Origin of the sequence: Desertivirga xinjiangensis (genome assembly GCF_024436435.1) — a bacterium.
Lineage (GTDB): Bacteria > Bacteroidota > Bacteroidia > Sphingobacteriales > Sphingobacteriaceae > Desertivirga > Desertivirga xinjiangensis.
Map to the genome: position 1 here is coordinate 576,715 of NZ_JAFMZP010000003.1, position 57,671 is coordinate 634,385.

At 41.6% G+C, this 57,671-nt stretch carries 50 protein-coding genes and 2 tRNA genes (2 of these 52 only partly in view); 32 read left to right on the top strand and 20 right to left on the bottom strand.

Annotated elements, in window-relative coordinates; all coding sequences use genetic code 11:
• The 3 genes in view from J3P37_RS10655 to J3P37_RS10665 are tightly spaced (at most 32 nt apart) and all read left to right on the top strand, a layout consistent with a single transcriptional unit that may run on beyond the window.
• Positions 1-382: the end of a glycoside hydrolase family 5 protein gene (locus tag J3P37_RS10655; protein WP_256011096.1), read on the top strand. Its footprint begins 683 nt before the window's first position; 382 of the gene's 1,065 nt are visible here — the last part of the coding sequence; the start codon falls outside the window, past its left edge; the stop codon is at positions 380-382.
• A gap of 32 nt (positions 383-414) precedes the next feature.
• Complete coding sequence (locus J3P37_RS10660; RefSeq protein ID WP_256011097.1) at positions 415-2,388, top strand: sialate O-acetylesterase; 1,974 nt, start codon at positions 415-417, stop codon at positions 2,386-2,388.
• Positions 2,366-5,089 (top strand): alpha-L-rhamnosidase, encoded by a 2,724-nt coding sequence (locus tag J3P37_RS10665; protein WP_256011098.1) that lies wholly within the window; start codon positions 2,366-2,368, stop codon positions 5,087-5,089. The genes J3P37_RS10660 and J3P37_RS10665 overlap by 23 nt, the downstream gene beginning before the upstream one ends.
• Positions 5,090-5,104: 15 nt before the next feature.
• On the opposite strand, the gene J3P37_RS10670 is transcribed toward J3P37_RS10665, so the two are convergent.
• A complete protein-coding gene (locus J3P37_RS10670) occupies positions 5,105-5,980 on the bottom strand; it encodes an AraC family transcriptional regulator (RefSeq protein WP_256011099.1) in 876 nt (291 codons plus the stop codon).
• Positions 5,981-6,289: 309 nt separating this feature from the next.
• Here J3P37_RS10670 and J3P37_RS10675 point away from each other — a divergent pair, with 309 nt between their 5' ends.
• Together J3P37_RS10675 and J3P37_RS10680 are read left to right on the top strand one after the other, a co-directional pair.
• Positions 6,290-8,116 (top strand): sodium:solute symporter family protein, encoded by a 1,827-nt coding sequence (locus J3P37_RS10675; RefSeq protein ID WP_256011100.1) that lies wholly within the window; start codon positions 6,290-6,292, stop codon positions 8,114-8,116.
• Between the two features lie 47 nt (positions 8,117-8,163).
• Positions 8,164-9,393, top strand: a complete 1,230-nt coding sequence (locus J3P37_RS10680; RefSeq protein ID WP_256011101.1) for a glycoside hydrolase family 130 protein — start codon at positions 8,164-8,166, stop codon at positions 9,391-9,393.
• Positions 9,394-9,479: 86 nt separating this feature from the next.
• Here J3P37_RS10680 and J3P37_RS10685 read toward each other — a convergent pair.
• The 6 genes from J3P37_RS10685 to J3P37_RS10710 form a co-directional block, all read right to left on the bottom strand.
• Positions 9,480-9,556 (bottom strand) — tRNA-Asp (locus tag J3P37_RS10685).
• Positions 9,557-9,697: 141 nt separating this feature from the next.
• A tRNA-Asp gene (locus J3P37_RS10690) sits at positions 9,698-9,774 on the bottom strand.
• A 76-nt stretch (positions 9,775-9,850) separates the two neighbouring features.
• Positions 9,851-10,924 carry a peptide chain release factor 1 gene (gene prfA, locus J3P37_RS10695; RefSeq protein ID WP_256011102.1) on the bottom strand — a complete coding sequence of 358 codons (1,074 nt, stop codon included), beginning with the start codon at positions 10,922-10,924 and terminating at the stop codon, positions 9,851-9,853.
• Positions 10,925-11,098: 174 nt separating this feature from the next.
• Positions 11,099-12,121, bottom strand: coding sequence for a DUF6807 domain-containing protein (locus J3P37_RS10700; protein ID WP_256011103.1), 1,023 nt, complete (start codon positions 12,119-12,121; stop codon positions 11,099-11,101).
• Positions 12,108-12,932 (bottom strand): hypothetical protein, encoded by an 825-nt coding sequence (locus tag J3P37_RS10705; RefSeq protein WP_256011104.1) that lies wholly within the window; start codon positions 12,930-12,932, stop codon positions 12,108-12,110. Before J3P37_RS10705 ends, J3P37_RS10700 begins: the two co-directional genes overlap by 14 nt.
• A gap of 7 nt (positions 12,933-12,939) precedes the next feature.
• Entirely contained in the window at positions 12,940-13,689 is a 750-nt protein-coding gene (locus J3P37_RS10710) for a UDP-2,3-diacylglucosamine diphosphatase (protein WP_256011105.1), read from the bottom strand.
• A gap of 86 nt (positions 13,690-13,775) precedes the next feature.
• On the opposite strand from J3P37_RS10710, the gene J3P37_RS10715 reads away from it, so the two are divergent.
• The 5 genes from J3P37_RS10715 to J3P37_RS10735 all read left to right on the top strand — a co-directional run bounded on the left by J3P37_RS10715 (position 13,776) and on the right by J3P37_RS10735 (position 20,506).
• Positions 13,776-15,896 (top strand): prolyl oligopeptidase family serine peptidase, encoded by a 2,121-nt coding sequence (locus J3P37_RS10715; protein ID WP_256011106.1) that lies wholly within the window; start codon positions 13,776-13,778, stop codon positions 15,894-15,896.
• A 37-nt stretch (positions 15,897-15,933) separates the two neighbouring features.
• Positions 15,934-17,175, top strand: coding sequence for a sensor histidine kinase (locus J3P37_RS10720; RefSeq protein WP_256011107.1), 1,242 nt, complete (start codon positions 15,934-15,936; stop codon positions 17,173-17,175).
• Positions 17,156-17,686 (top strand): DinB family protein, encoded by a 531-nt coding sequence (locus J3P37_RS10725; RefSeq protein ID WP_256011108.1) that lies wholly within the window; start codon positions 17,156-17,158, stop codon positions 17,684-17,686. The genes J3P37_RS10720 and J3P37_RS10725 overlap by 20 nt, the downstream gene beginning before the upstream one ends.
• A 138-nt stretch (positions 17,687-17,824) precedes the next feature.
• Positions 17,825-18,820 (top strand): pyruvate dehydrogenase (acetyl-transferring) E1 component subunit alpha, encoded by a 996-nt coding sequence (gene pdhA, locus J3P37_RS10730; protein WP_256011109.1) that lies wholly within the window; start codon positions 17,825-17,827, stop codon positions 18,818-18,820.
• A 33-nt stretch (positions 18,821-18,853) separates the two neighbouring features.
• The gene (locus tag J3P37_RS10735; protein WP_256011110.1) at positions 18,854-20,506 is read left to right on the top strand and encodes a dihydrolipoyl dehydrogenase family protein; all 1,653 of its coding nucleotides are present in this window, start codon (positions 18,854-18,856) and stop codon (positions 20,504-20,506) included.
• Between the two features lie 123 nt (positions 20,507-20,629).
• Here the strand turns inward: J3P37_RS10735 and J3P37_RS10740 are convergent, their stop codons facing one another.
• The 3 genes from J3P37_RS10740 to J3P37_RS10750 form a co-directional block, all read right to left on the bottom strand.
• Entirely contained in the window at positions 20,630-20,863 is a 234-nt protein-coding gene (locus J3P37_RS10740; protein ID WP_256011111.1) for a ferredoxin, read from the bottom strand.
• Positions 20,863-22,098: a peptidase U32 family protein gene (locus tag J3P37_RS10745; protein WP_256011112.1), complete on the bottom strand. Its 1,236-nt coding sequence runs from the start codon at positions 22,096-22,098 to the stop codon at positions 20,863-20,865. Before J3P37_RS10745 ends, J3P37_RS10740 begins: the two co-directional genes overlap by 1 nt.
• A 100-nt stretch (positions 22,099-22,198) precedes the next feature.
• On the bottom strand, positions 22,199-23,497 hold the full coding sequence (locus tag J3P37_RS10750; RefSeq protein WP_256011113.1) for a class II aldolase/adducin family protein: 1,299 nt from the start codon (positions 23,495-23,497) through the stop codon (positions 22,199-22,201).
• Positions 23,498-23,551: 54 nt separating this feature from the next.
• On the opposite strand from J3P37_RS10750, the gene J3P37_RS10755 reads away from it, so the two are divergent.
• The gene (locus J3P37_RS10755; protein WP_256011114.1) at positions 23,552-24,883 is read left to right on the top strand and encodes an aspartyl protease family protein; all 1,332 of its coding nucleotides are present in this window, start codon (positions 23,552-23,554) and stop codon (positions 24,881-24,883) included.
• A 4-nt stretch (positions 24,884-24,887) separates the two neighbouring features.
• Here the strand turns inward: J3P37_RS10755 and J3P37_RS10760 are convergent, their stop codons facing one another.
• Together J3P37_RS10760 and J3P37_RS10765 are read right to left on the bottom strand one after the other, a co-directional pair.
• Positions 24,888-26,084 carry an FAD-dependent oxidoreductase gene (locus J3P37_RS10760; protein ID WP_256011115.1) on the bottom strand — a complete coding sequence of 399 codons (1,197 nt, stop codon included), beginning with the start codon at positions 26,082-26,084 and terminating at the stop codon, positions 24,888-24,890.
• A gap of 190 nt (positions 26,085-26,274) precedes the next feature.
• A complete protein-coding gene (locus J3P37_RS10765) occupies positions 26,275-26,955 on the bottom strand; it encodes a YiaD family glycine zipper/OmpA-like lipoprotein (RefSeq protein ID WP_256011116.1) in 681 nt (226 codons plus the stop codon).
• A gap of 302 nt (positions 26,956-27,257) precedes the next feature.
• On the opposite strand from J3P37_RS10765, the gene J3P37_RS10770 reads away from it, so the two are divergent.
• The 6 genes from J3P37_RS10770 (at position 27,258) to phoU (ending at position 32,754) form a co-directional block, all read left to right on the top strand.
• Positions 27,258-28,424 carry a porin gene (locus tag J3P37_RS10770; protein WP_256011117.1) on the top strand — a complete coding sequence of 389 codons (1,167 nt, stop codon included), beginning with the start codon at positions 27,258-27,260 and terminating at the stop codon, positions 28,422-28,424.
• Positions 28,425-28,498: 74 nt separating this feature from the next.
• Complete coding sequence (locus tag J3P37_RS10775; protein WP_256011118.1) at positions 28,499-29,503, top strand: PstS family phosphate ABC transporter substrate-binding protein; 1,005 nt, start codon at positions 28,499-28,501, stop codon at positions 29,501-29,503.
• Between the two features lie 49 nt (positions 29,504-29,552).
• Positions 29,553-30,431: a phosphate ABC transporter permease subunit PstC gene (gene pstC, locus J3P37_RS10780; RefSeq protein WP_256011119.1), complete on the top strand. Its 879-nt coding sequence runs from the start codon at positions 29,553-29,555 to the stop codon at positions 30,429-30,431.
• Positions 30,424-31,281: a phosphate ABC transporter permease PstA gene (gene pstA / locus J3P37_RS10785; RefSeq protein ID WP_256011120.1), complete on the top strand. Its 858-nt coding sequence runs from the start codon at positions 30,424-30,426 to the stop codon at positions 31,279-31,281. Before pstC ends, pstA begins: the two co-directional genes overlap by 8 nt.
• 10 nt (positions 31,282-31,291) lie before the next feature.
• Positions 31,292-32,041 (top strand): phosphate ABC transporter ATP-binding protein PstB, encoded by a 750-nt coding sequence (gene pstB / locus J3P37_RS10790; protein ID WP_256011121.1) that lies wholly within the window; start codon positions 31,292-31,294, stop codon positions 32,039-32,041.
• 23 nt (positions 32,042-32,064) lie between these two features.
• Positions 32,065-32,754 (top strand): phosphate signaling complex protein PhoU, encoded by a 690-nt coding sequence (gene phoU / locus J3P37_RS10795; protein WP_256011123.1) that lies wholly within the window; start codon positions 32,065-32,067, stop codon positions 32,752-32,754.
• Positions 32,755-32,760: 6 nt separating this feature from the next.
• Here phoU and J3P37_RS10800 read toward each other — a convergent pair whose 3' ends face one another.
• The 5 genes from J3P37_RS10800 to J3P37_RS10820 form a co-directional block, all read right to left on the bottom strand.
• Positions 32,761-33,342, bottom strand: coding sequence for a hypothetical protein (locus tag J3P37_RS10800; protein ID WP_256011124.1), 582 nt, complete (start codon positions 33,340-33,342; stop codon positions 32,761-32,763).
• The gene (locus tag J3P37_RS10805) at positions 33,335-34,444 is read right to left on the bottom strand and encodes a polysaccharide deacetylase family protein (RefSeq protein ID WP_256011125.1); all 1,110 of its coding nucleotides are present in this window, start codon (positions 34,442-34,444) and stop codon (positions 33,335-33,337) included. Before J3P37_RS10805 ends, J3P37_RS10800 begins: the two co-directional genes overlap by 8 nt.
• A gap of 114 nt (positions 34,445-34,558) precedes the next feature.
• The gene (locus J3P37_RS10810) at positions 34,559-35,287 is read right to left on the bottom strand and encodes a response regulator transcription factor (RefSeq protein WP_256011126.1); all 729 of its coding nucleotides are present in this window, start codon (positions 35,285-35,287) and stop codon (positions 34,559-34,561) included.
• A 6-nt stretch (positions 35,288-35,293) separates the two neighbouring features.
• On the bottom strand, positions 35,294-37,150 hold the full coding sequence (locus J3P37_RS10815; protein ID WP_256011127.1) for a sensor histidine kinase: 1,857 nt from the start codon (positions 37,148-37,150) through the stop codon (positions 35,294-35,296).
• Between the two features lie 168 nt (positions 37,151-37,318).
• Positions 37,319-37,684: a DUF3127 domain-containing protein gene (locus tag J3P37_RS10820; RefSeq protein ID WP_256011128.1), complete on the bottom strand. Its 366-nt coding sequence runs from the start codon at positions 37,682-37,684 to the stop codon at positions 37,319-37,321.
• 69 nt (positions 37,685-37,753) lie between these two features.
• Here J3P37_RS10820 and J3P37_RS10825 point away from each other — a divergent pair, with 69 nt between their 5' ends.
• The 4 genes from J3P37_RS10825 (at position 37,754) to J3P37_RS10840 (ending at position 41,225) form a co-directional block, all read left to right on the top strand.
• The gene (locus tag J3P37_RS10825) at positions 37,754-38,944 is read left to right on the top strand and encodes a THUMP domain-containing class I SAM-dependent RNA methyltransferase (protein WP_256011129.1); all 1,191 of its coding nucleotides are present in this window, start codon (positions 37,754-37,756) and stop codon (positions 38,942-38,944) included.
• A gap of 246 nt (positions 38,945-39,190) precedes the next feature.
• A complete protein-coding gene (locus J3P37_RS10830) occupies positions 39,191-39,400 on the top strand; it encodes a hypothetical protein (RefSeq protein WP_256011130.1) in 210 nt (69 codons plus the stop codon).
• Positions 39,401-39,496: 96 nt separating this feature from the next.
• Complete coding sequence (locus J3P37_RS10835; protein ID WP_256011131.1) at positions 39,497-40,507, top strand: sensor histidine kinase; 1,011 nt, start codon at positions 39,497-39,499, stop codon at positions 40,505-40,507.
• Between the two features lies 1 nt (position 40,508).
• Positions 40,509-41,225: a LytR/AlgR family response regulator transcription factor gene (locus J3P37_RS10840; RefSeq protein ID WP_256011132.1), complete on the top strand. Its 717-nt coding sequence runs from the start codon at positions 40,509-40,511 to the stop codon at positions 41,223-41,225.
• Positions 41,226-41,302: 77 nt separating this feature from the next.
• On the opposite strand, the gene J3P37_RS10845 is transcribed toward J3P37_RS10840, so the two are convergent.
• Positions 41,303-42,037, bottom strand: coding sequence for a lysophospholipid acyltransferase family protein (locus J3P37_RS10845; RefSeq protein ID WP_256011133.1), 735 nt, complete (start codon positions 42,035-42,037; stop codon positions 41,303-41,305).
• A gap of 42 nt (positions 42,038-42,079) precedes the next feature.
• Complete coding sequence (locus J3P37_RS10850; RefSeq protein ID WP_256011134.1) at positions 42,080-42,637, bottom strand: NUDIX domain-containing protein; 558 nt, start codon at positions 42,635-42,637, stop codon at positions 42,080-42,082.
• Positions 42,638-42,804: 167 nt separating this feature from the next.
• Here J3P37_RS10850 and J3P37_RS10855 point away from each other — a divergent pair, with 167 nt between their 5' ends.
• Positions 42,805-43,872, top strand: coding sequence for a branched-chain amino acid aminotransferase (locus J3P37_RS10855; protein WP_256011135.1), 1,068 nt, complete (start codon positions 42,805-42,807; stop codon positions 43,870-43,872).
• A 42-nt stretch (positions 43,873-43,914) separates the two neighbouring features.
• Here J3P37_RS10855 and J3P37_RS10860 read toward each other — a convergent pair whose 3' ends face one another.
• Positions 43,915-45,558, bottom strand: coding sequence for a hypothetical protein (locus J3P37_RS10860; protein ID WP_256011136.1), 1,644 nt, complete (start codon positions 45,556-45,558; stop codon positions 43,915-43,917).
• A 359-nt stretch (positions 45,559-45,917) separates the two neighbouring features.
• Here J3P37_RS10860 and miaB point away from each other — a divergent pair, with 359 nt between their 5' ends.
• The 10 genes from miaB to J3P37_RS10910 form a co-directional block, all read left to right on the top strand.
• A complete protein-coding gene (gene miaB, locus J3P37_RS10865; protein ID WP_256011137.1) occupies positions 45,918-47,324 on the top strand; it encodes a tRNA (N6-isopentenyl adenosine(37)-C2)-methylthiotransferase MiaB in 1,407 nt (468 codons plus the stop codon).
• Between the two features lie 79 nt (positions 47,325-47,403).
• Positions 47,404-48,645: a sigma-54 interaction domain-containing protein gene (locus J3P37_RS10870; protein WP_256011138.1), complete on the top strand. Its 1,242-nt coding sequence runs from the start codon at positions 47,404-47,406 to the stop codon at positions 48,643-48,645.
• A gap of 111 nt (positions 48,646-48,756) precedes the next feature.
• The gene (locus J3P37_RS10875; RefSeq protein ID WP_369414067.1) at positions 48,757-49,161 is read left to right on the top strand and encodes an LptE family protein; all 405 of its coding nucleotides are present in this window, start codon (positions 48,757-48,759) and stop codon (positions 49,159-49,161) included.
• A gap of 24 nt (positions 49,162-49,185) precedes the next feature.
• Positions 49,186-50,409 carry a DUF8458 domain-containing protein gene (locus J3P37_RS10880; protein ID WP_256011140.1) on the top strand — a complete coding sequence of 408 codons (1,224 nt, stop codon included), beginning with the start codon at positions 49,186-49,188 and terminating at the stop codon, positions 50,407-50,409.
• 14 nt (positions 50,410-50,423) lie between these two features.
• On the top strand, positions 50,424-50,759 hold the full coding sequence (secG, locus tag J3P37_RS10885; RefSeq protein WP_256011141.1) for a preprotein translocase subunit SecG: 336 nt from the start codon (positions 50,424-50,426) through the stop codon (positions 50,757-50,759).
• Between the two features lie 278 nt (positions 50,760-51,037).
• Positions 51,038-51,313: a co-chaperone GroES gene (locus tag J3P37_RS10890; RefSeq protein ID WP_109418203.1), complete on the top strand. Its 276-nt coding sequence runs from the start codon at positions 51,038-51,040 to the stop codon at positions 51,311-51,313.
• Positions 51,314-51,445: 132 nt separating this feature from the next.
• Complete coding sequence (gene groL / locus J3P37_RS10895) at positions 51,446-53,083, top strand: chaperonin GroEL (protein WP_256011142.1); 1,638 nt, start codon at positions 51,446-51,448, stop codon at positions 53,081-53,083.
• Positions 53,084-53,178: 95 nt separating this feature from the next.
• Positions 53,179-53,967 (top strand): mechanosensitive ion channel family protein, encoded by a 789-nt coding sequence (locus tag J3P37_RS10900; protein WP_256011143.1) that lies wholly within the window; start codon positions 53,179-53,181, stop codon positions 53,965-53,967.
• Positions 53,968-54,108: 141 nt separating this feature from the next.
• A complete protein-coding gene (gene secA, locus J3P37_RS10905) occupies positions 54,109-57,420 on the top strand; it encodes a preprotein translocase subunit SecA (RefSeq protein ID WP_256011144.1) in 3,312 nt (1,103 codons plus the stop codon).
• A gap of 5 nt (positions 57,421-57,425) precedes the next feature.
• On the top strand, positions 57,426-57,671 hold the 5' portion of the coding sequence (locus tag J3P37_RS10910) for a M20 metallopeptidase family protein (RefSeq protein WP_256011145.1). Its footprint extends 939 nt past the window's final position; the window shows 246 of its 1,185 coding nt (coding positions 1-246); its start codon is at positions 57,426-57,428; the stop codon falls past the right edge of the window.

Sequence of the window (57,671 nt, forward strand, 5' to 3'; positions counted from 1 at the left end):
GAATTTAATTGATCCCTCTGATAATTTGATTTATGAAGCACATACTTATTGGGATAAGCATTCTAGCGGTACTTATGAAGGAACATACGAAGAAGAGGGTGCTACACCAAACACAGGGGTTCAACGGGTAACTCCCTTCGTTGAGTGGCTTAAAAAAAATAATAAAAGAGGGTTTGTGGGTGAATATGGTGTTCCGAGAGGAGATCCCAGATGGCTGGTGGTTTTGGATAATACATTAAAATACCTAAGAGATAATCATGTAAATGGATGCTACTGGGCGGCTGGGCCAAGGTGGCCGGAAGATGAACATTTATCCATTCAGCCCTGGCATGGTGATTTACCTCAAATAGCTATATTGCAGAAGTATTTAAAAACCAATTAAACACACCTTAAGAATTGGAGATGAGATTTAATATGAACAAACTATATTTATTGTCTGCAGTTTTTCTACAAAGTTTTTTTGCAGCTGCTGAAGTTCGAGTACCAAAATTATTTGGCGATGGTATGGTTTTGCAAAGAAATCAATCGATACCGGTTTGGGGATGGGCAAATAAAGGCGAAACGGTGATTGTCAAATTTAATAATCAAACTAAGTCAACTAAGGCAGATAAGACCGGGAAGTGGAAAGTTGAATTAAGCCCTGAAGCTGCAGGAGGTCCTTATCAATTAGCAATAAAGGGCAAGAACTCTATAGTTATCAATGATGTTTTAGTTGGTGAAGTATGGCTTTGTTCAGGACAGTCGAATATGGAGTGGTCTGTGCGATTAAGTAAAGATGCTGAAAAAGAAATAAGGGAAGCAAAATATCCTTCAATCCGACATTTTAAAGTGCCGAATACCACGTCGAAAGATCCGATGGATGATTTGACCGGGGGAAGCTGGAAGCAAGCAAACTCTCAGCATACAGCAGACTTCTCAGCTGTAGGTTATTTTTTTGCACGTGAACTCTATAGAAAATTAAACGTTCCAATTGGATTAATCAATTCTTCCTGGGGAGGAACGGATATTGAAACCTGGATAAGCAGACCAGCCCTCGAAAGCAGCGACATTTTTAAGTCGATGATGAAATCTATGCCCTCCTCTGCAGATCTTGAATACGTGATACGTGAGCGAAAAAACGAACTTACCCGCCGGGTAAAAGAATTGCAGGGCGAGCTTCCCAGGGATTCAGCTTCAGCAGTTGCTTTTAAAGAACCGGGGTTTGATGATACGAAGTGGCCAAAAATTGCCGTTCCTGGTGTTTGGGAACAATCCATTGAGAACCTTGACGGAGTGGCGTGGTTGCGGGCAACTATTGTACTGGATGGAAAGCATGCTGGTGAGGCCGCTGAACTCAGGTTGGCAATGATTGATGATTCTGACATCACCTACGTCAACGGCATTCGAGTCGGTGCTATGAAAAACGCTTATAATTCGCAAAGAGTTTATGGTATTCCAGAGGGTATTTTGAAAGCCGGACGCAATACTATTGCAGTGCGGGTGGAAGACACTGGTGGGGGAGGCGGTATATATGGAAGTCCCGAAGACATGAGGCTCATATTAGATGGTGAAATAATACATTTAAGTGGACAATGGTCTTTTCAACTGGAATCGCTATCGGTAGCTTCAAGTAGCAGTAACACGGGGGATCCAAATAGTTTTCCTACTTTACTGTATAATGGAATGATCAATCCGCTTGTACCTTATGGAATCAAAGGAGCAATATGGTATCAAGGTGAAAATAATGCTTCAAGGGCGTTTCAATACAAAGAAGCCTTCCCTTTGATGATTCATGATTGGCGAAAAAACTGGGGCCAGGGAGATTTTCCGTTCTATTTTGTGCAGCTTTCAAGCTGGATTGCCTCCAGCGGAGATAGCAAGCGAGGCAGTGCATGGGCTGAATTGCGGGAGGCTCAAACAGAAACCTTGAAATTACCTAACACGGGTATGGCAGTAACAATAGACATTGGCGAAACGAACGATATTCATCCCAAAAACAAACAGGATGTAGGTAAGCGACTGGCGGCTATTGCCTTAAACCAATTGTATAATACAGGAACGTTATTTCAGGGTCCTTCGTTTGCCAGTTTAAAAGTATCCGGAAATAAGGTAACAGTAGACTTTATTAATATCGGATCAGGCCTTGCCGTGAGCGATAAATATGGCTACGTTAAAGGGTTTGAACTAGCCGGAGCTGATCAGCAGTTCTACTATGCTAAAGGTTCTATTGAAGGGGGACAGGTGGTGCTTTCCAATGAAAATGTGCCTAAGCCAGTTGCAGTAAGGTATGCCTGGGCTGATGATGCTGGCGATGCTAATTTATTTAATAAAGAAGGGTTTCCTGCAGTTCCGTTCCGGACAGATACCTGGAAAGGGATCACGCAAAATGTTAAATACAGCATCAGATAAGCAAGGTTTGAGAGTGGGAGTTAAAAAAATAGCGTTCCTGATCCTGATGGTGCTGTCATGGGTTACTCAAGTGCGGTCACAAAGTAATCCTTTGAATCTTAGATGCGAGTTCCTGGAAAATCCGATAGGCATTGACGAACCTTCACCTAGGCTTACCTGGAACATGGCTGATTGTAAAGTGGGTTGTTCCCAAGCGGCTTTTGAAGTAATCGTTGCTACCGATTCGGCGGGCTTAAAGTCAGAAAAGGGCAGAGTTTGGGGATCCGGAAAACAGAGCTCGGCGTTTATGAAGTTATCCTTGCCTGATAATCTCCTGAAGCCTTTCACCCGGTATTTTTGGTTGGTGCGGGTTTGGAATAAGGATAACGGTTCGGGCTCAGCAGTCGCTTCGTTCGAAACCGGTTTGTTAAATAGCAAAAATTGGAAAGGAGCCTGGATAACAGATGCTAATGATATACACAAAAAGGAAGCTCCATATTTCAGAAAAGTTTTTAACGCTCTTAAAGTTGTAAAGTCAGCACGTGCATATATTGCGGCGGCGGGATTATTCGAACTTTATTTAAACGGGGAGAAGGTTGGAAACCATCGCCTGGATCCTATGTTTACTCGTTTTGATCGAAGAACACTCTATCTCACGCATGATGTTACATCATTTATAAGGAACGGTCAGAATGCAGTGGGGGTTTTGTTGGGCAATGGCTGGTTCAATCATCAGTCAACTGCTGTCTGGTTTTTTGATCGGGCAAGCTGGCGTGCTAGACCAAAATTTTGTTTAGACATCCGCATTACTTATATGGATGGCTCAGTGGAAACAATTTCATCGGATAATACTTGGAGAACTTCTTCGGGGCCATTGGTCTTTAACAGTATCTACACAGCTGAACATTACGATGCACGTTTGGAGCATCCGGGTTGGAATACTGTATCATTTGTAGATACAACCTGGAAAAATGCAATTTATACCTCTGCTCCTTCACAAAATATTGTGTCTCAGCAAGTGCGGCCAATTCGTGATGTAGAGCAGATAAAACCCGTAAGTTTTAGAAAGGTCAGCCCCAATGTTTACCTGTTTGATCTGGGCCGGAATATTTCGGGTGTGAGTGAGATTAAGGTAAAGGGAATCGAAGGGACAACTCTGCGCTTAATACATGCTGAGCGGTTGCGTAAAGACGGGCGGGCAGATCAATCCAATATCGACTACCATTATCGTCCTACCGACGATAAAGATCCTTTTCAGACGGATATATTTGTTTTGTCGGGGAAAAAGGAAGATTCTTTTCGTGCTAGATTCAACTACAAGGGTTTCCAGTACGTTGAAGTTGTAAGCGACAAACCCGTTGTACTTACAAAGGAAAGTCTTACAGCCTATTTCATGCATAGTGATGTGCCCGCTAAGGGAAGCATAAAGTCATCAAGTGATGTGCTCAATAAGATCTGGCTGGCTACCAATAATTCTTATTTGTCTAATTTATTTGGATATCCAACAGACTGTCCTCAGCGGGAGAAGAACGGCTGGACGGGGGATGCACACATTGCTATAGAAACTGGTTTGTATAACTTCGACGGTATTACTATATATGAAAAGTGGCTTGCTGACCATCGCGATGAGCAACAGCCTAACGGAGTTTTGCCGGCGATTATTCCCACCGCTATATGGGGTTATGATTGGGCAAACGGACCGGATTGGACTAGCACCATCGCTATTATTCCATGGAATATTTATTTGTTTTATGGGGATGAAAGGATTCTCTCTCAAAATTACGAAAATACTAAAAGGTATGTTGATTATATTAATAGCCGAAGCCCATCAGGATTAACCGATTGGGGATTAGGTGACTGGATTCCTATTAAATCGATTGCAAACAAAGAATTAACCACTTCCATCTATTTTTATCTAGATGCATCTATTTTGGCGAAGTCAGCAAGAGTACTGGGCAAGCAAGAAGATGCGAAAAAGTATGAAGCCTTAGCCGAAAAGGTAAAGCAGGCCATTAATTCGAAATTTCTGGATCGTAAAACAGGAATTTATTGTTCAGGATTACAAACCGAATTAAGTGCACCACTGTACTGGGGCATAGTGCCGGCCGAATTAAAGTCGACAGTAGCCAAAAAGCTTGCTGAGAGGGTTGAACGAGATCAAAGTATCGATGTTGGTTTGCTTGGCTCGAAAACTGTCCTTAATGCTTTAAGTGAGAATGGTTACGCTGAACTGGCTTACAAGCTGGCTTCTAGAGAAACTTATCCTTCCTGGGGCTGGTGGATTAAAAATGGTGCAACCACCTTGTATGAAAACTGGAAAATAGAAGGTAGTTCGGATATTTCACTTAATCATATTATGTTTGGTGAAATAAGTGCATGGTACTACAAGGCTTTGGGGGGAATCTTTCCAGATCCGTCGGCCCCAGGCTTTAAGCATATCGTTTTGAAACCGAACTTCGTTGGTGGCCTGAAACATTTTGAAGCAAAACATGAAACTCCATATGGGACTTTAATCTCTGCATGGAAAAGCCAAGGAAAGCAGCTTGAATATGTAGTAACTATTCCACCGGGAAGCACTGCCTCCCTAAGTCTTTCGGCGCAAAGTGTCACAGGAAAAAAAATGAATTCCGGAAATACAAGGTTGAAATTTAATGATCAGGAACCGGGGCTTTTTAAGGTAGCTCTTGCATCCGGTAGGTACATATTTTCCATAAAGCTTTGACATGGGCTATTACGATCAAACAAATACACGTACTCCTGAAAAGTTTTCTCTGAACTCTTTGGGGGTACAACCTTTTTTCTTTTTAAATAGCCTGTTGAAGTTAGAGATATTGTTAAATCCACATTGATAAGAGATTTCAGTCACAGAATGGGTAGTATCAATGAGCATACGAGATGCATGGCCAAGACGTATTTCGTTTAAGCTATTTATAAATGTATTACCAGTTCGTTTCTTAATAAATCGACTAAAAGATTCCTCGGTCATGTTTACCAGCCTGGCGATATCATTTAAGGAGATTTGTTTATTATAATTTTGATTCATAAAGTCAAAAGCCTTATCCAGACGCCGGCTGTTATAGTTGAAATTATTATTATTCAAAAAGGATGTATCAGAGAGGGCGATCATGTTCCTGCTTGTAGACAAGTCATGCAATAAACTAATGAGGTCCATTACAGAATCGAACCCGCTTCTTTGGCTTAGTGATAAGAGCCTTGGAAGCACAACTTGAATAGCTTCTTTTGGATAACAAACCCCTCTTGCGCTCATTTCGAACATTTTTTTAATAAAACTTAGCTGGTTCCTGGATAAAAACTTTTCGTCAAAAAGGTCTTTATGCCATTGAATAGTGATTTCGGTGATTTCTGTCTTACAATCATGAGTAAACCAAGCATGAGGAATATTAGGACCGACTAAAACAAGCTCAATGTCATCAATAATATCAATATGGTCTCCGATTATTCGCTTTGCTCCTCTGGCGTTTAAAATCAAATTCAACTCGTACTCGTCATGAAAGTGCAAAGGGAAATTGAATTCTTTTTTGACCCGCGAAAAAATAGTGAAGCAATCGTTAGGTGTCAGGGGAGTAATCTCCTTGGTTATGCTATTATTCATTTTTGGCTATAATATAGTTTAGTAATCGGGGATAATTGGATGGTATAAATTTATATTTTATTAAACTTTTTACAAATTATGTCAGAAAATCTACAGGCTTTGGATAAAAAAGTATTAGTCTAATTGTGAGTCAATATGGAAATTTGATTTTGTAAACCAATCTAAATAATGGCTTTTCAAAACTTTTACTAAGTGCTTAATTGAATTGAGCAAACCGGCAGATATCAAAGACTAAGTGAATAGCAAAAAGATCATCAAAACCTGCAAAACTTATAATCATATAAAATTTAGAAGAGCTAAATAAACACAATGAAATTACAATTGATAGATATCTCTATAATACTATTTTACCTGGTAATGATGGTACTCATTGGTTGGTTTTATAAAAATAAAGCTAAGCAAAATAAAGAGAGTTACCTGATGGGAGGTAAAAAACTTCCCTGGTATATGCTTGGTTTAAGTGATGCTTCAGACATGTTTGATATCAGCGGTACCATGTGGATGATCTCGCTGTGCTTTGTATATGGTATGAAGAGTATCTGGATTCCCTGGCTGTGGCCCGTATTTAATCAGGTATTTAACATGATGTTCTTAGCAAAGTGGTTAAGGCGATCAAATGCTGATACGGGGGCAGAATGGCTTGCTACAAGGTTTGGTGTAAAGGGTAAGGGAGTGAAAGCATCTCATAACATTGTCGTAGCATTTGCACTTATAAGCTGTCTGGGCTTTCTGGCATATGGGTTTGTTGGTCTTGGCAAATTTATTGAAGTTTTTGTTCCGTGGGATATGGTGAAAGCATATATTCCTTTCAACATACCAGCCCAATATGTTGCACATTTTTATGGGATAATATTTACCCTGTTCGCCATGTTCTATTCCATATTAGGAGGGATGCATAGTATTGTTGTTGGCGATTTTATCAAATATATTATTATGACCGTGGGTTGCATTGCTATTGCAATTATTGCAGTGATGCATCTGAACGGAAAGCAACTGAATGTACCTGAAGGATGGTCCGATCCATTTTTCGGCTGGACATTAGATCTGGACTGGAGCAATATTATAGTCGATGCTAATAAAAAAATAGAAGAGGATGGTTATGGGTTATTTGGCATCTTTTTCATGATGATGTTGTTTAAGGGTGTTTTTGCCAGCCTTGCGGGCCCAGCGCCTAGTTATGATATGCAAAAGGTGCTGTCGACGCGAAGCCCCAAAGAAGCATCTAAAATGACAGGGTTCGTATCTATTGTACTCTTACCTATTCGCTATTCAATGATCATAGGTTTGACTGTCCTGGCCCTGTTATACTATGATCAACTAAATATCTCAACTTCTGAAGGTGCTGATTTCGAGCGAATTTTGCCTGCGGCAATCAATGCTTTCTTACCTGTTGGAATTTTAGGCCTTGTCTTAACCGGTTTGCTCGGAGCTTTTATGGGAACGTTTTCCGGAACGCTTAATGCAGCGCAGGCATATATCGTTAACGATATTTATTTAAAATATGTTAACCCCAATGCTCCAACAAAAAAAATCATACGGTTAAACTACGTAGTGGGCGTTCTGGTAGTATTTATCGGGGTGGTGCTTGGTTTTTTTGCCAAAGACGTTAATAGCATACTTCAGTGGATTGTTGGTGCTTTATATGGAGGATATATAGCTTCAAATATGCTTAAATGGTATTGGTGGAGGTTTAACGCCAACGGCTTCTTCTGGGGAATGAGCGCAGGTATTATAGCAGCATTAATTTTTCCTTTCATCTTCGTCGGGGTTCTTCCTCTGTATGTGTGGCCCCTGCTGTTTTTTGTTTCTTTAACTGGTTGTATAGTAGGAACCTATACTGCGCCTGCTACAGATCTGACTATACTGAAAAGTTTTTACAGCAACGTTAGGCCATGGGGTTTTTGGGGGCCTGTTCATGCGGCTGTAATCGCTGAGAACCCCCAATTTAAACCGAATGGAAGGTTCAAAGTGGATATGTTTAATGTGGTTCTGGGTATGATCGCTCAGTGTTGTTTAACTGTGTTGCCCATGTACCTGGTTTTGTGGATGAAGCTTCCTTTGCTGGCAACGATCATAATTCTCGCACTCATTGTGCTTATATTAAAAAGGACCTGGTGGGACAAACTCGAAGATTAATTAACAAAAGTATAAAACCTTGTAAGGACGAAGATAAAATAGATAATATGAGTTTTGAAGAAAAATTAAATGCTTTGCAGCAAAGGCATTCCGAATTGATCACCAGGAGAAACTGCAAGCGGGACTTAGGCAACGGTGTATACGATCGTTATGAGTATCCGGTGCTTACTGCAGCTCATACTCCAATTGAATGGCGGTTTGACTTAAATCCTGAGTCAAATCCTTTTTTAATGGAACGGTTTGGAATTAACGCTACCTTCAATTCAGGTGCAATTAAATTAAACGATAAGTATCTAATGGTGGTGCGTGTGGAAGGATTGGATCGCAAATCATTTTTTGCGGTAGCGGAAAGTCAGAATGGTATAGATAATTTTAAGTTTTGGGAATATCCCATAATAATGCCAGAAACTGATGTTCCTGATATCAATGTTTACGATATGCGTTTAGTTAAACATGAGGATGGGTGGGTATATGGATTGTTTTGTACAGAAAGGCGTGATTCGAGTGCTTCGGAAGGAGATCAGTCTGCTGCTATTGCCCAATGCGGAATAGCACGTACAAAAGATCTTGTAAAATGGGAAAGACTGGCTGACCTTAAAACACCATCTCCCCAGCAACGGAATGTGGTACTCCATCCGGAATTCGTTAATGGAAAATATGCTTTCTATACTCGTCCTCAGGATAGTTTTATCGAGGCGGGGAAAGGCGGGGGAATAGGTTTTGGATTGAGTGAGGGAATAGAAAATGCAGTGATATCTGAAGAGATCGTTATTGACAAAAAGGTTTATCATACCGTTTACGAAGCTAAGAATGGTTTGGGACCTGCGCCAATTAAAACTCCATATGGTTGGCTGCATTTGGCACATGGCGTGCGTAACACTGCTGCAGGTTTAAGATATGTGTTATACATGTTCATGACAAGTTTGACGGATATAACAACCGTTACGCACAAACCAGCAGGCTATTTTATGGCTCCAGAAGGCGAAGAAAGAATAGGGGATGTATCGAATGTTCTATTTAGCAATGGGTGGATCGCTGATGATGACGGAACCGTCTTTATTTATTATGCGTCCTCGGATACCCGTCAGCATGTAGCTACCTCAACAATTGAGAGATTAACGGATTATGTGATCAACACTCCAGAAGATAAGCTTCGTTCTGCAAAGTCGGTAGAAACAGTTAACGAGCTCATAAGAAATAACAAGTTTCCATCAGAGAGGAACAAAAAAGTCATTGAAAATACGGATCAATGCGAAAATCTGTGGAAAAGGGGCTGAAAAATCCCACCGCTAGTTCGCCGATAAAAAATTATAATAATATAAAAAGCCTCTTAGATTATCTCTAAGAGGCTTTTTATATTAACTGGCGGTCTGGACGGGACTCGAACCCGCGACCCCATGCGTGACAGGCATGTATTCTAACCAGCTGAACTACCAGACCGTTTTTCCTTTTGGGTGTGCAAATATGTAGTTTTAAATTCAATAATCAAATAACAAATTGAAAAATATTTTCGTGTGTTACCGATCTTAACGGATATAAAAAAAGCCTCTCAGATTATTTCTAAGAGGCTTTTTTATTAACTGGCGGTCTGGACGGGACTCGAACCCGCGACCCCATGCGTGACAGGCATGTATTCTAACCAGCTGAACTACCAGACCGTTTTCCCGTTTGGGAATGCAAATATGCCCTTATTATTCCAGATATCAAAAGGATATTTCAAATAATTCGAATTAATTATACTCCTGAGCCTTCTTTCATCTTCTCTGCATTTTCGGCAAACTGTAATGCATCTATAATATCCTGAATCTCACCATCCATGATAGCTGGCAGGTTGTACATGGTTAAACCGATGCGATGCTCGGTAACACGTCCCTGGGGGTAGTTATAGGTTCTGATCTTGGCAGACCTGTCGCCGGTAGATACCATTGTTTTACGTTTTGCAGCAATATCGCCGGTTTGTTTCTGTACTTCGATATCATATAATTTGCTTCGAAGCATTTCCATTGCACGTTCACGGTTACCAAGCTGAGAGCGCTCAATCTGGCATACCACCACCATGCCTGTAGGCTTATGGGTAAGCTGCACTTTGGTCTCTACCTTGTTTACGTTCTGTCCGCCGGCACCGCCCGAACGGGAAGTTTGCATCTCAATATCTGCGGGATTAAGGTAGAAGTCGATTTCCTCGACTTCAGGCAATACAGCTACCGAAGCCGCAGAGGTATGTACCCTTCCCTGGGTTTCTGTATCAGGAACCCTCTGAACGCGGTGCACTCCTGATTCATATTTTAATGTTCCGTAAACGTCTTCGCCGCTGACATTCAGGATAACCTCTTTGTACCCTCCGGCAGTGCCTTCGGTAACATCGACTACTTCAACTTTCCAGCCTTTTTTCTCAAAATACCTGGTGTACATGCGGTAAAGGTCACCTGCAAATAGTGCGGCTTCATCTCCACCGGTGCCGCCTCTGATCTCAAACACAGCATTTTTAGAATCCTGTGGGTCTTTAGGAATCAACATCAGGCGGATCTTTTCCTCTAACTGATCCTTTTGTGGTAAGAGCTCATCCAGGTCCATTTTAGCCATTTCACGAAGCTCTTCGTCTTTCTCTGATGAAAGGAGCTCCTTATTAGCTTCGATATTGGATACAATATTTTTATAAATTTTATATTCATCCACGATCTTACCCAGGTCTTTATATTCCTTATTGAGTTGGGTGAATCGCTTCATGTCGCTAACTGTAGCCGGATCACTCAGTTCACGTTCTACTTCTTCCCAGCGAATTTTGATTGCTTCTAATTTTTCTAGCATGTTATTATTTGAAAATCACACATCCTGTACGTCATGTCCATCTCTGGTAGTCGTTCAGGAAGATTGGCGTTATCCAAGTCCTATCAGTAAAACAAGGTATTGTTTTAAAGGGCACAAAAATAGGGCTTTTTAACAACATATCCATTCTTAAAAAGCACCTGATTACAAATGAGTTTAATTGCGGCTGAATGAATCGTAGATTTGCGCGATCTCTGATTTGCTTAGCTGTCCGCCTACTACGAGCTTGTGTCTGAATACTGTGCTTTCTCCTGTCTTTAAACTGAAGTTCAGCTTTTCTTTTCCGTTAGTATAGACCTCCGCTCCAAGAGGATTGATTGCGAACAAACCATATCCCCGTGCCATCCAGAAACCGGGATAATTTACGTTGCCGGGATGGTCCATTATTATAATTGAAAGTGGTTTTTCGTTGATGTTTCCGGATAATTTAAGCCATTCAGAGCGGGTTCCAAATACTTTTTCACCGATGATCCCGGTGCTGCTTTCATAGGATCCGTTAACAGCATCTGCTGAGGCAACTTTTTTGATTGTACCTTTATTGTCCGAATAAACTTTTACAGGGTTTTCTGAAGGGTGTTCCAGGTGCCTTGCAACTCTTAATCCGAACATGCCTTCTTTATTGTCTTTAAATAAAATATCTGTTAGCGCTTTAAGTTGTGTCTCACGTTCGATCGTCCTGGCATTGTTCTGAATCCTGAAGGTGAACTTGCTTCGTTCTTCGAGCATGGCTTTTGCACCAGGATTATACCAGGTGGCCAGTACAGTGAGCTCCGCTTTTCCAATGCCACTATGGATGTTTTCAATCCTCTTAACTTTTATAGTGCCGTAGGCTTTCTTCGTGCTGTCAACTTTGGTGGAATTATTCCAGTAATCTGCGCCATTTACGTCTCCATAGTTTAACCAGAGCCCGATCTGGTGGGGATGATCCACCTGGTCGCCAATAGAAGGGCTAATGGGGTACCCCCGTGTAACACTTGTTCCGCCAGCTGCGTTAATCGGATATAGTATGTGTTTTTTCAGGCTGTCGGCATACAAGAGAGAGGTAAACAAACTGTCATCAATATAGACCCTGACTTCTTTAGCTATTGGGTTTTCAACGATCCTGATCTTAGCAGGGTTTTGAGCAAAACATATGTTTCCAAGGCACAGTAGAAAAAATAACAGCTTACTTGTTTTCATTTCCTTTGTTCGTTGAATAGACTTTGATTCTCTTTTCTCCTAAGGTAGCTAAAATTGTGTTTCCCTCGCTCGCTTGCACAATATTCGTCCCAACGGGTATGCGCTGGGTTATATGCTTATCGGAAACATCTATCCGGTGCCAGACTCCCTCATTTAGAAATAAAAGTTCCTGGTCTTTAACCTGGAAAAAACCAATGTGACCCACGCTGAAGCTTTTGATGTAGGAGCCAAAGCGGTCGGTCTGCAGGATGCCGGTTTGCGGATCATACAAGTAAACATTTTGATCTGTAGAGACCATGAATTCTGGCTGAATCGCCAACCCGCTTTCCTGGTATATATTGGCAGATTGCTGTTCGGGGTTAAACTGGTTGCTTAGTTTCTGAAGTTGCCGGTTGGCCTGGTCGTACACCCAATATCCGTTGGAATTGGACGTCGACACTAGTGTTATCTGCCGCGAAGTATCGTGGCCAAAGTTGAACCGGTTAATTTCATTAAGTGTATTATTTAAAACGACCGCCTGCTGTATTGCAGGATAGAATAACAGGATTCGCATGGGGTCTGTGGTATCCGCATAAGAAGGTCTTCCCATTGCTTTGTTGCTGTAATTCCATAATAACTTGCCAGCCTTAGAATATTTCAGCAGCTCGTTTTTTTCGGTGATCGCATAGATATTGTCGAGATTATCTGTAGCTATGAAGGTGGCAGGGGTGTCAATCTGGAAGAGTAATTGCAGAGTAGGCTGCGCAAATAACATCTGGACGTTCAATAGTAACCCCAGGATCGTCAGCGCGAATGCAATTTTAATTTTCATGATTAAATTAGGATTCAAAATATTTCAAATGCAATTCCTCTCCATCGAACACCGCATATGAATTATAGTTTATCCACTCTCCCAGGTTTATATAACGGCTGTTTTCAGCAAGTGTTATGTCAAGCGGTAAATGCCGGTGTCCAAAAACGAAATAATCAATGTGTCTTTTCTGCAGGATTTCTTTGCTGTAAATCACAAGCCATTCCTGCTTTTCACCCATAAAGCTTTCTTTTTTCATTCCGGCGATCCTGCTCTGTTTAGACCATGACAAAGCGATGCCTATTCCAAGATTAGGATGTATACGCGCAAATAACCACTGGCAGATCTTGCTTCTGAATATTTTCTTAAGGAATTTATACTTTGCATCGCCAGGACCGAGTCCATCACCATGATGAATATAAAACTTTTTACCGCTGAGTTCGATTTGTAGCTCGTTTGAGACGATCTGTATTCCCATCTCTTCGGTGAGATACCCGAACATCCACATGTCATGGTTTCCCTTAAACAGGGTAATTTTAACGCCTGCATCGGCCAGCTCCGACAATTTTCCCAAAAAGCGAATAAATCCCCTTGGAACAGCTCTTTTATATTCAAACCAGAAGTCAAATACATCTCCTACCAGGTATAGTTCCGCTGCATCGTTTTTGATCGAGTCTAACCAACGTACCACCTTATCTTCACGCTGCCGGCTTAAGCTGTAGTCGGCTACGCCGAGGTGAAAATCAGAGGCAAAATATATCTTATTACGGTCGGTCATTGTGATAAAAGTACGAAGATGCGGGGAAAATTGTAATTTGCAACAACGCTGAGCGTTTTTATATGTTTTAAAATGATTTAACCCCCATGAACAGGATCGCTATCACATTAATTATTACTGTACTGACTTGTTCGGGAATTGCACAAACTACTAAAAAGATGATCATTTATCCCGATACAAAGAAAGACCATACTATTGACGCTTATTTTGGAACTGAAGTTTCCGACCCTTATCGCTGGCTGGAAAACGATGTTGCTGAAGACACAAAGAACTGGGTTTCTGAACAGAACAAAGTTACTGAGGCCTATTTGGCTCACATCCCATACAGGGGGAAAATCAGGACGCGCTTAGAGCAACTTTGGAATTATGAAAAGTATAGTGCCCCATTTAAGGAGGGGAAGTACATTTATTATTTTAAGAATGATGGCTTGCAAAATCAATCCGTGCTTTACAGACAGCAGCAAGGTGCAGAGCCGGAGGTGTTTCTTGATCCAAACAGGTTTTCGGCAGATGGTACCACTTCGCTGGCTGGAATAGAATTCACCAGGGATGGGTCGCTGGCGGCCTACCAGATATCAGAAGGCGGATCGGACTGGCGTAAGATAATTGTGATCAGAGCGTCTGATAAGTCTGAACTTCGGGATGTTTTAACCGACGTTAAGTTTTCTGGTATTGCCTGGAACGGAAACGAAGGGTTTTATTACAGCAGCTATGATAAACCGAAAGCAGGAAGTCAGTTGTCTGGTTTGACTCAATACCATAAACTTTTTTATCATAAGCTGGGAACCGAGCAGCGGGAAGATGTTCTGGTTTTTGGAGGTGAAGATACACCACGGCGTTATATAGGTGCATCTATAACTGAAGATGGGCGTTTTCTGGTGATAACTGCAGCAAATTCAACTACCGGAAACGAGTTGTACATTCAGGATCTGAGCAAACCTGGAAGTAAGATAGAATGTGTGGTTGATAACATGGATAACGAACATGATGTTCTGGATAATGTGGGGGATAAGCTTTATATCTTCACTAATTTTAATGCCCCTAACAATAGGATCGTTACTGTTGACGCGGCAAGTGCGGGCATCAGGAACTGGAAAGACCTGATCAAAGAATCTGAAAATGTTCTGAGTGCAAACACTGGCGGTGGTAAAATATTTGCAAATTATTTGAAGGATGCTACCTCTTTGGTGCAGCAATTCGATATGTCGGGTAAGCTTGAAAAAACTATTTCGCTTCCAGGTGTGGGCACTGCGTCGGGATTTGGGACTAAAAAAGAGGAGAATGAGCTTTATTATACTTTTACTTCCTATGTATATCCGCCAACGATTTTCCGGTATAACATAAGTAAAGGTAATTCTGAACTATATAAAAAATCGGGTGTTCAGTTTGATCCTGCTCTGTTTGAATCAAAACAGGTTTTCTTTAAGTCTAAAGATGGGACTAAGGTGCCGATGATCATCACTCATAAAAAAGGGCTGGAGATGAACGGTAAAAATCCTACAATACTTTATGGATACGGTGGATTTAATATCAGTCTAACTCCCGCATTCAGTACTGCTAATATTGTTTTTCTGGAACAGGGAGGAGTTTTTGTGGTAGCCAACCTTCGTGGTGGAGGCGAGTACGGAGAGAAGTGGCATCTGGCGGGGACTAAACTGCAAAAACAGAACGTGTTCGACGACTTTATCGCGGCAGCAGAGACCCTTATTAAAGACAAATATACTTCAAGAGATTATCTGGCCATCTCGGGAGGATCAAATGGAGGTTTGCTTGTTGGCGCAGCTATGACGCAACGCCCCGATTTATTTAAAGTGGCCTTGCCGGCAGTTGGGGTTCTTGATATGTTGCGTTATCACAAATTTACCGCAGGGGCGGGCTGGGCTTATGATTATGGTACAGCGGAGGATTCTAAGGAAATGTTTGAATATCTGGCAAACTATTCACCTTATCATGCTTTAAAGGAAGGTGTTTCTTATCCTGCAACCATGATCACAACGGCCGACCACGATGATCGTGTTGTCCCGGCGCACTCTTTTAAGTTTGCTGCGCGCCTGCAGGAATATCATAAAGGAAACAATCCGGTACTCATTCGTATTGATACGAAAGCGGGACATGGCGCAGGAAAATCAACTGCCCAGATCATCGCAGAGCAAACCGACAAGTTTTCTTTCCTGTTCTATAATATGGGAATAGACTATAAGGAGTAAAAGCTTAAAAAGATCTTTGCAAATAACGAAAAGTTAAATGAACCCGTACGAACAGAAGAGACGCTGGAAATTTTTGTTGCTGGCTTTTGCCATTGTTATCGGTGCTGTTTCTCTGTGGTATAGTAATTACCTGGTAAAAGGTATTTCCGCTGCGGAGCGCACCCGGGCAGAGATATGGGCCATGAGCAATAAAAATATTATAGAGATCACGGATATTAACGACGACTATATCACTTTTATCTATTCTATTCGCGACAGTCTTTCAGTCCCTGCGATTGTAACTGATGAAAATGATAGTATTATTTACTGGAAAGGTCTGGACAGCACCAAAACGAATTACCAGCTGGAAGCGGAGAATGTGTTAGAATCGCCACTCTATACCCGGAAGACCTATGATCCGGTCTATTTTAAAACGCAGTTGCGTGAAATGAAATCACAACATCCCCCGATCGTGATCACGAAGGACGACGGCGAGAAGTGGTATGTGTATTATAAGGATTCTTCCCTGCTTACGCAGCTCAGAGTGTTCCCATATATACAACTCACAGTTATCGGCATATTTTTGCTGATCGCCTATGTAGTTTTCAGTTCTTCCCGGAGGTCGGAGCAAAACCTGGTTTGGGTGGGAATGGCAAAGGAGACGGCCCACCAGCTTGGTACACCTATATCTTCATTAATGGCATGGACTGAACTTATGAAATCAAAATTCGATGCAGAGGATGATCCTTTGATCCTTGAAATGGAAAACGACATCCGCCGGCTGGAAATGGTGGCCGACAGGTTTTCTAAGATTGGTTCAAAAGCTGTTCTGCAGAGTCATGTTGTGTATGAGGTTGTTGAAGAGTATGTGAAGTACTTTAAGGTTAGAGCGAGCGACAAGATCGTTTTCAGTGTTACCGGTGATAAGCAAGTTGAGGCAATGATGAATGTCCCTCTTTTCGACTGGGTGATAGAGAACCTTCTGAAAAATGCAGCTAACTCAATCGACGGTCAGGGAAGGATAGAAGTGAATATAAGTGAGCATCTGGCCAAAGAACAGGTTTTTATTGATGTCATAGATTCAGGTAAAGGCATTCCCAGAATGAAATTTGAAACAATCTTTCAGCCGGGCTATACTACCAGGAAGAGAGGCTGGGGACTGGGGCTTTCCCTAAGTAAACGTATCATTGATAACTATCATAAAGGACAGATCTTCGTAAAGGACTCAGAGCCAGGTAAGGGAACAACCATGCGTATCATTTTAAAAAGCAATATGAAATATGAAGCGACCACAAGCTGATGAATATGGGTCTTTTTATAAGGCTTATATTGATTTGACAGATGACGATGTGATCAAAGAACTGACAGATCAAAAGACTAGTTTTTCTGACCTTCTGAGATCGGGCATTGAGCGGGCAGAACATGCCTATGCAAAAGATAAATGGACCTTAAAAGAATTGCTGGGACATGTGATAGATACGGAAAGGATAATGGCTTACCGCTTACTTTGTATTTCGAGGAATGAGGCTAACTCACTGCCCGGTTTTGATCAGGATGATTATGTGAAATACGCAGGCCATAACCTGCAGAACTTCAATAAACTTATTGAAGAGTTTGAATTAGTAAGGGCTTCTAATTTACTCTTAATAGATTCATTAACTGAGGAGCAACTAGGAAGAACGGGAATGGCCAACAACTATCCTATGAGTGCGAGGGCATTGCTATTTATCATGGCTGGTCATTTAAAGCATCATATGAAAATTATCAAGGAACGATATCTTCCGGGTGGCAGGGCGACCGACCAAATTTAATTAGGCTATAGGCGAAATTCAAAGTGTTTAAAACTTATTTCAAGCTTTAATGTCAGGCATTTTAAACAAAAGACTGTGAATTTCTTTTTTATTAGCATTTATAACTAGATTTGCCTTCCCAAAAACATATATTGACTAATGAGTTCAGTTGAAATCACTAAGGATACCTATCTAAACTGGTACGAGCAAATGCTTTTGATGCGCCGGTTTGAAGAAAAATCAGGACAACTTTACGGGCAACAAAAAATCAGGGGCTTTTGCCATTTATACATAGGGCAGGAAGCTGTTTTGGCAGGTGCTATGTCTGTCTTAGGTCCGGATGATTCTATGATTACCGCTTATCGCGATCATGCCCATGCTTTGGCTAGAGGAATGAGCGCTAATGAAATTATGGCTGAGCTGTATGGCAAAGTAACCGGTTGTTCTAAAGGCAAAGGCGGATCAATGCACATGTTCAGTAAAGAAAAGAAATTTTTTGGCGGACATGGTATCGTAGGTGGTCAGATTCCACTAGGTGCAGGTGTTGCTTTCGCAGAAAAATATCTGGGAACAACCAATGTAAACGTTTGTTACATGGGCGACGGTGCTGTAAGACAGGGCGCTTTGAACGAAACGTTCAATATGGCAATGATCTGGAAGCTGCCTGTGATCTTTGTTTGTGAAAATAATGGTTATGCTATGGGTACCTCTGTAGAGCGTACTACCAATATGACAGATATTTACAAAATAGGCTTAGGTTTTGACATGCCTTGTGCGCCTGTTGACGGAATGGATCCGGTTGCTGTACACAATGCAATGGATGAAGCTGTTCAGCGCGCACGCAGAGGAGAGGGCCCAACATTTTTGGAAATGCGTACTTACCGTTATAAGGGACATTCTATGTCTGATCCGGCTAAATACCGTACCAAAGAAGAGCTTGAAAGTTACAAAGCGAAAGATCCGATTGGCGTAGTTAAATCTGCTATCGTTGAAAACAACTATGCTGACGAGGCGTGGTTCGCAGAGATTGATGCAAAAGTGAAAGCCATTGTTGATGAATCTGTGAAGTTTGCAGAAGAATCTCCATGGCCTGAAGCACATGAGTTGTATGATGACGTATATGTACAGCAGGATTATCCTTTTATAAGAAGCTAATTAATTCTACAAAAAACATCTGAATATAAAGAAATGGCTGAAGTTGTTCGCATGCCCAAAATGAGCGATACCATGACCGAAGGGGTTATCGCTAAATGGCACAAAAAAGTTGGCGATAAGGTAAGCACCGGTGATTTAATTGCTGAGGTGGAAACTGATAAAGCCACAATGGACTTTGAATCATTCCAGGAAGGAACTTTATTATACATTGGCGCAGAAGAAGGTGCGGCAGCACCGGTTGATTCTGTTATCGCCGTATTAGGTGCTCCGGGTGAGGATTATAAATCTGCTTTAGAAGGTGATGGTGGCGCAGCGAAAGCTGAGTCTAAACCTGAAGCTGCTGCGGAAAGCGCTCCGGCTGCTCCTTCTTCGGATGAAGAAGAAGGGGGCATCGATCCGGAATCTGTTGGTGCCACAGTAATTCGTATGCCTTTATTGAGCGATACCATGACGGAAGGGGTTATTGCAGAATGGCATAAGAAAGTTGGTGATACTGTAAAGAGTGACGACACTCTTGCTGATGTAGAAACCGACAAAGCAACCATGGAGGTTACGGCTTATGCCGAGGGTACTTTATTATATGTTGGTGTAGAAAAGGGACAGGCCGCTAAGGTAAATGATATTATCGCTATAGTTGGTAAAGAAGGAACTGACGTGCAGGCTCTGTTAAAGGGTGGAAAGAAAGCCTCTGCTCCTGCTGGTGCCGCTGAGGCTAAGAAAGAAGAAGCTGCCGCTCCTCAGGAGAGTGCTGCTCAGGCTTCTGGTTCTGCATCAGATGCACGCGTTAAAGCGTCTCCTCTTGCCAAGAAGATAGCCCAGGAAAAAGGTATTGACCTGGCGCAGGTTAAAGGAAGCGCAGAAGGTGGCCGTATTGTTAAAAAGGATGTTGAAAGCTTTACTCCTTCTGCCAGGCCGGCTCAGGCTGCTGCACAGGCAGAAGCTGCCCCTGCTGGCAAATCTGATAAATCTGAAAAGACTATCGTTATACCTCAGTTCATCGGTGAAGAAAAGTATACTGAAAAACCTGTTACACAAATGCGCAAGGCTATTGCCCGCTCATTATCTGACAGTTTATTCACTGCTCCGCACATCTTCGTTACGATGAGCATTGATATGGACAGCGCTATTGCTGCCCGTGCAAAGATCAACGAATATGCGCCGGTTAAAATTTCTTTCAACGACTTAGTAGTGAAAGCTACGGCTATAGCGTTGAAGCAGCACCCGGCAATAAATTCTTCATGGCTAGGTGATAAGATCCGCGTTAACGAGCATGTTAATATAGGAGTAGCCGTTGCGGTTGATGAAGGTTTAGTAGTTCCTGTAATAAAATTTGCTGACGGTAAATCTCTTTCTCATCTGTCTATGGAAGTGAAAGATTTTGCTCAGAAAGCTAAAACGAAGAAGCTTCTGCCTACAGATATGCAGGGATCAACATTCACTATATCTAACCTTGGAATGTTTGGTGTGGATGAATTTACAGCGATTATTAACCCGCCTAATGCAGCTATTTTAGCAGTAAGTGGAATTCAGCAGGTTCCGGTTGTTAAAAACGGTGCTATTGTTCCGGGTAATATCATGAAGGTTACTTTAAGCGGTGACCACCGTGTAGTTGACGGAGCAGTTGTTGCTTCGTTCCTTCAAACTCTTAAGGCTCTGTTAGAAGAGCCGGTAAGATTGCTGGTTTAAAGCAAAAAGCAAGAGCATTTAGCACACGCGGCACGCGTGCACTAGCAAGTTTGATACTGAGATAAAAAAATCCTGTAAGGTTATCCCCTTACAGGATTTTTTATGAGTTACTATTTGAAGGATTCAGCTCTTCATCTTTTCTACTCTGATAATCTTTACCGGGCAATGCTTAGCTGCGGTTTTATTAATCTCATATTCGTCGTCTCCAACAATAGCGGTAAAAAGCCCTTTTGATTCTATTCCTTCCACTAAAGTACATCTGCCATCTTTTGTAGATATTCTCCAGCGGTAGAAGGCGACTTCGACACAAATATTACATCCGATACATTTGTTACGCCATTGTGTGATCCTCACCATTAGACGTCAACAAGTTTATAAAGTTTATCTGCAGGCCGAACCCTGTCGGGCAGAGGGATTGAAATAATATCGCCTTTATGCACCGTGTCTGTAGGTATATCATTCACCCTGATTTCGTTGATCCGTGTTTGCACTACTCCGGTAGTAGGGCCGGTGATCAGGATTTCATTCCCTACTGAAAGGCTTTGGGCTTCAATCCTGAATTCTGCAGCTCTGGAATATTCGAAATATTTTAATCCTCTTCCTAAATAGACTTTCTTTTTGGTTGCCTTTGACCCATAGTCATGACTCCATTCACCTATCGTTCTGCCAAGATAGTAACCGTCCCAGAACCCACGGTTGAAGACCGTCGAGAGCTGTTCCTTCCAGTACTTCACGAGTTCTTTTGAATACAAGCCCATATAGCAGGCATCGATAGCTTCCCTGTAGCATTTGGTAACGGTGTGTACATAGTCTGCGCTGCGGCCGCGTCCTTCAAGCTTCAAAATGCTTGCCCCTGAGCCGATCAGCTGATCCAGAAAGTCAATCGTGCAGAGATCTTTAGCTGACATGATATACTGATTATCCACCTCAAATTCGATTCCCTGTTCTTTATCCGTTACTACATAACTCCGACGGCAGTTTTGGACACAAGCGCCCCGGTTTGCGGAGGAATATGCAGAGTGGAGGCTCAGGTAACATTTTCCGGAGATCGCCATACATAGTGCCCCATGACCGAAGACCTCTACTTTCATCAGTTCTTCTGAGGGACCGGTAATTTTCCTTCGTCTAATCTCTTTCGTTATGGCAGAAACCTGTTTCAAAGTGAGTTCCCTTGCCAGCACTACAGCATCTGCGTAAGCCGAGTAGAATTCGAGACTATCAATATTTGAAACATTTGCCTGTGTCGAGATATGTACGGGCATACCTACCCGGCGTGCGTAGGTCATTACTGCCTGATCGGAAGCTATTACCGCGTTAACTTTATTTTTAATGGCGATATCAATAATCGATTTCATGATAGTTATATCATGAGTATAGATAATTGTGTTAATAGTTAAGTACGCTTTAACACCATTCTGCCTGCACATAGCCATTACACGCGGTATGTCACCGAGAGTGAAATTGCTGCTTGCCTTAACTCTCATATTAAGTTGTTCAACACCGAAGTAAACCGAGTCTGCTCCAGCTTGTATAGCTGCGGTCAGTGATTCAAAAGAGCCTGCCGGCGCCATTAGTTCTATTCTTCTTGCCATAGCTTCAGATAAAAGATGAAATACAAAGCTTTCAATTATTTTTGCCAAAAAGTATGATCTTCGTCATGTCTACAAAAAAATCGTATGCGATGTCTGCTTATTATTTTAAAAATGCCCGTCTCAGCTCTTCCACTTGCTCATTACTTATCGGAACCAGATTGCCTATAGAAGCACCCAATACCAGTGATTGGGCACTAAACTCAGCCACTTCCAGGTAATCAAACGTCTGTAGAAGACTATCGCCGGCAACTAGTACGCACTCATTTTTAACGATCACTGCCGGATTGTTTTTGCCAACCAGTTCTGCTATTATCGATTCGGTTTTAAATTGTGATCCAAATTCCAGCTGACTCACGTCCTGAAGGAATATCCAGCTTTCTGGAATGGTGCGAACGTTGAAATTTGCTCCAGTTACCGCGAATGCCATTAGATAGGGAGATTGCGTTAAGATTATAGAGTTGATCTCGGGGTGGTTTTTATAGATTTCCTGATGCAGATAGCTTGTACGGCTAGGAAACTTACCGGATTCCCTCTTCCCATCTTTTATTTGCACGATGTCCTGCGGTTGCATATCCCAGCGCGGAATACCTGTGGGTGTAATTAAAAAATCATTTCCCCGCCACCGTGTGGAGATTGTGCCATAGGAGCTGATCATCAAGCCCTGGTTACAAGCTCTGTTTATGATGTCGCAGATGTTGCACCGTTTTTCTCTTTCGTCTGAGGGATGGAAAGTACCAGTCATTTCGGGTAAGGTATCTGCAACCTGGGCCTCAAAGGCGTCTATCTGCTCTTCTCTTAGGTACTGCGGTTTGCCTATTGCATTCCCATACAGTATCGTCCGCGCACAGAACTCAAGTGTTTCAAAGCGCTCGAAAGTTTCTGCCAGGTTTGATCCTCCCACTACGGTACCATGATTTTCCATTATGACAGCTTTATGTCGCTTAGCAAACTCCCTGGCGATTTTAACTCCAAGTGCTTTGCTCCCGGGAAGCTCATATTCGGCATAACCTGCCACTCCGCAGACATGTCTGGCCTGAGTGATAATATTGGTGTCTGGAGTGGCTCTCACAATGCTGAAGGAAACTAACGCAGGGGGGTGAGCATGAATGATCGCCCGAATATCTGGCCGTATTTCGTATATTGCTTTGTGGAATGGGAATTCGGAAGAGGGCTTATGCAAGCCTTCAATGCTTGCGTCTGCTTTTACGCACACAATATCCGAAGGCGAAAGTCGTCCCTTGTCGACACCTGATGGCGAAATCCAGATGTCTCCATTCTCATCTACTATTGAAATGTTGCCGCCAGATGTTGTGGTTAATCCCCTGCGGTATATTCTGCTCATCACCAATGCAATCTGATCCCTTGGATGCATTAGAGCAGGGTTAAGTGTCTGATCCATTTTTTATTTAATTATTGGTAATGCACAAATACTCAATAATTTATTATACAGAGAATGACGATCGTCACTTTAATATTTGATCTGCAGGCGCATTCAAATGTTCATTGTTTTTTCGGTTTGGCTCCGGTTTTTATTATATTTAGATATAGCACGGTGAACCTGAAATACTATATAAAGCTCTTAATATTTCTGCACCTTAGTTTGGGATGCATCCGTACGAGTGCGCAGTTTCATCTTGCCAAACGCGGCTCAAGCGAAAGCTTTGAATTTACTTTTATTAAGAATCTGATCATCATCCCACTTACAATCAATGGAAAAGGTCCGTTCAATTTTGTACTCGACACCGGCGTGGGCGTGTTTTTGATCACTGAGCCTTCACTTGCCGATTCACTGCAGCTGGGAAAGCTTAGAAGTATTAATATTTCTGGTTTTGGCGAAACGGATACGCTCAAGGCTTTTGTTAGCCCTCACCTGGATATTAAGGTGAACAATTCAATCGGGGGAAATATTCCTGCAGCGATCCTGGAAAAAGATGCCTTTGATCTTTCATCTTATACAGGTATACCCATTCATGGTTTACTGGGCTACGAGTTTTTCAATAGCTTCATCATCCGTATTAATTATGAAATGAGGACAATTAAAGTATACAAGCCGGAAACCTGGTATATACCCAAAAAAGGACATCTGGTGCCTATTACCATTGAGGCTGGTAAACCCTATATGCAAAGCTCTATCCGAATGAGTGGAAACGGGACTATAAAGGCCCGGCTTGTCATCGATACAGGTGCCGGACATCCGGTTTCACTGGAAAGTTATCGCGGTCAGCCCATCAGAGTTCCATCGCCGAATATCGAAGCAAATCTGGGTGTGGGGCTTGGCGGCACCATAAGTGGCAAAATTGCCCGGTTAGAGTATTTGAAGGTCGCAAAGTTTGAACTCCCAAATGTGATAGCAGCTTTTCCCAACTTCGATGATGTAGGTGTGAAGGTATCTGCAAAGAGGAGCGGAAACATAGGGAATGCAGTTTTTAAAAGGTTTCACGTAGTATTTGACTATGGCAGAGGAAGCCTGTTTTTGAGACCGAATTCTATGTATAAGGAAGTCTTTGAGCACGACTTAAGTGGAATGGAGCTAGCTTATTATGCACCAGATTACACCCGCTTATTCATTGCCAGAATAGAAACAGGTTCGGCAGCAAGTGAAGCTGGGCTGAGGCCTGAAGACGAGATAATCGCTATTAACTTTAAGCAGATCAGGGAAATGAATATAGATGAGATTTATAGGCTGCTTCATTCCAGGGATGGGAGAAGTATCGCTTTAACCGTACTGCCCCATGGTGAAACCAAAACCTCGCTTATTATTATGACCTTAAAACGCAGAATTTAATGAATTAGCTTTTAAGATTTCCTTTAAGGTCGATTGCTCTGTCAAAAGGCTTCAAATAAAGATCAAACAGGCGGGCAAGTTCTTTACGGGTAAGCACCTTATTCATGTCGAACTTACCTTTCAGCTTTAAGGACGGATTCCATCCTTTTTCCACTTCTTTATCAAGTTCCTGACCTCGGTTGGCTGTAAACTTAATCAGACTCAAAGCATCCTTCAGGGTCATCTTATCTGTTTTATTATCAAGGAACCAGATCTGGCTTCTGGTATAATATTCCTTCAGGGGTAGTCTGATCTCTTCCGAGGATACTGTAGAGTCGGGATTAAATAAGAGTTTTGTACCTATGAGCTGTCCCTTTAATATTCCGGTTACGGCTATCTTTTGAATGGAAAGTGCGATGGAATCCGAAATGCTGATATCATCAAACCTGATAAAATACGAATTAAAAGCAATCAGCTCAGCCTGAGTTTTTCGGATGTCGAGTTTTTCATTGGTGACGTCAAAAAAAGCACAATATGCGGCTGCCGCACCGGCTGCCTGGCCGGTAAGTAAAGTCGGAGATACATTGTCGCGAAAAAGTATGAAGTTCTCAACGCTGTCAGCGAAGAGTTCTGAAACCGGAAGGTGTGAGCCCCGAGTCCCAGGAATTGAGACCGATGTACGATATATCTTGTCTGAATAGATACTTCTGGTATTGGCAGATTTTTTTAGGCTTATGCCTGCCTTCAGGGCAATCTGACTTCCTGCAGTTGCATCAACAATTGCCTGGGCCTTTAACTCTCGTCTATCCGTAAAGGATATCTCCCAGTTCTTGCCGTCCCTCTCAATCTCACTCACTACGGCTTTTCTTATTACTGTGAGATTCTTCACGGTATCTGTCCAGCCTTTAAATAGGGTAGCTGCATAAGCAGGTATCAATGACTCGTTGTTTTTGACATTGGAGTTTTTCTGGACTGAATCTACCCTCTGCAGGAATTGTTTATAGATGCCTATCTTGTACATTTTGTCCTCAGGCGTCAGGTTAACCAGATCAAAGCCTCCTTGGTCAATTAATATTGTTTCTACACCTGAATGTGCGGATTGTATGGCGGCCGCTATGCCGGCCGGACTAGTTCCGAAAACCGCCACGCCGGCCTTTATTTTTTGTGCTATAGAGTTGTAGCCGCAAATGAGGCATAAAAGTGCCAGTAGAAATTTCTTCATGTAATCCTTTTATGTAAATATATATTCAAACCAACGATGTAAGGTATTAAAAAGTTTACTTGTTAAGATTTTTTAAGTAAATTATTGATGGGGATTAATTCAACATTCCGGGCATTTTTTTCAGCAAATAATATAAACAAAAACCCCGTCCGGTTAACCAGACGGGGTTTTCGCTTATAATATCCGTTAATTATTGTGCGTTTTGACGGGCTTCTGCTTTAAGTTTATCATTAGCCACTATAACTATCTCAACACGACGGTTTTGAGCCTTGCCTGCTTCAGTAGAATTATCTGCAATTGGTTCAGTTTCTCCTTTTCCAACCGTTGATAGACGGTTGCTTGCGATACCCTGAGCAGCCGCATAAGATCTAACCGCGTTAGCACGACGCTCTGAAAGGCCATAGTTGAAATCATCTGAACCTACTGCATCAGTGTGACCAACGATCATGATGTTTGTTTCAGGATTATTTTTCATAGTGGCAGCCAGGTTCTGGATATTAGTTCTTGCATTGTCTTTCAGATCAGACTTGCCTGTATCAAACAAAATACCTGAGTCAAATTTCACAATTAGTCCTTCCCCGGCGTCAACTACTTCAGCGCCAGGTACAGTTTTTTTGATCTCTTCGGCCTGACGGTCCATTTTACGGCCAATGTAAGCTCCCGCTACACCACCAATGGCACCGCCAACAACCGCTCCTATCGCTGTATTTCCAGCTTTATTTCCGATAAGAGCTCCGATTGTACCACCGGCTGCAGAGCCGATCACAGCACCTTTTTGTGTACGGGTCATTTGACTGCAACCTGCTGTAAACATTGCCATTGTTGCCAAAGCTAAGAAGTAAGTAGCTATTTTAATTTTCATCGTTTTCATGATTTTAGTGTGTTTGTATTTGTTAATAATTCTTGCAAAATAAAGGATTATATCCTTAAAAAATTGAATGATTTAAAATTTAATGTATGTATGATCAATCCCGAATCATAAGGTTTAACTATATTATTTTTATTTAACACCATAATTGTGCCACATGTGTTTAGTTATAGGTTATTCTGTGTTTGTATTAAAAAGATGTTAAGTGTTAACATAAAATTAACATTAAAGACTATCTGTGTTAATATAGCCTTAATATCTTTGAAACGTTTAGTTAATGTACCCTTTAAAAGATATCAGAATTGATGGCCAAAGATCTCATCAAAACGCTTATTTTAATCCTTTGTTTTATTTTTCCCCTTGCTGCGTTTAGTCAGTCAATTTCACGGAAGGGAATAATTTTCAAAAAGGATTCTACTTTTTCTGCGAGGATAAATGCCAGGATACAAACGCTGTACCAGGGCGAATATTCTATAGGAGATAAGAGCTATGAAGATGGCATACAAGTGCGAAGGGCTCGTATCAAGATGGAGGGTTTTGCTTTAAGTGAGCAGTTTGAATACAAGATTGAATTAGCGCTAAGCAACTCAGATATGGCAAATTCTACAGTTGAAAATTCTAACAGTCCGAATTTGGTGCTTGATGCACTTACTAAATGGAATTTTGCACCGGGCTTCAGTTTGTGGTTTGGGCAGACAAAACTGCCGGGCAACAGGGAGCGGGTGATATCGTCACAAAAAATGCAGTTTGTAGACCGGAGCTTGCTAAATGCAAGGTATAATCTTGACCGGGATGTGGGAATGCAGTTGCATCACACTTTTAGCACGGGAAACATAACATTTAAGGAGATTGCTGCTTTGTCCATGGGTGAGGGAAGAAACATCACTACGGGCAATAAAGGTGGTTACGATTATACCGGTAGAGTTGAGGTGTATCCTTTAGGGGAGTTTAAGGACGACGGCGATTATTTTGGCTCTGATTTAAGCAGGGAAGAACGTCCAAAACTGGCTGTCGGATTAACGTATGATTTTAACGACCGGGCATCCCGGGAACGGGGGCAACTGGGAGATTTTCTTTCCGGGTCAAGGGATCTTAAGACATTCTTCGCGGATGCAATGTTCAAATACCGTGGCTTTTCTGTAATGACCGAGTTTGTCGACAGAGAAACCGATGGTTCGGCAGTGGTGGCCAGGAATGATGCGGGAGACATTAGTGAGGCCTTCTTTACAGGCACTGGGTTCAATTTGCAAGGGGGGTATCTGATTAAAAGCAATGTTGAGGTAGCTGGGCGGTACAGCTCTGTCAATGCGGATAATGAGATTCAGCAACCAGATGAAAAGCAGTGGACACTCGGATTTTCCAAGTACTTCGTCGATCATACATTAAAGATCCAGAGTGATGTTAGTCTTTTACGTGAAAATAGGCAGAACTCGGAGGTGATGTACAGATTCCAAGTTGAAATTGGTTTCTAGTTAACATTGATTTAATATTTAATTAACAGGGTAATAATAGTCAAACAAGTAATTTGTATCTTTTAAAATATAGCATGATGAGATTGTTTTTAACGAGCATTATAGTATTCATTCTGTCATCTTGTGGTGGCGGCAACAAGCAAAATCAAGGCACAGGATTAAGCGGAGAGGTAAAAATCGATGGATCGAGTACAGTTTACCCATTGTCAGAAGCCGTTGCTGAGGAATTTAGAAACGTCGAAAGTGAGATACGGGTAACTGTAGGTGAATCTGGAACAGGTGGCGGATTCAAAAAGTTCTCGCGCGGCGAAATCGATATCAACGACGCTTCCAGACCGATCAAAGGAGAGGAAATAGAGTTGTGTAAACAAGGAAATGTCGAGTTTATAGAGCTGCCGGTAGCATACGATGGACTTGCGGTAGTGGTTAATAAAGAAAATACTTTCGTAGACTACCTGACAGTTAAAGAGCTGAAAAAAATGTGGGAGCCTGCTGCGCAAGGTAAAATTAAAACCTGGAACCAGATCAGGGCAAGTTTCCCTAACGAGCCTATAAATCTTTACGGAGCAGGCACGGCATCAGGTACTTACGATTATTTTACAGAAGCAATTGTTGGGGAAGCAAAATCTTCAAGAGGCGACTACAATGCCAGCGAAGATGACAATGTTTTGGTAAAGGGTGTTTCTTCCGATCGAAATGCTATAGGCTATTTTGGTTTAGCTTACTATCAGAACAATGCTGACAAATTGAAATTAGTACCAATCAATGACGAGGATGACTCCAATGGAAAGGGGGCGATCTTACCCAGCCCAGAAACGGTAACCAACGGAACCTATCAGCCGCTCGCGAGGCCAGAGTTTATTTATGTAAACGCAAAATCTGCAGAAAAGCCCGAGGTAAAGGCTTTTGTTAAGTTTTATCTTGAAAATGCTCCTGTTCTTGCCAATGAAATTGGTTCTGTAGCTTTATCCCAGGAAGTTTACAACCTTGTGATCAAGAGGTTTGAATCAAAAAAGACGGGTACCGTGTTTGGAACAGGAAAGACCGTGGGTGTAAACATGGCCGATCTTTTAAAATAACAGCCGATTAATATTGAAACGCCCTTATTAAGGGTAGATAAAGGAAGCAATGGCAAAAGTTAAAGAGAAAGTGATAGAGGGTTTTCTGATCTTCTGTAGTCTCGTCACCGTATTTACCACCCTGGGCATTATTTTGGTACTGGCAACCGAGTCCGTCAGATTCTTCCAGGAAGTATCGATCGTTGAGTTTTTTACCGGTACAGAATGGACCCCGCTTTTTGCAAAAAAACGCTTCGGTATTTTGCCTCTTGTTTGTGGAACCCTGCTTACAACTCTGATTGCGATATGTGTTGCACTGCCATTGGGTTTGACCATAGCGATTTTCCTGAATGAATACGCTCATCCAAAATTTACTGCGATAGTGAAACCTGCCCTTGAAATTCTGGCGGCGGTTCCAACGGTGGTTTATGGGTTTTTTGCTTTGACCTTCGTTACACCGGTATTGCAAAGCTTTATTCCAAATTTATCTGGCTTTAACGCATTATCAGCCGGACTGGTGATGGGGGTGATGATCATTCCATATATCTCTTCTTTAAGTGAAGATGCTTTGCGTGCAGTACCAAAATCATTAAGGGAGGCCGCTTACGGCATGGGATCGACCAAGCTTCAAACTGCTTTCCGGGTAATGGTGCCGGCTGCATCTTCAGGAATCATTGTATCAATTATACTCGCAATTTCCAGGGCAGTCGGCGAGACGATGATTGTAGCTGTGGCAGCAGGGCAGGAGCCGAAGTTTACCTTTAATCCACTCTCTTCCATTGAAACCATCACTACCTATATTGTACAGGTAAGCATGGGGGATGTGCCTCGAAACTCTTTAGAGTATAGTACCATATTTTCAGCAGGGATGGCGCTCTTCATATTTACATTTATCTTAAATAATATCAGTTTCTACATTAAAAGGAAATTTCAGCAGAAGTATGAGTAGTTCACAAATAAATAAGCTAAAGGACCTGGCGTTCAAGATCTTCGCTATGATCTGTACTTCGGTAGGGCTAATTGTGTTGTTAGTACTGCTGTATGTGGTTTTCTCTGAAGGGCTGTCAAGGATCAGTGTAGATTTTCTGACTAACCTTCCTTCGAGGGTCCCTTCCCGGGCAGGTATTTATACTGCTTTGCTCGGAATGGTTTGGATACTGGTTTTAACTGTAGTGATTTCGTTTCCAATTGGTATGGCAGCAGGAATTTATCTCCAGGAATATGGGAGGAAGAACTTTTTAACTAATTTTATAGAAATCAACATATCAAATCTTGCGGGTGTACCTTCTATAATCTATGGGATTCTCGGGCTGGAATTATTCGGCCGGGTGTTTGGTTTCGGTAACAGTATACTGACAGGAAGTCTTACCTTATCATTACTTATCCTGCCCATGATTATTGTATCTACCCGCGAGGCGATTAAAGCAGTGCCCGGATCGCTCAGAGAAGCGAGTTACGGTCTTGGTGCAACCAAATGGCAAACGGTCTGGAACGTTGTTCTGCCATCTTCTTTTGGCGGCATAATGACCGGGTTAATATTGGCAATTTCACGTGCGATAGGTGAGACAGCGCCTTTAATTGTAATAGGAGCGCTCGTATATGTTCCTTTTGCACCAAGCAGTCCCATGGACGAGTTCACCGTTCTGCCGATTCAGATATTTAACTGGGTTACTCGTCCACAGGCGGGATTTGTAACGAATGCTGCCTCTGCAATTATCATACTGTTGACATTTACCTTCTTGATGAATGGCATTGCCGTTTGGATAAGGAATAGATTTAATAAAAGAACTAAGTTTTAAAAACAAATAAATGAAGCTGGAAGCAAGGAACGTAAATCTTTATTATGGAGAGAAACAAGCGTTAAGGGATATCAGTATCGGAATTAATGCAAATACTGTTACAGCTTTTATAGGACCATCTGGTTGCGGAAAGTCGACTTTTTTGCGGTGCTTTAACCGGATGAATGACCTGATCGATAATGTAAAGATAACCGGTGATATATTAATCGACGGTCGGAACGTTTATAAAAGTAAGATGGATGTTGATGAGCACCGTAAAAAAATTGGCATGGTGTTTCAAAAACCAAATCCCTTTCCGAAAAGTATATATGAGAATGTAATATATGGTTTAAGAATTGCCGGAGTTAAGGATAAGAATGTTTTGGATGAGGTAGCTGAACGTTCCTTGAAACAAGCCGCTTTGTGGGAAGAGGTTAAAGATGACCTGAAGAAGTCGGCCCTGTCTTTATCTGGCGGGCAGCAGCAGCGTTTATGTATCGCCAGGGCAATGGCAGTTGAGCCTTCAGTTATCTTAATGGATGAGCCGGCTTCGGCCCTTGACCCTATTTCCACTTCAAAGATCGAAGATCTGATCTATGAACTGAAAAGCCAGTACACCATTGTGATTGTTACCCATAATATGCAGCAGGCCGCCCGTATAAGTGATAAAACAGCTTTTTTTTATTTAGGAGAGCTTATTGAGTATAATGAGACAGCAACCATGTTTACAAATCCAACTAAGGAGCAAACTCAAAATTATATTACCGGGCGCTTTGGATAATTATTAATACCTAATAGAAAGATATGACTCATTTAGAAGAAGAGTTACACCACCTGCACGAAGAGATGGTCGAGATGGGAAATCTCGTCAAAATGCAAATAGAAAAGAGTTTAACAGCTCTTATTGAGGAAGATGTCGATCTGGCCCGTGAAGTTATTTTTAATGAAAAAAGGGTCAATGCATATGAATTGTCTATAGACAAAGATTGTGAAAATATTCTTGCACTGCTTAATCCATTCGCTTCAGACATGCGGTTTGTATTTGCTACGCTTAAAATCAATACCAACTTTGAACGCATCGGAGACAGCGCCGAAGGAATTGCCAAATACATACTACAATCAGGTAAGTGTTTTGACAAGGAGCTGCTGAACGATTGCCATTTTTTCGAAATGGCTGACACTGTCAAACAAATGTTGCATGCCGTTACATCCTCCTATGCAGATAATAATGCAAAGTTGGCACGAACGGTATTTAAACAGGACATTATTCTGGATGAGATCAATAAATCTTCAACCGATAATATTGCCTTGTATATTAATAAGCGTCCCGAAAACATTTATCAGGCTCTTTATCTGCTAACCATAATCCGTAAACTTGAACGCGTTGGCGATCATATTACCAATATCGCTGAAGAGATCATCTTCCACATTGAAGCTAAGGTTTTGAAGCATATCAAAAGTGCAGCGAAAGAGGAAGAAGATTTGAATGAATGATCTGATCTAAAATGACTTTGTTTTCTTCATTTTTTGATAGTCATCTAATGACCTTGGGACAGTATACGGGAAATTAAAAGGGAATTTACAGGAGCCTGGCTCAAGTTTCTTTTTGTTGGAGTCAGTCAGTGTGTAGACCGAGTCGAGCATCCGGAAGTTTGTGTCGTAGAACAGCGTGAGGTTTTCCAAAGCCGCACCCCTTGTACACTCGCTCTTGAAAAAGTTATTTTGACGCTGAAAAGCAAACAGCCTTCCATTTTCGTCAAAATAATGCCTGTAAGCGATGAACCAATCATCTTTTGGGCTAAATGGAAGTTCGGCAATATAAACCACCTTGCCGTCTTTATTCTTTAACACGTTATAACTTGCCTCTATTTGTTTCGGGTAACGCTCTCCTCTTTTCACCTGTGTCAGCTCTGATTTGCCGGGAGTTTTCACATAGAGTACCAGCGAACTGTCCGACAACAAGCTATCAATCTGGTACTTTTCGTGCTTTAATCTGACTGCTTCGGCGTTGTTTCTATTTTTATTGGCGCACGCTGATGCGAAAAGTAAAGCTGTAAAGAGGAAGATCAGTGAATTATTCATTAGAGATAGTTTCTTTAGCATTAGCTTGCGCCCCTGGTTCTTGCTGCTTTATCCATCTTATTCTGTATCGTTTTTCCAGGCCTGGTTTTAATTGATCCTTTAATTCCTCCGGTGCCGAAATGACCTTCGGATCGCCATCGCTTACAAAACGTGTGTTATGCTTTATCTGGCTTTTCATAAATGTCTCAGGATTTTCAGTATGTTCTCCTGCCTGTACTCGTTGTATCGCCAGAGGGTTGAATTTAACTGAATATGGAGATACAGAGGATACGGATCCTACCAATAGAACAGCTTCATGGCGGTATTTGATTCCTTCAAATTCGCCCTGCGATTCAAGCAGGCGATTCTTTGCGTGAGCTCCAAGTGGCAAGGCCAGGGTTTTTGCTTCATATCCGGGAATAAACTCGCGTATTTCCTTGACGAACATCGCCAGGTGCTTCTGCACTTCCTGATCACTTAGCTTTGATAACATGGAGTGGTACCAGTTATGACTGCCAATTTCATAACCATTTTTAATGAGCCATTCGAGCTTTTGTTTTTTATACTCGGGTTGAGCGAATAAGCGCAAAGTGGGGTTGATCGCTGGAAGGACATAGAAGCTTGCAGTGATAGGGAAATCTTTATGCTTCCTTTTAAAGTCTTCCATGATTCCCAATGCACAATTTGGGTCAATAATCAGTCCGCCATTCTTTTCGATATATCTGAACTGGCCGGCACTGGAATCGTCCAAAGTGATGGCGAAGGGCGTTTTGCCAGCGGGAACGTTCAGGTTTCCTTTTGCGATGTCCATCACAGACACAGGGTAAAAGCCATTGTCGTAAAGCATCTGAAGGTCTTTCCTGAAATTTTCAGGGGTTCTTCTCCATCTGTCTTCAGGATAACCGATAAGGTGGTATTCGAGGACCATTACTTTTCCTAACTCATTGGGTACAAAATCAAGGGGGGGCTGCTCGATATTTGTTGCCCTAGGGTCGGCTGTTGCCGAATCGGCAACTGAGCTGTCCTGAGCATTTTCATTGTGCTGATTTACAGCATTCCGGGAGCATGATGTCGCCAGACATACAGAGAAAAGTAATGCGAAAAGAAGTGTTTGGAAGTTCATTTTTGACATTTAGTTCGCTAAAATACGAAATGCAACCATACTCTGGTATTCAGTTCCCTCGGGAGTCCTGGAAGGGGAGGTCCTTGAGAAACTTCAGCAATCAGAAGAGATGAACTAATTTACGATAAGTTTATATCCCTTGCCATGAACGTTGATGATTTCAACTTTAGGATCGTCCCGAAGATATTTACGCAGCTTGCTCAGAAAAACATCCATACTACGGCCATTGAAATAATTGTCGTCGTTCCAGATACTTATAAGGGCTTCTTCACGAGTAAGGACGTTGTTTTTTTTCAGACATAGCAGTCTGAGTAGTTCCGCTTCCTTAGTGGAGACCTTTTGCTGTAGATCATCCTTTTTTATTAGTTGCGCTGTGTAATCAAAAAGGTAATCTCCTATTTCAAACTTATCGAGTGTTTCTGTTTCCGGGGTTTTCTCCTGCTTGTTAACCCGCTTAAGCAACGCATTGATCCTCAATAACAGTTCCTCGATACGGAAGGGTTTGGTAATATAATCATCTCCACCCAGAGTAAATGCCTCTGACTTGTCTTCGATCATTGTTTTGGCTGTGGCAAAAATTATCGGAATAACAGGATTGATTTTCCGAATCTCTCTTCCTAATGTAAATCCGTCTTTTTTGGGCATCATCACATCAAGAATGCACAGATCAAATTTTTCCCTTGAAAATTGCCTCGCTCCCTCTTCTCCATCCCGGGCCAGCACTACTTCATATTTCCCTTTAAGCTGCAGGTAGTCCTGTAATAGAATACCAAGGTTTGGATCGTCTTCAACTAACAAAATTCTTTGCCCTTTTGCAGCTGCTGATATAGGTTCGCCTGACATAATTATCTAAGTATGGGTGGAGAAAATAATTTCAAATTCAGAGCCCTTATCTTTCTCGCTCTTTACACGGATATTTCCATGATGTTGCTTTACAATATTATCTACATAGCTTAAGCCTAGCCCAAAGCCTTTTACATCATGGAGGTTGCCGGTTGGAATACGATAAAACTGCTCAAATATTTTAGACAACTGATCCTTATTCATTCCAATACCATTATCCTGAACCTTTATGATCAGATTTTTGCCGCTGTTTAACGTGCTGATTTTAATTTCAGGATTTTCTTTGCTGTATTTCAAGGCGTTATCAATAAGATTGAAGATAATATTGCTTAGATGCAATTCATCTCCATTAACTACCGAATAAGATGCATTCAAATCAAGCGTTAAACTTGCGCTTTTCTTTTGAAATTGTAGGGTCATGCTATCGGCGATAGCGCCGATGAGATCATTCATTTCCACCGGCTTAAATTCCAGCTTTAAATCGCCCTGATCAATTTTAGCGATATTGAGAACTCGTTCTATGTGGCTGCCCAGCCTGACATTCTCATCATAAATGATACTGGCTAGCCGGTTGATTCGTTGGCTGTCATCGGCTACTTCAGGATCTTTAAGAGCCTCACTGGCGATCATAATAGTAGCCACAGGAGTTTTGAACTCATGTGTCATATTATTAATGAAATCGTTTTTTATTTCCGATAGCTTCTTTTGTCTGAAAATGATGTAGATAGTATAGCTGAAACAACCAATAAGGATGATCAATAATCCGGCAGATGATATTAAAACCGAATACATGTTTTGAAACATGTAAGCATTTTTTGTCGGAAAATCCACCGTCAGTGTGCCCGACTGATTAACGACCTCTTTAGGAAACAGGGCAATCTGATAGCTGTCTTCTGATAACAACACGCCTTCTTTTGACGATACTTGCGAGAAGATCACCGAGTCGGAGTTCGCTAATGATATTTTAAAGTTGTAAGGCAAGTTGATGCCGTGATTCTCCAGTTCTGTTTTAAGCAAGGTGTCGACGGGACTTATCCGCTGTAATAAAGGGATATCAAAATGTTCGTATTCATTGGCAATATCAACGAATATGTCGGTTCTGGGGTTTACTGTCTTCACCGAATCAAAGAAGGTCTTGATCTTATGGACTTCTCTTCTTTTTTGTTCATGAAGAAAGGCAAGTTTTTCTGCTTCCTGTTGTCTCTGCTCTTCCTCCAGTTCTTTTTTAAGCCGGGGGTTTATACGGGGAAGCGATACTACCCTCATTCCTGTATTTGGATCTTCAACGAGGTAGTGCACGCTATCCTTAACAATTTTGCTGGCTTTTTTTGTTTTCGTAGCAGTTGGGCCGCCTTCTACGTACAGCTCGTGGATCTCATCCTGGAATACCTGTCCGTAAGTATCAACGGATTGACGCAGTTTCACTTGAAGTCGTACCTTATTTAACTGGTTTGGATCACGGAAATAGGTTTCATAAAAGTCGTTATCAATGGTCATGATACGTGGGTACCGGGTCCTTATCGCACTATCGCGAGCCTTGAAATCCTGTTCAATCTTTTCCCTGATATCTTTGATACGTTCAGAAAAACGCTCATCTCTTGCCCTGGCCTCATGTCGTTCTCTTTCTATTTCCTGTCTTCTTTTTAATCTTTCTTCTGCAACAGCTTTACGATTTACAAAGCGCTTAGCATCCTGTTTCAATAGTTTATTGGCAACTTCACTAAGGGAGCTATTTATTGAAAGGTCGAATAACTGTGCTTTTTGATTATATGATTCCCGAATAAAATAATATTGCATTGCCATAACCCCGAAGAGGGCCAAGCTCATTAAACCAATGATCAGGCTAATACTTTTTTTCTTCATCTTTTACAAAAATACGTAAGCATCTGCCTCTCAGTTTCGTTTTAACAAATTTTAACAGAAATGCCGGGGTTTCCTGCTTTACAATAATAACGTCTGATGTGAAATAATAATGCCCCCATCCGTTCAGGAAAGGGGCATTATTTTAGTTTAATGTTGGAAGTTATAACTTTAAAAAGGAAGATCATCATCCTGAGGAGCAGAGCTGATGTCCATCGGAGGAGCGTACTCTGGCTGTGAACTTTGTGCTGCCTGAGCACCTAATACATTGAGCCGCCACACTACTAATGTGTTGAAGTAAGCAGTTTTGCCATTGCGGTCAGTCCATGGACGGCCACGAAGGTTGAAAAATACTTCCACCTGGTCTCCCACTTTAACAGAGTCAAATAAATTTACCTTATCCTGTAAAGCTTCAAATTTTATGTATTCAGGGTATTGAGGATTTTCTGCGTACTCAATTACTAATTCTCTTTTTTTAAAAGTTTCGGTTACATTCATAACCGGAGATACTTCATGAACTTTTCCTTTAATATCCATTGTTAAATTATTTCTTATAAAATCAAAACCAAATCTGGCAATTTTAATTGATTAACTTCGCACAATATTATGCAAGTTTTCAACACTAACAGTCGTATTATAGTAACGTGTAATAAGCGTTTATCGCCTTACCTGGTGAAAGAAATTGAAGGATTAGGATTTAGTATTAAACGCAGCTTCAGTACAGGTGTAGAGCTTGAGGGAACAGTAAACGATTGTATCTCACTGAATTTGAACCTGAGATGCGCTAGTCAGGTTTTATACTCCCTGCAAACATTTCAGGCACCAACTCCGCAGCACTTATATAATGAGCTGGTGCAAATTGCATGGGAAGAATATATAGATGTGACAGGTTACTTTTCGGTGACCTCTGTGGTTAACAACGAGCACATTACTACTCCGCTGTTCGCCAACGTCAAGGTTAAAGATGCCATCGTAGATCGCATTAAAGAAAAAAAAGGCGTGCGTCCAGATTCAGGACCTGAGTTTAATAAGGCGGTAGTAAACCTTTACTGGCAAGGGAGTAATGCAGAAGTTTTTTTAGATACCTCCGGTGAAACGCTGTCAAAGCATGGGTATCGTAAGATCCCGGGTAAAGCGCCTATGCTAGAGGCTTTAGCAGCATCCACTATCATGGCGAGTAAATGGGATCAGAAAAGCACCTTTATTAACCCCATGTGCGGATCCGGTACGCTGGCCATCGAGGCTGCCTTGCTCGCGATGGACAAAAGCCCTGGTTTTTTCCGCATGAATTATGGGTTTATGCATATTATTGGTTATGATGAACAGGTGTTCTTTGTTGAACGCAGGAAGCTTAAAGATAAGGCCAAAAAACAAATCGATTTCAGGATCATTGCAAGCGATCTCTCTGCTGATGCGGTTGACGTGGCTCAGAGAAACGCGAAAACTGCTGGTGTTGATCAGTTAATAGAATTCCATGTTTGCGATTTTGCTGAAACTCCAGTTCCGGAAGATTCTAAAGGAGTTGTGATGTTTAATCCTGAATACGGTGAACGCCTGGGTGTACATTCAAAACTTGAAGCTACTTATAAGCGTATCGGCGATTTTATGAAGCAAAATTGCAAAGGCTACAGCGGTTACATATTTACAGGGAATCCGGATCTAGCCAAAAAGATCGGTCTGAAAGCCTCCCGAAGAATAGAATTTTATAATGGAAAACTTGACTGCAGGCTGCTGGAATATGATCTTTATGACGGTACCCGGAGAGAGGAGAAGATGCCGGAGCCATATAGTTTCTAATAATATTAATTCAACTATTTCGTTACCAAAGTTTTGTGTATTTTTGCACTGTATGATGATTTATTTCCCTAATACACCAGTTAACGGGAAATCACTTTTGCCGGGATTTATTTAAGGACAGGTCGTTAAAGATCTTATGATAAAACCCTGTGCACTCTTGCTAGGATCTTGTTTAAACTCGCGGTAAGTGGGAGGGATTAGGTGTAGCAGGCTAAATGAGTTTAAATTTTTGTCCAGATAAATACAGTGAAATTAATTCTATTTAACCTTATTTTCGGTCTTGCCGTTCTTGAAGTTTCAGTTGATGTAGTGAACAAGGTGATCAATACTCAGTATGAAATCATTCATAAAGATAATATCAGGAGACTCTTATATAATATTGGGATCCCGGTAGAGATCCTTATGTTCATTATCAACATTGCTGTCTTTCAGAAGACTGGAAAGGTACTCTTTTAGTTGTAGCAGCAAGTTTGACCGTTGTTTCGCAGATAAAAGTTAAGCGTTCGTCTAAACTTTCCTTTAAATAAAAGAGATTGAATTACATTTGTCGCAATGAGTAAAATGCGGCAAGTTTTTCTGCACGCCATCATCTGGCTGGCTTTATTGCTCTTTTTCGTGTATATAGGCAGCAGAAGTAGTTCGCTGCACGAGGCTATTGTTATTTTCGTATATTTTGGGGCATTTAATATTGCCCTTTTCTACATTAATTACCTGTATGTATTACCGCGTTTCCTCAATTCGCGCAAATACACTGCCTGTGCTGTAGTCATTGTTGCGCTAATACTGCTATCTGGCTTACTCAAATTTGGTCTGGCCAGTTCCTTCAAAAATGTCATATTAGTAAGCGGCGCTGATCAGGCAATGATCGGATTTTGGGATTATTACCTGGCATCTATATTTACCAGTGCATTTTTTGTATTTATAAGTACCGCCTATAAATTCACTACCGACTGGTTTGTAAATGAAAAAGTTAAGAAGAATTTGGAAAAGGAGAAGCTTGAAGCAGAGCTTGCTTTCTTAAAATCTCAGATCAATCCTCATTTCCTGTTCAATTCTTTGAACAATATTTATTCACTCGCTTACCAGCGTTCGGAGAAAACGCCGGAGGCGGTACTCAAGCTTTCCGAAATAATGCGATATATGCTGCAGGAGAGCAATGGTTCGAGAGTAGACCTGTCAAAGGAGCTCAGATATCTCAATAACTACATTGAACTGCAGAAACTAAGGTTCAAGAACAAAGCATTTGTCGATCTGACCATTTTCGGTGAGCCGAAAGGACATCAGATTGCTCCCTTGATCTTGATTGCATTTGTTGAAAATGCTTTCAAACATGGGCTGGCTTCAGACCCGGAACATCCCATAGCAATCTCTGTTTTGATTGAGTCGCATCGATTAAAGTTTAAGGTATTTAATAAGAAAAGTCTGATGAATAAGGATGAAGCCAGTGGTATTGGACTTAATAACGTAAAACGCCGGCTTGAACTCCTTTATTCAGGTAAGTATAATCTGGAAATTTTTGACAACGATTCAACTTATTCAAGTGAATTATCTTTAGATTTATAAAATGATACGCTGCCTTATTGTTGATGATGAACCGCTGGCGCTTGATATTCTGGTTGACTATATTGATAAGGTGCCGGCTTTACACTTAGTGAAAGCAACTACCAGCGCATTTGAAGCGCTTTCTATTGTGCAGACAGAGCAAATTGATCTTATCTTTCTTGACGTGCAGATGCCGGAGTTAACGGGCATCCAATTTTTAAAGGTGCTGAATGGAAAGTGCCGGGTAATACTTACAACTGCATATTCGCAATATGCTCTCGACGGATATGAACTGGATATATCAGATTATTTACTAAAACCAATTGCTTTTGACCGTTTTTACAAAGCGGTATCAAAAGTGCAAAACCAGTATCAACCCAATGTTCAGCAGGTGGCAGCGGAGAAACCACAGAGCCTATCGCCCGACTTTATTTTTGTAAAAACGGAGCACAGGATCCAGAAAATCTTTATCGACGACGTTCTTTACATTGAGGGTTTGAAGGACTACATATCTATCTTTACGCCTACTGAGCGTGTAATCACCTTGCAAAACATGAAAAAGATGGAGGAAGCACTTCCAGCAGGCAGGTTTGCGCGCGTTCACAAGTCATATATTGTGGCTATTGATAAGATTGAAAGCATAGAGCGCAGCCGTATCCAGATCAGCGACAAAATTATCCCTATTGGCGATACCTACCGGGAGAATTTTTATAAGCAAATAGAGGATAAAAATATATAAGCTTTATTAGTGGTATTCTCAAAGTTTGCGCCCGGTTTGATAGCTGGTGTTCTGAAATTCTTCTCATCAAAAAAAACTTAAGATTCTAATACAAGCCTGATCTGCGATTGTGAGTCTGATAATACCTCTTCTATATTTTTTCCCTTAGGTTCAATTGGCTCAAGCACTGTAATTTTTATGTGCTCGCCAAAGCTTAGAGGGTATTTTCCATATCGTACCACTTTCCATGAGTTCTCAATAGCGATGGGAACCACAAGGGCTTCAGGCGCTTTTTTTAATAAGGTAGCAACACCTCCGGTATTAAAAGGTTTTAACACACCGGTGCTGGAGCGAGTACCTTCAGGAAAAATAACAGCCGACCATGTATTATCTTTCATTCTTTGGCCAAATCTAAGAAGCTCTGTAATCGATTGTTTTGGATCTTTCCTATCGATGTTTGCTCCGCCGCCATGAAGAAGGTTAAAAGAGACACTCGGAATTCCCTTAGTCAGTTCGATCTTAGAAATAAATTTAGCGTGATATTTCCTTAAGAACCAGATCAGGGGAGGTATGTCAAACATACTCTGATGGTTGGCGACGAAAATTATTGACCGGTTCAGAGGTAAATCGTATGCGTTTCTATAGGAAACTCGTACCCCAGCGGCATAAAATGAACTGACGAGGAAAAAGTTTAAAATATCCACACATTTCTTATGCGCTGAATATCCGCCGGCTTTTAGGCAGATCCATTGCAGCGGATGGAAGATGATAAGAAAGAGAAGATATAGGAGGTAATGAAAAGGGCTGAAGATATATCCTAAAAACTTATTCATGTGCTTATGCTTTCGATCGCGTACTTGTGTTTACTGGTCAAATTAAGCATTTTCCAGAAGCCATAGTTTGACCCTTAAAATAGCAGCGACGCTTAAAGAATCTGTAATTTTTCCGGAGAGCACCATCTGATAGGCTTCTTCGAAAGGTAAACGCCTTAATTGCAATTCTTCGGTTTCTTCAGGTTCCGCTTCTCCCTGCTTCAAGCCACGAGCCAGGTAGATATACCCGAATTCATCACATACCGAATTGGAGAGATGGAAAGGCTGTAGTTCGGTCCATTCTGTAGCAGTCAGCCCGGTTTCTTCCAGCAATTCACGTTTGGCAGATTCTAGAGGTTCAATGCCAAATGGGCCACCGCCTTCCGGAATCTCCCAGGTATATTGATCTAAGGTGTACCGGTACTGACCTACCAGCCAGGTATGCATCTCATCGTCAAGGGGCAGAATACCTAATGCATAATTCTTGAAATGTACTTTTCCATAAATTCCTCTGCCTCCGGATGGATTTATTACCTGGTGTTCCGTTACATTAATCCAGGGATTATCATATATCTCTTTCGATGATAATGTAGTCCAGGGGTTTCTGTTTTCGTCTATCATGTTACAAAGTAAATAAAACTAAGAGAACTGCAGGAACTGTTTTCTTTTTTGATCAGCACTTCTCCTTTTTAAAAGAATATACGAGCCCTTAACAAATTCCGCTTAAAAAAGCAATATTTTTCCTTGAAAATCCGTTTCTTTGTAAATTGTTTTGAAATACAAGAGCCGTGATTGATACCTCAGATATTAAGATTAAACGGACAAGCAATTCCCGTTTGCAAGAAACAGATTTTAGTGATCTGCCGTTCGGGAAGATCTTTTCCGACCATATGTTTATTGCCGACTATGAAGACGGCGAATGGAAGAATTTTCAAATTGTACCCTATGGCGACCTGACTTTTAGCCCGGCAATCTCAGCGTTGCATTATGGTCAGGCCTTTTTTGAAGGATTAAAAGCTTATAAGCAGGAAAACGGCGATGTAGTGATGTTTCGCCCTTATAAGAATGCTGAGCGATTTAATAAATCGGCAGAAAGGATGTGTATGCCTTCACTTCCCGAAGACCTGTTTGTGCAGAGTATAGCAGCTTTGGTAGAGGTAGATAAAGATTGGATTCCGACAGCGCCTCAAACCTCCTTGTATATTCGTCCTTTTATGTTTGCCACTGACGAGTACCTGGGTGTACAGCCATCTACAACATATAAGTTTATGGTGCTAGCTTGTCCGGTTGGCGCCTATTTTTCCAAACCCTTAAAAGTGAAGATCGAAACAAAATATTCGCGTTCAAGTGAAGGAGGTTTCGGGTTTGCTAAGGCTGCCGGTAATTACGCAGGATCTTTATATCCCGCACAGCAGGCTTTAAAAGAAGGTTTTGATCAGATTATCTGGACCGATGGGCGAGATCATTCCTATATCGAAGAACTTGGTGCTGCAAACGTAATGTTTATCATCGATGGAAAGTTGGTGACTCCTTCCACAAGAGACACCATTCTTAAAGGCATCACACGTGACACCATTTTAACCCTGGCTAATAAGTGGGGAATACCTGTCGACGAACGTCGTGTGTCTGTAGCTGAAATCCTTGAAGGCTTGAAAAATGGACAGGTTGCTGAAGCTTTTGGCGTTGGAACTGCGGCAACGATTACTTCAATTGCATCGATTGGATACGAGGGAGAATTATATGAGTTGCCTGACCCTGCAACTGCAGGCTTTTCAAGCAGAGCTTTAAAAACCTTGAACGAAATTCGTTACGGTCAGGCCCCGGACGAGTTTGAGTGGAACTATAAGATAGATTAATCAAAGGAAAGGACTTCACAGGGATATTGAAGTCCTTTTTGTCTATTTCTTTAGATTTCTCCGCCTTCTTTCCTTTCTTGATTCTCTCCTTTTGTCACGGTATGGGCTTTCCTGGCTGTTGCCCTGGAACTGTTCCTTCAGATTGCGCTCACGTTCAGGCGTAAGTCCTATCGTCTCCCGTAACCCCGAAAATAAACTTTGCCATATGGTACCAAGAAAAGTAACTGAATCGGGGCGATAGTAGCTGATGTTACCCAGTCTGAGAGCCTCGCCTGTGGAGGGATTATCTTCTTTTATAAGAAGGTTATTCGCGACAATCGATTTGAGCATCTGTTTGCGAAGCACTTTCTGGGAATCAATCTTTAACAAACCGATGCTCAGGTTTTCATAGCCCATGGTTAACCTTCCGGATGATTTGCGATAGTTCCCCTTTACATAGAATTTTGCACTGCTGATCCTTCCTGCATTTATTCTCAACATGGCCAATGGCCTGCTTAGCTGGTTGAAGTTTCTTGCATTCATTTCCGAGAGCTGACCTGAATATTTATATTCAGAAAAAGGTGATCTAAGGTCGAAGTTTATTGCAAAGTCTAATCTAGATTTCCCAAAGAGCATAGCAGAAAAGCTTCCTTTAAGCCAATTGTTTTCATTGATTGTAATTGTATCGTTGGTGAAGTTTGAAAGCTTGGCATTAATGCCATTAAAGAATATCCTCCCCGTACGTGCGGTAACAGGACTGTATTCATGATAATGCAGTGAGGAATTCTGAATATTGACGGTGTCGATCAGAGTGTTTAACCTGATTCTTTTCAAAGCGAGCTGTGGAAAGTTAATGCCCCTGTCAAATTTTGGAGCCTCTTTCCGTTTATCAAGGAAGATTTTCATGTCCGCCTTAAGCAAACGTAAACTGGAGGCTCTAAGCTGGCGTTTATCGATAAGCCGTTTGATGTCGATGTTGCTAAGAATCGCTTCATGCAGGATCAGATTGTACATGGCCTTTCTCGCAGGCAGACGTTTTGAAAATTCCAGGTCGGCATATCGGGGTATCACTTGTAATCCCTTTACCTGTGCATATCGTCTTGATGAAGAGATCTGCAGGTCGTCAAACAAGACGCTGTACATCTTGTCCCTGCTCAAAAATTCGTGTTTCCTGATCTGTACAAATACTTCCTTCGTGAAATAGAACCGCGACTTGTCGTGTTGGCTAAGCGAATCAATTAAAAGATCATCAATTCTGACAGAAAGATTTTTCACACCATCAATTTCCGGCTTTCCAAGGCTCCTGTCGTTATATTGGAAATCGACATTATCCAGTAATATTTCCTGAATTTTAATGGATTTCAAATATTTTGAGAGGCGCTGCCAGGCTGTTCGCTTATCTAAGGGTTCATTACTGTCGTCGCGTGGATTCTGATAAGTAACCCGGACGACCGGATTGTCAATATGAAGGGTTCTTACATCCAGGTTCCGTTGAAAATATACTTTAAAAGGATGTATTCGTTTTAATGATAGTCTTTTAACCGCTACTGAATAAAGATGGGTAGGGTGAGTTCCCTTGCTTCTCATTTGACGATAAACTTTGTCGTTTGCAACGAAACGGATATTATCCAGGTGCACAGTACCTGCAAAGGGGTTTAAGTGTATGTCTGAAAAGCTTATTGTATACAGGCCATCTGTAGCTGTCATTATCGCTTCTTTTAAACGGGAAGCAACCAATGGTTCTATTTTGCGAGAATAATGCATCAGTCCTAAGAACACAGTAAACAGACTTAGCAATGAAGTACTGAGTATGATTTTGGATCTGAGGGATATTTTCTTTGCTTTTTTTGCAATCATTCAACCCGAAAATACAATACCATATGATAATCGCATAATAATTAAATAAAAACCTGCCAGACTATGGCTTAGAATCCAGATGAAAGGCCAGAGCAGTTTCTCCGCCGCCTTAACATAAATCAATTCACAAAAAATGAGTAAAATACATCAGCTGACAACATGTCATTTTTATGAAAATGTTCGTACTTTTGAGGTCCAATTTCTAAAAGATGTTTAATTCACATATAGGCGAGAAAGAGCACAATGAGGCGAGACAGGGAGAAGCATTGATGCTTGAGAATCCTTCTGATAAGAATAACGGGCGTAAGTTGTTCATTGAGAGTTATGGTTGTGCAATGAACTTTTCGGATAGTGAGATCGTAGCCTCAATCATGATGGATATGGGGTTTGAAACCACCGCTGACTTTAAAGAGGCTGATGTGATTTTTATAAATACCTGTTCGATTCGGGAAAATGCAGAACAGCGTGTCCGAAACAGGCTGAAAGAGTTTAAGGGGGTAAAATCAAAGAACCCCGGTCTTGTAGTAGGAGTTTTGGGCTGTATGGCTGAAAGGTTAAAAGCTAAATTCCTTGAAGAGGAGAAGCTTGTTGATGTGGTTGTTGGCCCGGATGCCTATCGCGACCTGCCCAACCTGATCGACCTGGTTGACGAGGGGAATAAAGCCGTAAATGTTCTTCTGTCACGTGAGGAGACTTATGCAGATATCAATCCTGTAAGGTTAAACACTAACGGCATAAGTGCCTTTATTTCGATAATGCGTGGCTGTGATAACATGTGCTCATTTTGCGTAGTTCCTTTTACCCGGGGCAGAGAAAGAAGCCGCGATGCACATTCTATTGTGCAGGAAGCCAGTGATCTGTTTAACCAGGGTTATAGAGAGGTAACGTTATTGGGTCAAAATGTTGACTCCTATAAGTGGGAGGGGGGAGTGAATTTCGCTCAGCTGCTTGAAATGGTAGCTTTGGTAAGTCCGGCTCTTAGAGTGCGGTTTTCGACTTCTCACCCTAAAGATATTACAGATGAGGTGCTTCACACTATGGCCAGGCATGAGAATATCTGCAATTATATCCATTTGCCCGTACAGTCTGGTAATTCGAGAGTTCTTGAACTAATGAACCGCACCTATGATCGGGAATGGTACATTAACAGGATCGATGCAATTCGTAATATCATACCGGGTTGTGCTATATCTACAGACGTGATCACTGGATTCTGTACTGAAACTGAAGAGGAGCATCTCGAGACCTTGAGTATGATGGATTATGTGCAATACGACTTTGCATATATGTTTAAATACTCCGAGCGCCCGGGCACCCTTGCTGCTAAACGTTATGCAGATGATATTCCTGAAGAAGTTAAAAGCCGCAGGCTTACGGAGATTGTGGACCGGCAGCAGCAACATTCGCACATCAGGATGCTCGAGCAGATCGGCAAAGTACAGAAGGTGCTTATTGACGGTTTTTCAAAAAAATCAAAGAATGACTATGCTGGTCGTAACGATCAGAATGCAACTGTGATCTTCCCGGTTGATGAGAGGTACAAGCCTGGTCAGTACGTTAACGTTCTGGCTGAGAGATGTACAACAGCTACGCTTATTGGAAAAATAGTTGATTGAGAGGTTAATGTGGTTTGACATTTTATTGGGGTAACAAAAAAGGCTGCCCTGATTCTAACTCTTAATTTAAAAACACAACATGGATATCCAGGATATAAAAAATCGTTTTGGTATTATAGGAAATTCCCCTCTTTTGAACCGAGCTATTGATGTTGCAAGGCAAGTGGCTCCTACCGATATCTCGGTGTTGATCACCGGGGAGAGTGGAAGTGGCAAGGAAGTGTTCTCTCATATAATACATACACTGAGTGCCCGTAAGCACGGACCTTTTATTGCGGTCAATTGTGGGGCCATACCAGATGGAACCATTGATTCTGAGTTATTTGGTCATGAAAAAGGTTCCTTTACCGGAGCTCATGAAGCGCGGAAAGGATACTTTGAAGTAGTAAATGGCGGAACTATTTTTCTGGATGAGGTTGCTGAGCTCCCTTTAGGAACGCAGGCCCGCCTTTTGAGGGTGCTTGAGTCGGGCGAATACTTGCGTGTAGGTTCCTCAAAGGTTCAGAAAACGGATGTAAGGGTAATAGCAGCAACAAATGTTGATGTTTACGACGCTGTGAAAAATGGCAAGTTCAGGGAAGATCTCTATTACAGGCTTAATACGGTGCCGCTTAAGATACCTCCCTTGCGCGAACGCAAGGAAGATGTTCATCTGTTGTTTCGGAAATTTATAGCCGATTTTACAAATAAATATCGCAGTCCTTCTGTGCAGCTAGATGCGGATGCACAGCATGTGCTTATGAACTACAGCTGGCCGGGTAATGTACGGCAGCTAAAAAATATTGCTGAGCAGATTGCGGTTTTAGAAAAAGAACGGAATCTTAGTGCTCACCACCTTCAGGCCTATATTCCGCAAGAAACAAATCCGGGTAATTTACCCATGCGTATCAATCAGGATAAGAAAGAGGATTTTTCTGAACGAGATATTCTTTATAAGGTTCTCTTCGATATGAAGCGGGACATGCTGGAATTAAAAAAACTTGTTGCTGAAATAATTAAAAGTGGTGGCAGTACAGCAGCACTTTCCAATCCTAACCTTGTTCAGCAACTTTATCAGGATGCCGATCCGTATGCTGATGATCCTGCTCCACAGCCAAATACGCTTACAATCCACCACCCCGACCACTCGCCCAAAACCGACTACGATTTTTCACATCATGCAGAGGAAGTAGAGGAGTCTTTGTCGTTAATAGACAAAGAGTCGGATCTTATAAAAAAAGCATTGAAAAAACACAAAGGAAAGCGTAAACTGGCGGCGCAGGAATTGGGGATCTCCGAACGTACTTTATATCGTAAAATAAAAGAATTAAACCTGAGTTAGTACTGTATGATAAAGATATCAAAGAAGTTTTTTTGGGTTATTTTACCCCTCACTCTATTTTGTCAGTCATGTTGGTTATATAGTTTCTCGGGGGCCTCTATACCGGCAAATATGAAAACGGTAAATGTGGTGTTTTTTGAAAATAATGCACCTATAGTAATTCCTAACCTTAGCCAGCAGTTTACCGAAGCTTTAAAGAACCGGATCAGGAACCAGTCATCTTTGAACGTTGTAAGGAACGAAGGAGATGCTATATTTGAGGGCCGTATTACAGATTATAATTTCAAGCCCGTGGCGATCACTGCCAATGAAAGTGCAGAACGTACAAGGCTTACAATTACTGTAAGTGTTAAATACACCAATAACCTGGTTCCTGAAATGAGCTTTGAACAATCTTTTTCGCGATTCAGAGAGTTTGCGGGCAGTAACATAGCCTCTCAGGAGCAATCTTTAATTCAGGAAATCAACAGAGAACTTACAGAAGATATTTTTAACAGGGCTTTTGCCAACTGGTAATTTACTTCTTCAAACAATAAAGCAGTGGTCGAACCAGGAATAATAAATGAAAGGGAGTTTGTAAGGCTCCTCTCTAATCAGGAAAGCTATTCGCAAGATGATTTACAGACATTAGAGCGTTTGCTTGAACGATATCCCTTTTGTCAGGCTTTTCACTACGCCTACTCTTCGGCTCTGAAGCAGCTAAACTCCGAAAAATTCGGAAGCTATCTGCCAAAAGCTGCTGTATATAGTCCCTCCAGGGATATTCTTTTTCGATATATAGAGCACCCAGAGATTGTCAGGCAGATGCTTTACGAGAGGAAGAATGAAGATGTTGAAATAGAGGTTGATATCCAGACTGATATGTCTGTTGAATGGAAGCTTTTAGAAGTGGAAGAAGAGGAAGTATTTGAAGAAATATCTGAGATGCCTTCCGTTGAGCACAAAGACGTTGCTGAAGGGGCAAGTCTCAACTTCACTGATGAAATCGAAACAGTTATTCCTGAGTTTGAATCACCCGGTTTTAATCCCCCGGAGCATGTTGTGCTTGAGGATCAAAAGGAAAAATTTTCCCTACCTGAACCGGACGATACTGTTAAAGGGGAAACTCCGGAAGAAAGGCTTATCGTTGAAAGTGTTGCGGCAACAGACTATTTCATCTTTGACAAATCAGCAGTTGATCCTTTGCAGACAGAGCATAAAGAAGAGCCTGTTTCATTCAAACTGCTGCAGCATGCACATGAAAACGAAGAACTATCAAAGTACCATGACGAAACGCTGCCTTTCACGTTTTTATGGTGGCTTCATAAAACCCGCAAGCTACACGATGTTAACTATCAGCCCTATGCTGTCAGTAAGCCATATTTCAGGCCGGTAGTGCCCGAAGAAGCTGATTTAAACCAGCAGATAATTGAAAACATATTTCACCATCAGCCTGAACTAAATACATTTCCGGAGGTTTTGGCAGAAGGTTTGGGCACAGGTTCTTCCATCAAAAAAAAGGAAGATGACTTAATAGAACGCTTTATTAAAGAAGAACCTCAAATCAAACCTCCTTTGGCTAATATGCTGGATACAGAGAACAAGGCCCGGAAGAGTTCAGAAGATAATCTTGACCTTGTGTCAGAAACTCTGGCTAAAATTTACATCGATCAGATGCTTTATCATAAGGCTGTTGATACCTACAAAAAATTAAGTTTGAAATTTCCGGAAAAAAGAACTTACTTTGCCGCTCAAATTTCAGATTTAGAAAAGAGAATCAATTAATTAAAGAAGATAATATGTTTTACTTCCTTGTCATCGTAGCCATCGTTATTTGTGTGCTGTTAGCGCTACTTATTTTAATTCAGGAACCGAAGGGTGGCGGTCTTACTTCAGGATTTGCAGGTTCTAATAATATCATGGGTGTACAACGTACAGGTGATTTTTTGGAAAAGGGAACGTGGGTATTAATTATATCATTAATGGTAGTTGTATTATTAATCAACGTTGCGGTTCCAAAAGGAGGTGTGGCAGGATCAGGAGAAGATCTTCAGAACCAGATCAACAAGCCTGTTCCTTCAGCAGCGCCTATAAGTCCAGCATTGCCAAAAGCAACGGATACTACTAAGAAATAAGTTATTATACCTTATAAACCTAAAGGCTTCCAAACATGGAAGCCTTTTTTCGTTTGATTTAATTTTTATTACTGCTGGCCCATGCGTGCCTCTTGCTAGCCCTGTTCAAAGTAAATCCCTGACACTACACTGACAGGCTGACATTTCAGTGTTAAAGCTTTGTTAAAAGGAAGATAGCAATAATGAAAATTTGACAAGTTTTGCAGCAAAATATGCCTGACTCTGGCTTTGGCATAAAAAGTGACTATGAGGGACAGAAACAAATTACATATTAAACTATGGCATTAAATATTAAACCTATCGCAGACAGAGTAGTAGTTGAAGCTGCTCCTGCAGAAGAAAAAACAGCATCAGGAATCTATATCCCGGACACAGCTAAAGAAAAACCTCAGAGAGGTACCGTAGTGGCAGTTGGTGATGGAAAAAAAGATGAGCCTTTAACTGTTAAAGTAGGTGACGAGGTTTTATATGGTAAATATGCAGGTACAGAAATTACCTATGAAGGTAAGGAGTACTTAATTATGCGGGAATCTGATATCTACGCTGTTCTTTAGACAATATCAGACCGACAAAGAAAGTATCTGCGTCGAAAATAGAAGCAGGAATTATTAAGAAAAAAAGAAACGAGCGGGAATGGCTGACCATAGTAAAGCAGCGAGACCTCAATCTAAAATTTAAAAACAAAAATGGCAAAGCAAGTAAAATACAACGTTGATGCACGTGACGCTCTCAAAAGAGGCGTTGATACCTTGGCAAATGCAGTTAAGGTTACTTTAGGACCAAAAGGTCGTAACGTAATTATTGATAAAAAGTTCGGATCTCCGGCAGTAACAAAAGATGGTGTGACTGTAGCTAAGGAAATCGAACTAAAAGATGCTATTGAGAACATGGGTGCTCAAATGGTTAAGGAAGTAGCTTCTAAAACTGCTGATATCGCAGGTGATGGAACTACCACTGCTACTGTTTTAGCTCAGGCAATCGTAACAGCAGGTATTAAAAACGTAGCTGCCGGTGCTAATCCAATGGATTTAAAACGTGGTATTGATAAAGCGGTTGCAGCAGTTGTTGGCAGCTTAAAAGCTCAATCACAAACTGTTGGCGAAGACAATAACAAGATCAAACAAGTTGCAGCTATCTCTGCAAACAACGACGAAGTTATCGGTTCGTTAATTGCAGAAGCAATGGGCAAAGTTGGTAAAGACGGTGTGATCACTGTTGAAGAAGCCAAAGGAACTGAAACTGAAGTTAAAACAGTAGAAGGTATGCAGTTCGACCGTGGTTACCTTTCTCCATATTTCGTAACCAATGCGGATAAAATGGAAGCGGAATTAGAAAACCCTTACATTTTAATCTACGACAAAAAGATCAGCAGCATGAAAGAATTGCTTCCTGTTCTTGAAAAACAAGTTCAGACTGGCAAACCTCTTGTAATCATTGCTGAAGATCTAGACGGAGAAGCTTTAGCTACTCTTGTGGTTAACAAGATCCGTGGTTCACTGAAAGTTGCTGCTGTTAAAGCTCCAGGTTTTGGCGACCGTCGTAAAGCAATGTTAGAAGATATCGCTATCCTTACTGGCGGTACTGTTATCTCAGAAGAAAGAGGTTACAAATTAGAAAATGCAGATCTATCTTACTTAGGTCAGGCTGAGAAAATTGTAATTGACAAAGATAACACTACCGTTATCAATGGTGCTGGTAACGCAGATGATATCAAAGCTCGCGTAAACCAGATCAAATCTCAAATCGAGACCACTACTTCTGACTACGATCGTGAAAAATTACAGGAGCGTTTAGCTAAGATCGCTGGTGGTGTAGCAGTATTATATGTTGGTGCTGCTACTGAGGTTGAGATGAAAGAGAAAAAGGATCGTGTTGACGATGCTTTACATGCTACCCGCGCTGCCGTTGAAGAAGGTATCGTAGCAGGTGGTGGTGTTGCTTTCATCCGCGCAGTTGCGTCTTTAGCTGATCTTAAAGGGGCTAACGAAGATGAGAACACTGGTATCCAGATCATTCGTCGTGCAATTGAAGAGCCTCTTCGTCAGATCTGCGAGAATGCAGGAATCGAAGGTTCTATTGTAGTTCAGAAAGTTAAAGAAGGAACTGCTGACTTTGGTTACAATGCACGTACTGATGTTTATGAAAACTTAATTGGTGCTGGTGTAATCGATCCCACTAAAGTTTCTCGTGTAGCTTTGGAGAACGCAGCTTCTATTGCAGCTATGTTGTTAACAACAGAATGCGTTTTAGCTGACGATCCTGAAGAGGAAAAAGCTGGTGCCGGTATGCCTCCAATGGGTGGCGGCATGGGTGGAATGATGTAATATCATTATCATCAGATTATATTAAACCCCGGAGTGAAAACTTCGGGGTTTTTTTATTGGGAAAAAACTACAAATTTGCCGGTTAAATTTTACAAATGGACTGGGATAAATTTTACGACAAAGCTTACGATTTTATATTATTTAATGGGCCTAAATTTTTAACTGCGACTATACTGTTTTTTGCCGGCCTATGGTTGATTAAATTCGTCAAAAGAGTATTAATATCGGGAATGCAAAAGCGCGAACTCGACCCCTCGCTTCAGCCTTTCCTTCAAAGTATCATCATCATTTCTCTTCAGATATTCCTGGTTATAGGGGTAATGCAGATCATAGGTTTACAACTTACCATTTTTACTACAGTTATTGGAGCATTTGGTGTAGCCGCTGGTTTGGCCTTATCTGGTACCCTTCAAAATTTTGCAAGCGGAGTACTTATCCTGATATTAAAACCGTTCAGAGTTGGAGACAATATCATTGCGCAGGGACAGGAAGGAGCCGTAAGCTCCATTCAGATTTTTTATACAGTGGTAACCACTTTTGACAATAAAACGGTGATTATACCCAATAGTAAGCTTTCGAACGAAATTATTATTAATACCAGCAGAGAAGGAAAACGCCGGCTGGACATACTTTTGAAGGTAACCTACGCTACCGATTTCAATGAGGTAAAGCCTATTATTGAGGAATCCATTAAAAACTCTGCTAACATCCTGTCATCTCCGAGTCCAAGAATAGGCGTTTCGGTTCTTGAGCCGGATGGTTACAAGATTGTTGTAAATATCTGGGTTGCCCCGAGTGTATTTTCAGACACGAAGCTCAATTTTCAACAAAAGCTGATCGAAGACTTGAAAGCCAGGGATATAAAACTGCCTGGTATGCCATAAGGATATCTGTGGATTTTTTATTTTCTGGGGATTACCTGAATATAATTGATTAAATAATCTAATTTTGCTGATTCATGACAATGTGGCTTCTCATAAACGATGGCTTAATTGTTGAAGAATAAGGATTTTTACAAAAATATCATGTTAGGATTTTTAAATAAACTTTTCGGAAGCAAATCTGAAAGAGATATAAAGCAAATTCAGCCTTTGGTTGAACAGATCAAAGCAGAATATGCAAAACTACCAAACATCAGTAATGATGACCTGCGAAATAGAACTGCCGAGTTTAAAGCTCGCATTGCAGGCGCTTTAGCTGGTATTGATAAAGAGGTTTCTGATCTGAAACAAAAAGCAGATAATCCTGATTTACCTATTCATGAGAAAACGGAAATATACGATCAGGTTGATAAACTTATAAAAGAGAGAGATAAAGAACTCGAGAAAGTGCTTTTGGAGATTCTCCCGGAAGCCTTTGCTGTAGTGAAAGAAACTGCCCGCAGGTTCACCGAAAACAAAACTATAGAAGTAACCGCTTCAGAGTTCGACAGGGAACTTGCCGCTCGTAAACCCAATGTTGTTATTCAGGGTGATAAAGCCATCCATCATAATACCTGGCTTGCAGCCGGTACCGAAGTAACCTGGAATATGATCCATTACGATGTGCAGCTGATAGGTGGTATTGTGCTGCATCAGGGCAAGATCTCGGAGATGGCTACCGGCGAAGGAAAAACCCTGGTAGGAACTTTGCCTGCTTATCTGAACGCATTGTCCGGACAGGGAGTACATATCGTTACAGTGAATGATTACCTGGCACGTCGTGACTCTGAATGGAATGGTCCCTTATTTGAGTTTCATGGGTTGAGGGTAGATTGTATTGATCGCCACCAGCCTAATTCTGAGGCCAGGAGGAACGCATATCTTGCCGATATTACCTTTGGAACGAATAACGAGTTCGGGTTTGATTATCTGCGTGATAATATGACCAATACACCTGAGAGCCTTGTACAGCGCAAGCTTCACTTTGCTATGGTGGATGAGGTCGACTCTGTATTGATCGATGATGCCCGTACTCCTCTGATCATCTCCGGACCAATTCCGAGGGGAGATGAGCATGAGTTTTATGAATTAAAACCGAGAATAGAGCGGCTTGTTAATGCTCAGAAAAATTACATCACCTCGGTATTAAACGAAGCAAAGAAACAGATCAATGAGGGTAAATCCGGCCCGACAGAGGGTGGTCTAGCCTTGTTCAGAGCTCATCGCGGGCTTCCTAAAAATAAAGCCCTGATCAAGTTCTTAAGTGAGAGCGGCATAAAACAAATCCTTACCAAAACAGAGAACTATTATTTACAGGATCAGGGTAAGGAAATGCCTAAGGCTGATGCTGAGTTATTCTTTGTGATCGATGAAAAACATAACCAGGTTGAGCTTACTGAAAAAGGCATAGAGCTGATCACTACTTCTGGTGAAGATCCTAATTTCTTTGTGATGCCAGACGTAGGTACTGAAATTGCTGAAATTGAGAAATCATCACTTCCTAACGATGAAAAGATTGCACGGAAGGATGAACTCATGCGCGACTTCTCTATCAAATCAGAGCGTATCCACTCGGTAAACCAATTACTAAAAGCATATACCGTATTTGAGCGTGATGTAGAGTACATCATTGATGAGGGTAAGGTTAAAATCGTTGACGAGCAAACCGGCCGTATCATGGAGGGACGCCGTTATTCCGATGGTTTACATCAGGCTATCGAAGCAAAAGAAAATGTTAAGGTTGAAGATGCAACCCAAACCTATGCTACGGTAACCTTGCAGAATTACTTCAGGATGTACCATAAGCTGGCTGGTATGACTGGTACAGCAACTACTGAAGCGGGTGAGTTATGGCAGATCTATAAGCTTGATGTGGTTGAGATCCCTACTAACGTTCAGACTCAGCGGAAAGACATGGAGGATAAGGTTTATCGTACCATGCGGGAAAAATATAATGCCGTAGTTGACGAGATTGCTGCCTTAACACAAGCTGGTCGCCCGGTACTGGTTGGTACAACGTCAGTAGAAATTTCTGAGCTATTAAGCCGGATGCTTAAGCTTCGCGGAGTTAAGCACAACGTGTTAAATGCCAAGCTTCACCAAAAAGAGGCTGATATTGTGGCTGAGGCAGGTCTGGCCGGAACTGTTACCATAGCAACCAACATGGCAGGTCGTGGTACCGATATAAAATTAGGGCCAGGTGTTAAAGACGCAGGTGGTTTAGCTATTGTTGGTACCGAACGCCACGAGTCCCGTCGTGTTGACCGCCAGCTGCGTGGTCGTGCGGGACGCCAGGGCGACCCGGGTTCTTCACAGTTCTTCGTGTCTCTTGAAGATAACCTGATGCGTTTATTCGGTTCTGAACGAATAGCTAATATCATGCTTCGTATGGGAATTGAGGAAGGCGAAGTTATCCAGCATTCCATGATCACCAAGTCAATAGAGCGTGCACAACGTAAGGTGGAAGAGAATAACTTCGGCATACGTAAACGTTTGCTTGAATATGACGACGTAATGAATTCTCAAAGAACGGTGGTGTATGCGAAACGCAAAAACGCATTGTTCGGAGAACGTTTGGAAGTCGACTTAAATAATACCATTTACGATACCGTTGAAGATATCGTAACAGAGTATAAAGAGACAGCAAATTTTGAGGGTTTCCAGCTGGAGGTCATTCGTGTATTCTCAGTTGATGCTGAAATCACAGAAAAGCAATTTGCAGATACCTCGGTGCCAAACTTAACCCAATCTGTTTTTGAGAAAGTTACCGAGTTTTATCACCGTAAAAATGAAGCCATCGCTCAACAGGCCTTGCCGGTTCTGCAGCAGGTTTACCAGGAACGCGGTCAGTATATTGAGAACATTATAGTTCCGTTTACTGATGGAATCAGAGGCGTACAGGTTTCTGCAAACCTTAAAAAGGCAGTTGAAACAAACGGACGCGAAGTAAGTACCGCTTTTGAAAAAACCGTAGTGCTGGCATTGATTGATGACGCCTGGAAAGAGCATCTGCGTGAAATGGACGAGTTAAAGCAGTCTGTTCAAAATGCGGTGTATGAGCAAAAAGATCCTCTTGTTATTTATAAGATGGAGGCGTTCAATCTCTTCAGACAAATGCTTCTTTCGGTGAACAAAGACGTTGTCAGCTTCCTGTTTAAAGGTGGCATCCCTGTGCAGGAATCGGAAGAAGTAAGAGAAGCCCGTCCCCAACCAAAGCAGGATATGTCAAAGCTGCGCGTGTCGAAGCCTGAGTTGGCTGCTGTAGACGGGGGAAATGCACAACCCGGATTTGAAGATACCAGGGAGATTCAAAAACCGACTCCCGTGCGGGTTGAGAATAAAATAGGAAGAAACGATCCATGCCCTTGCGGAAGCGGCAAGAAATATAAAAACTGCCATGGTGCAGGATTAGAATAAGCTGAATGTTAAAGGAAAAAATTCAGGAATTATCTAAGCATATACACGGCGATGTTATCAAACATCGCCGTCATCTTCATGCTAACCCCGAATTATCGTTCGTGGAGTACAACACCTCTGCTTATGTAAAAGCGACTTTAGACGAACTGGGTATTTCCTGGCTGTCGATGGCCAGCACCGGCGTAGTGGGGATAATCAAAGGTGAAAAACAGTCGGACGCAGTCATTGCTCTTCGGGGAGATATGGACGCT

Bases quoted from the DNA above. Each gene is read 5' to 3' on its own strand.
- J3P37_RS10675 (WP_256011100.1), top strand. From the start codon at position 6,290: ATGAAATTACAATTGATAGATATCTCTATAATACTATTTTACCTGGTA.
- J3P37_RS10665 (WP_256011098.1), top strand. From the start codon at position 2,366: ATGTTAAATACAGCATCAGATAAGCAAGGTTTGAGAGTGGGAGTTAAA.
- J3P37_RS10815 (WP_256011127.1), bottom strand. From the start codon at position 37,150: ATGAAGAAAAAAAGTATTAGCCTGATCATTGGTTTAATGAGCTTGGCC.
- J3P37_RS10660 (WP_256011097.1), top strand. From the start codon at position 415: ATGAACAAACTATATTTATTGTCTGCAGTTTTTCTACAAAGTTTTTTT.
- secG (WP_256011141.1), top strand. From the start codon at position 50,424: ATGTTTTACTTCCTTGTCATCGTAGCCATCGTTATTTGTGTGCTGTTA.
- J3P37_RS10670 (WP_256011099.1), bottom strand. From the start codon at position 5,980: ATGAATAATAGCATAACCAAGGAGATTACTCCCCTGACACCTAACGAT.
- J3P37_RS10710 (WP_256011105.1), bottom strand. From the start codon at position 13,689: ATGACCGACCGTAATAAGATATATTTTGCCTCTGATTTTCACCTCGGC.
- J3P37_RS10760 (WP_256011115.1), bottom strand. From the start codon at position 26,084: ATGAAGAAATTTCTACTGGCACTTTTATGCCTCATTTGCGGCTACAAC.
- secA (WP_256011144.1), top strand. From the start codon at position 54,109: ATGTTAGGATTTTTAAATAAACTTTTCGGAAGCAAATCTGAAAGAGAT.
- J3P37_RS10890 (WP_109418203.1), top strand. From the start codon at position 51,038: ATGGCATTAAATATTAAACCTATCGCAGACAGAGTAGTAGTTGAAGCT.
- J3P37_RS10765 (WP_256011116.1), bottom strand. From the start codon at position 26,955: ATGAAAACGATGAAAATTAAAATAGCTACTTACTTCTTAGCTTTGGCA.
- miaB (WP_256011137.1), top strand. From the start codon at position 45,918: ATGTTTAATTCACATATAGGCGAGAAAGAGCACAATGAGGCGAGACAG.
- J3P37_RS10820 (WP_256011128.1), bottom strand. From the start codon at position 37,684: ATGGATATTAAAGGAAAAGTTCATGAAGTATCTCCGGTTATGAATGTA.
- J3P37_RS10700 (WP_256011103.1), bottom strand. From the start codon at position 12,121: ATGAAAACAAGTAAGCTGTTATTTTTTCTACTGTGCCTTGGAAACATA.
- J3P37_RS10835 (WP_256011131.1), top strand. From the start codon at position 39,497: ATGAGTAAAATGCGGCAAGTTTTTCTGCACGCCATCATCTGGCTGGCT.
- pdhA (WP_256011109.1), top strand. From the start codon at position 17,825: ATGAGTTCAGTTGAAATCACTAAGGATACCTATCTAAACTGGTACGAG.
- J3P37_RS10720 (WP_256011107.1), top strand. From the start codon at position 15,934: ATGAACCCGTACGAACAGAAGAGACGCTGGAAATTTTTGTTGCTGGCT.
- J3P37_RS10810 (WP_256011126.1), bottom strand. From the start codon at position 35,287: ATGTCAGGCGAACCTATATCAGCAGCTGCAAAAGGGCAAAGAATTTTG.
- J3P37_RS10845 (WP_256011133.1), bottom strand. From the start codon at position 42,037: ATGAATAAGTTTTTAGGATATATCTTCAGCCCTTTTCATTACCTCCTA.
- J3P37_RS10750 (WP_256011113.1), bottom strand. From the start codon at position 23,497: ATGGATCAGACACTTAACCCTGCTCTAATGCATCCAAGGGATCAGATT.
- J3P37_RS10705 (WP_256011104.1), bottom strand. From the start codon at position 12,932: ATGAAAATTAAAATTGCATTCGCGCTGACGATCCTGGGGTTACTATTG.
- J3P37_RS10775 (WP_256011118.1), top strand. From the start codon at position 28,499: ATGATGAGATTGTTTTTAACGAGCATTATAGTATTCATTCTGTCATCT.
- J3P37_RS10725 (WP_256011108.1), top strand. From the start codon at position 17,156: ATGAAGCGACCACAAGCTGATGAATATGGGTCTTTTTATAAGGCTTAT.
- J3P37_RS10900 (WP_256011143.1), top strand. From the start codon at position 53,179: ATGGACTGGGATAAATTTTACGACAAAGCTTACGATTTTATATTATTT.
- J3P37_RS10740 (WP_256011111.1), bottom strand. From the start codon at position 20,863: ATGGTGAGGATCACACAATGGCGTAACAAATGTATCGGATGTAATATT.
- J3P37_RS10755 (WP_256011114.1), top strand. From the start codon at position 23,552: ATGACGATCGTCACTTTAATATTTGATCTGCAGGCGCATTCAAATGTT.
- pstA (WP_256011120.1), top strand. From the start codon at position 30,424: ATGAGTAGTTCACAAATAAATAAGCTAAAGGACCTGGCGTTCAAGATC.
- J3P37_RS10735 (WP_256011110.1), top strand. From the start codon at position 18,854: ATGGCTGAAGTTGTTCGCATGCCCAAAATGAGCGATACCATGACCGAA.
- phoU (WP_256011123.1), top strand. From the start codon at position 32,065: ATGACTCATTTAGAAGAAGAGTTACACCACCTGCACGAAGAGATGGTC.
- J3P37_RS10800 (WP_256011124.1), bottom strand. From the start codon at position 33,342: ATGAATAATTCACTGATCTTCCTCTTTACAGCTTTACTTTTCGCATCA.
- J3P37_RS10715 (WP_256011106.1), top strand. From the start codon at position 13,776: ATGAACAGGATCGCTATCACATTAATTATTACTGTACTGACTTGTTCG.
- prfA (WP_256011102.1), bottom strand. From the start codon at position 10,924: ATGCTAGAAAAATTAGAAGCAATCAAAATTCGCTGGGAAGAAGTAGAA.
- groL (WP_256011142.1), top strand. From the start codon at position 51,446: ATGGCAAAGCAAGTAAAATACAACGTTGATGCACGTGACGCTCTCAAA.
- pstB (WP_256011121.1), top strand. From the start codon at position 31,292: ATGAAGCTGGAAGCAAGGAACGTAAATCTTTATTATGGAGAGAAACAA.
- J3P37_RS10805 (WP_256011125.1), bottom strand. From the start codon at position 34,444: ATGAACTTCCAAACACTTCTTTTCGCATTACTTTTCTCTGTATGTCTG.
- J3P37_RS10680 (WP_256011101.1), top strand. From the start codon at position 8,164: ATGAGTTTTGAAGAAAAATTAAATGCTTTGCAGCAAAGGCATTCCGAA.
- J3P37_RS10770 (WP_256011117.1), top strand. From the start codon at position 27,258: ATGGCCAAAGATCTCATCAAAACGCTTATTTTAATCCTTTGTTTTATT.
- J3P37_RS10840 (WP_256011132.1), top strand. From the start codon at position 40,509: ATGATACGCTGCCTTATTGTTGATGATGAACCGCTGGCGCTTGATATT.
- J3P37_RS10860 (WP_256011136.1), bottom strand. From the start codon at position 45,558: ATGACAGCTACAGATGGCCTGTATACAATAAGCTTTTCAGACATACAC.
- J3P37_RS10870 (WP_256011138.1), top strand. From the start codon at position 47,404: ATGGATATCCAGGATATAAAAAATCGTTTTGGTATTATAGGAAATTCC.
- J3P37_RS10875 (WP_369414067.1), top strand. From the start codon at position 48,757: ATGAAAACGGTAAATGTGGTGTTTTTTGAAAATAATGCACCTATAGTA.
- pstC (WP_256011119.1), top strand. From the start codon at position 29,553: ATGGCAAAAGTTAAAGAGAAAGTGATAGAGGGTTTTCTGATCTTCTGT.
- J3P37_RS10745 (WP_256011112.1), bottom strand. From the start codon at position 22,098: ATGGCAAGAAGAATAGAACTAATGGCGCCGGCAGGCTCTTTTGAATCA.
- J3P37_RS10825 (WP_256011129.1), top strand. From the start codon at position 37,754: ATGCAAGTTTTCAACACTAACAGTCGTATTATAGTAACGTGTAATAAG.
- J3P37_RS10850 (WP_256011134.1), bottom strand. From the start codon at position 42,637: ATGATAGACGAAAACAGAAACCCCTGGACTACATTATCATCGAAAGAG.